Below are 57,671 nucleotides of genomic sequence, written 5' to 3' on the forward strand. Positions count from 1 at the left end.
CGAGGGCCAGCAGGAGTTCCCGGAGCCGGAAGGACGCCAGCCGCCGGAAGCCGGCCAGGTCGATCATCCGGATCGCGGCGTAGACGACCAGCGCGCCGAGGACGGCCTTGGGGGTGTCGGTGAGCAGGGGACTCAGGAACAGCAGGACGGCCAGCACGGACACCCCGGCCGTGAGCCCGTACGCCTGGGTGTGCGCGCCCCCGGACTGCGCGAGGGCCGTACGGCTGGCGCTGCTGCTCACCGGGAACCCCTGGAGGGCGCCCGCGCCGAGGTTCGCGGCGCCCAGGGCCAGCAGCTCCTGGTTCGCGTCCATCGCCGTACCGCCGTCCTCGGTCGTGAAGGCGCGCGCCGTGAGGATGAAGTCGGTGTAGCCGACGAGCAGGACGCCGACCGCGGGCAGCAGGAGCTGGGGCAGCGTGTCGAGAGGAGGGAAGGCCGGGTGGGGCAGCCCGGCGGGGATCTTCCCGATCACCGCGAGACCGTGGTCCTGGAGGTCGAAGGCCGCGGACACCGCGGTGCCCGCGACCAGGACCAGCAGCGGCCCGGGGACACGCCAGCGGAGACGCGTGGCCAGATACAGGACGACGAGCGTCGCGGCGCTGAAGACCACCGTGGCGGGATGGATCTCGTCGAGGTTGCCGAAGAAGGAGGCCAGTTTCGGGAAGAACCCCGAACCGTCCGTCGGCACACCGGTGAGCTTCGTGAGCTGATCCACCATCATGATCAGCGCCACGCCCGCCAGATACCCGATCAGTACGGGCCGGGAGAGCAGGTCGGCCACGAAGCCCAGCCGCGCCGCCCAGGCCACCACACACATCAGCCCCACGGCGACGGCGAGCGCCGAGGCCAGCACCGCGTAGCGCTCCGGATCGCCGCCGGCGAGCGGCCCCACGACCGTGGCGGTCATCAGCGCCGTCGTCGACTCGGGCCCCACCGACAGCAGCCGGGACGAACCCAGCAGCGCGTACATCACGATGGCGGGCAGGATCGCCCACAGACCCACGACGGGCGGCAGCCCCGCGACACTGGCGTACGCCATCACCTGCGGCACCAGATAGGCCGCCACCGTCACTCCGGCCAGCAGGTCTCCGCGCAGCCAGCTCCGCCGGTAGTGCCGGAGCACCGGGAGACCGGGCAGCACCGGAACAGGGGGGCGCCACCCTCCGCTCGGGGTGCCGTGGTGCTTCGACACGGGCCAGTCCTTCGGATCGCGCCGGCGGTTTCATGGACAAGGGCCCGCGTGGTTCAGTCGGCGCGCCGCGCCCTTCGGGCCAGGAGCTTACCCACCTCCCACACGACGAGGAGGGCCACGGCGGACAGCAGCGCCCAGCCGAACTGCCGCAGGTCGATCTCGGTGGTGCCCAGGATGCGGCGGAACCCGTCCATCTGTGTCACCGCGACCGCGAGGACGAACTGCGCGAGCGCCGTCCAGTTCATCTGCTTGCTGTCGAAGGTGCTCGGGGTCAGGATCGATTCCGTCTCGCTGCGGCATTCGAACGCGGCCACGATCAGACAGAGCGCGAACGCCGTGAACGCGATGGAACTGCCGATCTCGACACTGTCGTACCGGGATTCGCCCAGCTTGATCAGCCCGAGCAGGATCAGCGTGATCGCCAGACCGCTGAGACCGACGGTCACCATCACCGGCCGGGTCAGCACCGACTCGCCCCGAGGACGCGGTCTGCGCCGCATGAGCCCCGCGCTCTCCTTGTCGAAGCCGAGCGCGAAGCCGAACGAGGCGTTGACCACGAAGTGGATCCACAGCACCTGCGGCGGGGTGAAGGGCTCCCCGGCCGCGATGTTGAAGATGGTCGCCCCGAGGAAGGTCAGGACGAACGTGACGAGCAACAGGAGCACGAAACGGATGTACTTGGTGAGGTTGTCGTAGAGCTTGCGGCCCTGTTCCACCGCGTAGACGATCGTCGTGAAGTTGTCGTCGGACAGGATCATCCGCGCCGCGTTCTTCGCCACGTCCGTGCCGCTGCCCATGGCGATGCCGATGTCGGCGGCCTTGATGGCGGGGGCGTCGTTGACACCGTCGCCGGTCATCGCGACGACGGCACCCTTCTTCTTGAGCGTGTCCGCGAGCATCACCTTGTGCTCGGGCGCGACCCGTCCCACCACACCGATGCCGTCGATACGCGCCAGCCGCTCGCTCTCGGGCAGCGCGGCGAAGTCGGCGCCGAGGACGGCCTCGCCGGGAATGCCGAGCTGCCGGGCGATGGCGGCACCCGTGGTGACGTCGTCCCCGGTCACCATGCGGACCCGGATGTGAGCCGCCTGGGCGCTGGCCACGGCGGCCTTGGACTCCTCACGCGGCGGGTCGACCATCCCGACCAGACTCGTCATGCGCAGTCCGGTGACGTAACCCAGCAGGTCCCCGTCCGGATCGAAGTCGGCCGGGTCGAGATCCCGGGTGGCCGCCGCCATCACCCGGCGCCCCTCCCCGCCCATGCGCTCGCCCTGTTCGTCGGCGCGTCGGCTGAGCTCCGCGTCCCACGGGACGGTCGCCCCACCCGACAGCGCGCTCGTCGCGCGGGCCTGCACCGCCGGGGCCGCGCCCTTGACGAAGCAGCGCACCACCGGGCGCCCGGACGGGTCGACAGCGGAGTTGAAGGTGGCCATCAGCTTGTAGCCGGGGTCGAAGGGCAGGGTGGCGAGCCGGGGCAGCCGTTCCCGGGTGGCCTCGATGTCCAGCCCGGCCTTGTGGGCCAGCACCAGGAAGGCGCCCTCGGTGGGATCGCCCACGACCTCGCCGTCCACCAGCTTGCCGTCGTTCGCCACGAGGTACGGCAGGATCGCCTCCTCGATGCCGGCGGAGGTTCCCGCGGCGTGGTGGATCCGCCCTTCGAGTCCGTAGCCCGTGCCCGAGACGGTGTAGCGGTCGGTGGGTGTCACCACCTCCACCGCCGTCATCTGGTTCATGGTCAGGGTGCCGGTCTTGTCCGAGTTGATCGCCGACGTGAACGCCAGGGTCTCGACGGACGGCAGCTCCTTCACGATCGCGTTGCGCTTCGCCAGACTGAGGCTGCCGACGGACAGGATCGCCTGGGTCACCGTGGGCAGGGCCTCGGGGATGGCGGCGATGGCCAGCGAGACCGCGCTGACGAACAGGGCGTCCCACGCCTGGTCGCGGCGGTAACCGAGCGCGAACATCACGATCATGGTCAGGCCCGCGGCGGCCGTGATCCACAGCGTCAGCGTGTCCAGCTCCTTGGTGAGCGGCGCCTCCTCCCTCTCGGTCGCCGACAGCATCTCCGAGATCTTTCCGAGCTCGGTGCCCTCACCCGTGCCGGTCACGATCACGAGACCGCTGCCGTGGGTGACCGGAGTGTGCATGAAGGCCATGTTCGACTGATCGCCCGGCCCCAGCAGGACCTTCGGCAGGGTCGTGGCGTCCTTCGACGCGGGGACGCTCTCACCGGTGAGGGCCGACTCGTCGATCTGCAGCGCGTGGGCCTCGATGATCCGCCCGTCCGCCGGCACCTGGTCCCCGGCGGAGATGTGCAGGACATCGCCGACGACCACCTGCTCCGCCGGGATCTCCGACTCGCTCCCGTCACGCCTCACCCGGGCGGTCGCCGTGAGCATGGACTGGAGCGCGTTCATCGCACTCTCGGCCTTCCCCTCCTGCCGCAGGCCCACGACCGCGTTCAGCAGGGTCAGCAGCACGAGCAGGATCGCGGTGCTCCACTCGGCGATCGCCAGCGAGACGATCGCGGCCACCAGGAGGACGACCTGCATGTAGCTGCGGTACTGGTCGACGAACCGCCGCCACGCCGGCTTCTGCTTCTCCTCGGGCAGCGTGTTCGGCCCGTTCTCGGCCAGCAGTTCCGCGACCCGGGCCGCGGTGAGTCCGGAGGCGGGGTCGACGTCGAAGGCCGACGCGACGTCCTGTGGCTCACGCGCGTACCAGAGCTCCGGAGCAACACGCTCCGGAGCCTTCGGGCCGTTCGACTGCATCGCCATCTCAGCTCTCCGATCCGGATCCGGTCCGCCCTCGGCGCCGGGCCGCGTACGGATCGGCCGGCGCGCCCTTGGGAGCGTCGGCCTCCAGTTCCCGCCGGGCGGCCCGGAGCTCCTTGCGCGCCTTCTTGCCGACCACCGGGAAGGCGGGGTCGATGTCCATGAGCGTGTGCACCAGTACGGCCGCCGTGGCGATCCGCGCGAACCACTTGCGGTCCGCCGGGACGACGTACCAGGGCGCCCACGGCGTACTCGTGTGCGAGAGCATCTCGGAGAAGGCGTGCTGGTACGCGTCCCAGTACCGGCGCTCCCGGACGTCGGCCGCGGAGAACTTCCAGTTCCGCTCGGGCACGTCGAGCCGCTTCATGAACCGGGTGCGCTGCTCTTCCTTGGACAGGTTCAGGAAGATCTTCACGACCTTGAACCCGTTGTCGGTCAGATAGCGCTCCCAGTCGTTGACGGCACGGTAGCGGCGCTTCCAGATGTCCGGTCCGCGCACGTCCGCCGGCAGCCGCTGCCGGTCGAGGACCTCCGGATGGACCCGGACGACCAGCACCTCCTCGTAGTGCGAACGGTTGAAGATCGCGATGTCACCGCGGGCGGGCAGCCTCGCGGCGTACCGCCACAGATAGTCGTGGTCGAGCTCCTCCGTGGAGGGCTGCTTGAAGCTGCTGACCTTGACGCCCTGGGGGTTCACCCCGCTCATGACGTGCCGGATCGTGCCGTCCTTGCCTCCCGCGTCGAGCGCCTGGAGACACAGCAGGACGCCGTACGTGTCCTGGGCCGCCAGCCGTTCCTGGTACTCGGCGAGCAGCGACACGCCCGTGCGCAGCAACTCCACCCCCTGCTTCTTCTTCAGACCGCCCTTGTAACGGGGGTCGAAGTCCTCGGCCAGGTTCACCCGTGACCCCGGCTCGACCCGCAGCGGCTCGATGAGCCTCGCGACGCGCGCGGCCCTGGCATCCGTCATGACGACCCGCCCCTTCTTCTGTCACGGTGAACGCAGCCCGGTCACCGGCCCTCACCGACACCGCCCAGGTCGGACGCGGACGCGGGCGCGGGACGCAGCCTCGCGGGCAGCCACCGGCCGAGCAGGGGGGAGCGGCGCGGACTCCCGGCGGACCGCTCCACCGTTCCCGCCGCCCGCGGCTCGCCACCGCCCGGGTCGCCCACGGACGCGGGCGCCGAGGCGGTCCCTTCGCCTGCGGACTCGGCGAGCCGGGCGCGGACCCGGCGCTCGACCAGAATGGGGACGTACGTCCTGACCTTCGCCTGCTGGAAGGAACCCCGGGCCGCCGCGATCACCTGGTCCACCACGGACGGGGCGACGGAGGGGTAGGCGGCCTTCATGCGCGCGGTCAGGTGACGGAGGGCGGCCGCCTCGTCCTGGCGGACGTCCTCGGGAGCCGCGGGGTCCGCCGTCGCGAGGGGGTCCGCGGGCGGGTCGGGAGAGCGGCTCGCTCCCTCGGGTGCGCCGCTCCCGTCGGCCGTGGCTTCCGGCTCGTCCGTCTTCATAGTTCGACCACCCGCGCGCTCGCAAGTCCCGAGCCACAAGGGGCGGAGACCGCAAGGCCAACGGTCACGATCCGGCTGCCCCGAGACGGCTCGACGGCCGGGTTACGAGGCCGTCCCCCTCATTCTGGGTCCGCCCGCTCGAAACCGCCTCACGGACCGGGCCGACCGGTGCGACGAGCCGTGCCACCCGACCCGCGCCCACGGCCGTGCCGCCCCGAGTGTGTCCGGTGGACGGGACGGGGGAGGGCATGCCGGGGGACGGCGGGGCGGGTGGCGGGGTGTGCTCCGGCGACCGGGCGGGCGTCGATCACCCTGACGGACCGGGGGAACGGCGATCCGTCATCAACACTCGGGAGGCCGGGAGTCTGCTGTGCGCCACAGCGAGGTGCGGCGGACACATGTCATCAACCACGCGCACGTCGCGCGGTGTTGGTCACGCGAGGGGCGAGCCTCAGCCGAAGGCCTTGACCGCCTGGTAGTAGGTCCACGCGGTGCTGTCGCAGGAGACCTTCGTCGCGCCGCTGTAGTTGGCGCAGACTCGGCCCAGGTCCGCGTAGAGCATGCTGTCGAGCCGGGACTTGTTGGCATCGAAGGTGCCGGCGGCCTTGTAGTTGCGATAGCCGAAGTCGTGGCGGGCACATGAAGTGGCGAAGGGGAAGCCGAACGGGTTGTCCGGCGACGAGGAGCAGTAGTCGGTGGACCAGTCGAACGCGTACGACGACCAGGCGGACTGGTTGGCGCGTGCGGCGACCCACGAGTTGTAGCTCGACGCGCTGGTCTGGGTCCAGTTGGACAGGACTTGGGGCTTGTCGGCAGGGGCGGCGCTAGCGGCTGTAGCGGTCGCCGTGACGGCCACCAGGGCCATGGCCGAGGCGGCGAGGCCGGTGGCCAGTCTTCGGTGCATCCCAACACCTCCATGAGGCTGCGACCCGCCCATCGGGTTGCAGGTTCATGACAGGAATGATCGGCATCGCGACCTCCTTTGACTAGTGCTTGGACCCCAACAATCAATTAACTCAGTGGAGTTGGGAGGACATGTTTCATGCCTGCGACCATCATGGCCGCCTATGGCTGGATGTGTTCCTTGGGGTTGGGGGTGGCCCGGTCGGATCCCATTGGCGCCCGCGACGTGCAACCGCAGGGTTGCGATGAATGGAGTGATGTGCAACCCTGGAGTTGCATCATTGATGGCTTCGAAGGAGTACGTCATGACCGAGGACCGGATCGAACGCGAAACCCTGATCGAAGCGCCCCTGGAGCGGGTCTGGTCGCTGGTGGCCGTGCCCGGGTTCTGGGTCGCTGACGAGGAGAGCCTGCCCACCACCGAGGGCAGGGTGGGCGAGTCGACCGTGGTGAGGAACGCCCGGTACGGCGAGTTCCCGGTACGGGTGGAGAAGGTCGAGCCGCCCACCTATGTCGCCTACCGCTGGACCAGCGCGTTCCCCGGGGCCCCGCTGAGCGACGCCAACAGCACGCTGGTCGAGTTCACCCTCGTCCCGGAGGGCGCGAGCACGCGGCTGAGGGTCGTCGAGAGCGGATTCGCCGCGCTGTCCGGCTCTCCGGAACTGCGGCACAAGGCCCACGAGGACAACACCAACGGCTGGCCCCAGGTTCTGGAGGCGTTCAAGAAGCGCGCCGCCCAGCCGTCGGTGTGACCGAGGAACAGGGCGAGCACGAGGAGGTCGACGGCGTCCTCGCCGCGCTCGCCGACCCGACCAGGCGGCGCCTGCTCGATCTGCTGGCGGCCCGGGGCGAGGTCACGGCCACGAAGCTGGCCGAGGAACTGCCCGTCTCGCGGCAGGCGGTGGTCAAGCACCTCGCCGTGCTGGACGCGGCCGGGCTCGTCACCGGAAGCCGCGTGGGGCGCGAAGTGCGGTACGCGGTACGGCCGGCCGCGCTGAACGCCACCGCCCGATGGATGTCCGCGCTCGCCGCCGACTGGGACCGGCGCCTCGCGGACGTCAAGCGCGTGGCCGAGGCCGCGGAGCGGGCTTCGCGCGGGTGATCATTCCGAAGCGGTGACCGTTCCCCGCCGCCCGACTCCGGGCGGCGGGGAACGGCCGCATGTCCTCTGTCCATGGGCCGTGTTCTCGGGTGTTCATGGCCGCCCCACGTACATGGGTCAGGCGAGGTCCTGTTCATGTGCCGGGCGACATCAGGGTCATGTGCCGGGCGACGTCCCGTTCATGGGTCGGGCGACGCCCTGTTCATGTGTCGGGTCACATCAGGTTCATGTGTCGGGTGGCCTCATGTTCATGTGTCCGGTTCATCCGTCCGGTCATGCCTCCCTTCACCCGTCCCGCCACGTCTCCCTTCACCCGTCCCGCCATGTGTCCGGTCCCGCGTCCGCCCTCGCCCTCCGGCGGGCATGACCGGATCGGTCCGCACCCGGACCCGATGAGGTCTGTCCCCCGGACACACGCCCCGGTCAGAGTGGGGACATGACCCGAGCACTGATCGTCATCGACGTCCAGGAATCCTTCCGCGCACACCCCCTGTGGGAGACCATCTCCGACCCGAAGATCACCGAGCGGGTGGACCGGCTCGTCCGCCTCGCCCGCCGAGCCGGTGACACGGTGGTGTGGGTGCTGCACTCGGAACCCGGCAGCGGCGACGTCTTCGACCCCGCCCTCGGCCACGTCCGGCTGATGGACGAGCTGCGGCGCGAGGACGGCGAGCCACTGATCCACAAGACCTCGCACAACGCCTTCACCACCACCAACCTGCAGCAGCTCCTCACGGAACGCGGCGTCCGCGAGCTCACGGTCTGCGGTATCCGGACCGAGCAGTGCGTGGAGACCACCACCCGGCTCGCCAGTGACCTCGGCTACCAGGTCACCTTCGTCACCGACGCCACGGCCACCAACCCCGTCCCGCACCGGGACGCCCCCGCCGGGCGGAGTGTGGCGGAACTGCTCGCGGACCCCCGCACCCTCGGGGCCGAAGAGGTCATCCGGCGTACCGAGTACGCCCTCGCCGGGCGCTTCGCCACCATCGCCACCGTCGATGAACTGGAGACCGCCGCCGCGTCTCGGGCATGATGACCGGATCGTGAGCCACATCGTCTTCTTCCTGGTGCCCGGAGTGCATCTGCTGGACCTGGCCGGCCCCGCGCAGGTCTTCTCCACGGCCGCCGACTTCGGGCACCCCTACACCCTCGGCTACGTCGCCGAGCGGCCGCAGGTCGTCACCGCCCAGGGGCTGCCGCTGACGGCCGGCACCGAGTGGCCCGAGCTCGGCCCCGAGGACCTGATCGTCGTGCCCGGCTGGCGCGCGCTCACCCTCGCCGACGCCCCGTCCATCGGAGAGGCGGCGCTGCGGGCCCTCCGGGACCACCACGCCCGGGGCGGCACCGTCGCCAGTGTCTGCGCCGGAGCCGACGCGCTCGGCCGGGCCGGACTGCTCGACGGACGACGGTGCACCACCCACCACGACGTCCAGGACGAACTCGCCCGCCGCTACCCCCGGGCGGCCGTGGTCCGCGACGTCCTCTACACGCAGGACGACCGGGTCGTCACGTCGGCCGGCATCGCCAGCGGGATCGACCTCGCGCTGCACCTGATCGCCGGCCGGCACGGCCCGGCGGTGGGCGCCCAGGTCGCCCGGGACATGGTGGTCTACGCACGGCGCAACGGCCATGAACCCCAGGCCAGCGCGATGCTCCGGCACCGGTCCCACCTCGACGACACCGTGCACCGCGCCCAGGACCTGCTCGACGCCCGCTTCGACCGGCCGGTGCCCCTGCCGGAACTCGCCGCCGCCGTGGGCGTCAGCGAGCGCACCCTCACCCGGCTCTTCACCCGGGCCACCCAGGGCCTCACCCCGCTGCGCTATCAGCAGGCCCTGCGGCTGGAGCGCGCCGAGCACCTGATCAGCCACGGCGTCACCGTCGACGCCGCCGCCCGCGCCGTGGGCTTCGAGGACGCCCGGATGCTCCGCCGCCTGCGGGCCCGCGCCACCTGAGCCCGCGGCGAGCGGTCAGGGCTCCTGTCCCGCGCCCGTGAGCGTCGACCGCTGCCGCGCGGCACGGACGGCCGCCGTCAGGGAGGCGATGTCGTACGCGCCGTAGTGACGGCGGCCGTTGACGAAGAACGTCGGCGTGCCCGAGACACCGCTGAGGTCCGCCGACTCGACGTCCATGGCCACCCGGGCCGCGCTCGCGCCGCCCCGCAGGTCCTCGCGGAAGCGGCCGCTGTCGAGGCCGAGCCGGGCGGCGTACCGGAACAGGTCCTTCGGCCCCAGTTCGCCCTGGTGACCCATGAGCAGGTCGTGCATCTCCCAGTAGCGGTCCTGGCGTGCCGCGGCCTCCGCGGCCTGCGCGGCGAGCTGGGCGTTGGGGTGCACATCGGTGAGCGGCAGATGGCGCCACACGTAGCGGACGTCCCCGAAGTCGGCGAGCAGTTCACGCACCACCGATTCGGCCAGACCGCAGTACGGACACTCGAAATCGCCGTACTCGACGAGCGTCACCGGCGCGTCGAGCCGCCCGCGCACGTGGTCGCGCTCCACGTCGACGGGATCGCTCAGATCGACGATCGTCTGGCCGGTGCCGAGCAGGGCCCGCGCGCGGGAGCGCCCGTCGAGGGCACCGATCACCAGGGTGACGATCCAGGTGAGGAGGAAGGAGCAGGCAACCGCGGCCAGAATGCCGATCTTCGCCTGCTCCAGCCGGGCGCCGTCGAAGGCCAGCGACGCGATCAGCAGCGCCACGGTGAAGCCGACGCCCGCCAGCGTGCCGCCCGCCGTGATCGCGCCCCAGCCGACGGGCGGGTGCAGACGTCCCCGGCCCAGGCGCGTGGCCAGCCAGGTGCCGCCGATGACACCGACCGGCTTGCCGAGCAGATAGCCGAAGAGGATGCCGAGGGTGACCGGTGAGGTGAAGGCGTCGGCGAGCTGACCGCCGCTCAGGGTGATGCCGGCGTTGGCCAGGGCGAACAGCGGCACGATCACGTAACTGGTCCAGGGATGGAACATCTGCTGGAGCCGCTCGTTCGGCGAGAGCGTCGAGGCGAGGCCGCGGCGCACCGTGCGCTCCAGCTCCGGCGTCGGCTGTTCGCGAAAGCGCCGGAACAGCTTGCTCGCGTGCTCCAGATCGCTGCGTTCGGCCGTGTACGCGTAGGTCAGCATGCCCATCGCGAGCCCCGTCACCACGGGGTCGACGCCCGACTTCAGCAGCGCCACCCAGATCGCCACGCCGAGGAGGCCGTACAGCGAAGGGATCCGGGCGCCGATCGTGCGCCGCAGCAGCACGACGACCGCGAACAGGGCGAGCGCCGTGATCAGCGCGGGCGGCTCGATCGTGTCGCTGTAGGCGAAGACGACGACGGCAAGGGCCAGGAAGTCGTCCACCACGGCGATGGTGAGCATGAAGACACGGAGGCTGTTGGGTAGACGGTGGCCGAAGACGGCGAGCATGCCCAGGGCGAAGGCGGTGTCCGTCGACATGGCGGCACCCCAGCCGTGCGCCGCGGAGCCGTTGCCCGAGGTGATGACCAGATACACGACGACGGGGACGACCATGCCGCTGAGGCCCGCCAGCAGCGGCAGCGTGACCCGGCGCCGCTCGCGCAGTTCGCCCAGGTCGAACTCCCGCCGCGCCTCCAGGCCGACGACGAAGAAGAACAGCGTCATCAGCCCGCTGTTCACCCACTCGCGCAGGTCCAGCGACACCCCGGCCGACCCGACGCGGATCGACAGCTCGGTGCCCCACACCGTCTCGTACGAGCCGGGACCGATGTTGGCCCAGGCCAGTGCCAGCAGGGCGGCGGCGAGCAGGACGGCGGCGCTGCCGGTCTCCGTGCGCAGGAACGCGCGCAACGGGCTGCGGGCGCGCAGATCGCACTGGGTCTGGCCGGACAGGGGCGATGCGTCGGACGGCATGGTCATCCTCCGATTCTCGCTCCGGACCCGGTCAGGATTCGAGAAGCCCCGACGGCCGCGCCTCCCCTAGCGTGGCGCATGAACATTGTTCTCCCCCGCGAAGCTGGTTGGATCGAGTCAGGCGATGACGGCGGGGACCGCGAAGGCTGCCCCGCCCGACAGATGGAGACACGATGAGCAAGGCCACGAGGACGGACCCGGAGCCGTCCGCGCCGCATGGTGCCGACAGCCACGATCTGATCCGCGTGCTGGGCGCGCGCGAGAACAACCTCAAGGACGTCAGCATCGAGATCCCCAAGCGCCGGCTGACGGTGTTCACCGGCGTGTCCGGCTCGGGCAAGAGCTCGCTGGTGTTCAACACGATCGCCGCCGAGTCGCAGCGGCTGATCAACGAGACCTACAGCAGCTTCGTGCAGGGTTTCATGCCCACGCTCGCCCGGCCCGAGGTCGACGTCCTCGAAGGCCTGACCACCGCGATCATCGTCGACCAGCAGCGGATGGGCGCCGACCCCCGGTCCACGGTCGGTACCGCCACCGACGCCAACGCGATGCTGCGCATCCTCTTCAGCCGGCTCGGCAAGCCCCACATCGGCCCGCCCAGCGCGTACGCGTTCAACGTCCCCTCGGTCAGCGCGAGCGGTGCCATCACCGTGGAGCGCGGCGCCAAGAAGGCCGTGAAGGCGACCTTCAACCGCACCGGCGGCATGTGCGTGCGCTGCGAGGGCCGGGGCACCGTCTCCGACATCGACCTCACCCAGCTCTACGACGACTCCAAGTCGCTCAACGAGGGTGCGATCACGATCCCCGGCTACGGCTCGGACGGCTGGAACATGCGGCTCTACAAGGAGTCGGGCTTCGTCGACCCGGACAAGCCGATCCGCAAGTACACGAAGAGGGAACTGCACGACTTCCTCCACCACGAGCCCACCCGCATGAAGATCGCGGGCATCAACATGACGTACGAAGGGCTCGTCCCGCGGATCCAGAAGTCGATGCTCTCCAAGGACAAGGAGGCGATGCAGCCGCACATCCGGGCGTTCGTGGACCGGGCCGTCGCCTTCACGGTCTGCCCCGAGTGCGAGGGCACCCGGCTCAGCGAGGGCGCCCGTGCGTCGAAGATCAAGCGGATCAGCATCGCGGACGCCTGCGCGATGCAGATCAGCGACCTGGCCGAATGGGTCCGCGGCCTCGACGAGCCCTCGGTGGCGCCGCTGCTCGCCGCGCTCCGCCAGACCCTCGACTCGTTCGTCGAGATCGGCCTCGGCTACCTCGCCCTGAACCGCCCGGCGGGCACCCTGTCCGGAGGCGAGGCGCAGCGCGTGAAGATGATCCGCCACCTCGGCTCCTCGCTCACCGACGTCACCTACGTCTTCGACGAGCCCACCGCCGGTCTGCACCCCCATGACATCCAGCGGATGAACGACCTCCTGCTGCGCCTGCGGGACAAGGGCAACACCGTGCTCGTCGTGGAGCACAAGCCGGAGACCATCGTGATCGCCGACCACGTCGTCGACCTCGGCCCCGGCGCCGGTACGGGCGGCGGCTCCGTCTGCTTCGAGGGCACGGTCGAGGAACTGCGCAAGGGCGGCACCGTCACCGGCCGCCACTTCGACGACCGGGCCAAGGTCAAGGAGACACCGCGCGAGCCCACCGGGGCACTGGAGATCCGCGGCGCGTCGGCGAACAACCTGCGGGACGTGGACGTCGACATCCCGCTCGGGGTGCTCGTCGTCGTCACCGGGGTCGCCGGCTCCGGGAAGAGCTCGCTGGTGCACGGGTCCATCCCCGGCGACGAGGTCGTGGTGTCGGTCGACCAGGCTCCGATCCGCGGTTCGCGGCGCAGCAACCCGGCGACGTACACCGGTCTGCTCGACCCGATCCGCAAGGCCTTCGCGAAGGCCAACGACGTCAAGCCGGCGCTGTTCAGCGCCAACTCCGAGGGCGCCTGCCCCACCTGCAACGGCGCCGGCGTCATCTACACGGACCTCGCCATGATGGCCGGAGTCGCCACCACCTGCGAGGACTGCGAGGGCAAGCGGTTCGACGCCTCGGTCCTGGAGTACCACCTCGGCGGCCGTGACATCAGCGAGGTCCTGGCGATGTCGGTGGACGAGGCCGTGGAGTTCTTCGGCTCGGGCGAGGCGCAGACGCCGGCCGCGCAGCGCGTCCTCGCGCGGCTCGCCGACGTCGGACTGGGCTATCTCACCCTCGGCCAGCCGCTCACCACGCTCTCCGGCGGCGAGCGGCAGCGGCTCAAGCTCGCCACGCACATGGCCGACAAGGGCGGTGTGTACGTCCTCGACGAGCCGACCACCGGCCTGCACCTCGCCGACGTGGAGCAGTTGCTCGGGCTCCTCGACCGGCTCGTCGACTCGGGGAAGTCGGTCATCGTTGTCGAGCACCACCAGGCCGTCATGGCCCACGCCGACTGGATCATCGACCTCGGCCCCGGGGCCGGCCACGACGGCGGCCGGCTCGTCTTCGAGGGCACCCCGGCCGACCTCGTCGCCGCCCGTTCCACCCTCACCGGCGAACATCTGGCGGCGTACGTCGGCGCCTGAGCGAAGCCGAGGCCGAGGCATCGGGCTCCGATTCCGGGCCTCCTCGCGACGGATCACCCGTCGTACGGAGGCCCGGTGCCGCCCGCGCCCGGCTCCGGCGCGTTCTGCTGGAGTCTGCCCCGCTGCACCGCAGACACCAGGAGCCGGGCGGCCACACCGATGAGCAGGACGTTCACCGCCATCTGCCCCGTGACCAGCACGCGAGCCGCTTCGGTGTGCGGGGTGATGTCCCCGAAGCCGACCGTGCTGAAGACCGTCACGGTGAAGTACAGGGAGTCGGTCCGCGAGAGGGTCTCGCTGAAGGTGCCCGTCGAGCTGCGCCCCATCAGGTAGTACGTCGTCGCGAACAGGAGGATGTACAGCGGGGCGGTGGTCGCCAGCGCCTCCATGGCCCGCAGTTCGGGCCGCGGGGCCAGCGTGATCTCGCGGATCTGCCAGGCCAGGAGCAGTGCCACCGCCACGATGCCGCCGACGAGTACGAGGATCGTGGCCAGGTTGAAGACCCTGTCGAGCGGGAGCAGGTAGTAGGCGGCCACGAGAATGGCCGAAGTGAGAAGGGAGCGCAGCCCGGAGCGGATCGCGTCCCGATGCCGCCTCCACCCACCGCTGCCCACCGCTGTGCCCCGCCGCCTTCTGCCGTGACCGTGCGACCGCGCCGGCTCGTGGACCCACCCTTGCCCGTACGGGTGCCCCCACGCCGCAGACACACCACGCGGTCACCGGGATGGCGGTGCCCTCCTCGGGAACGCCGACCGCGCCGCGTCGCCCGAGGGGTACGGGCGCCGCGGCGCGACGTGAACGGCGCGCGATCCGCTAGATGTCCCTTGCCTCGACCTGCGGCAGCCCGTACCGCAGCGCGATGGGATTCCACAGGTCGACGAAGTCCCGCTTGGCCTCGGTCGCCTCGTCGTCGTGGGTCCTGGGCAAGTCGTCGGTGATGCGCGTCTCGCTGTGCCCGCACGCCGTGACGCCGAACTCGTCGAGCCAGTCGGCGGTTTGCGACACCCACGAGGCGTAGCCCCGGTCCGCCTTCGCCGATGCCGTCCAGGCCCGCGACAGGTCGCCCAGTGCCTCGGCGAGATCGCCGTCCGCCCGGGGCGTGAGCAGGTCGACCCGCCGGGCGAGGTCGTCGCGCTTCAGGGCCACGTCCAGCAGCTCGTCATGCGCGTCCTCGACGGGCTTCTTGCCGTGCGAGCAGCTACCGCCCGCGGTGAGGGCCTTGGCCACCCGTCCGCGCTGCGGCGCGTTCTCCTCCAGGAGGGACTGCACCTGCGTGGCGATGTCCGCCTCCGCCTGATCCGAGGCGGAGGGGGACCCACCGGCGTCGGACGGGCCGGTCGGCGCGACCGAGGCCGGTGCGGACGACGGAGACGGCGCGCCGGCCGCAGGCGGCGCGGCGTCGTCGGTGGCGCGAGCCGTGTGCGAGGAGGGTGCCGACCGGTCGGAGGTCAGCCAGATCGCCGCCGCCGAGGCGCCGCCGGCGAGCACCGCGCTCGCCACGAGGGTCGCCGTGATGACACCCCAGCCGATCCGCCGCCGTACCGGCCGGGGCTGCTCCTGGGTGTGGACGACCTGATGCGGGGATCCGGGGTACGCCATGCTGCCGGTCGGCAGTCCGGCGAAGACGGCCGCGCGCGGTCCCGCTCCGGCGGGCACGGCCTGGGGCCGCGCGCCGGGCGCCTTGGAGAGACTTGCGGGGGTGAGCGCCGGGGGCGCCGGGGGAGCAGCCGGAGGCGCGTCGACCGGGACACCGACCGCGGTGGGCGTCGGCACGGCCGCCTTGGCGGCGGGCTGGTCCTCGGGTTCACCTGCGGGCTCGGCCTCGGACTCGGCCGCGGAATCGACGGCGGGTTCGTCCGTCGGTTCCCCCGGTGTTGCGGCCGACTCGGTGGGCTCGACGGTGGGCACGGCCTCGGGTTCGATGGCGAGTTGGCCCTCGGCTTCGGCGGCGGGCTCGTCCGTCGGCTCCGCCGGTGTTTCGGCCGGCTCGGCACTGGGTTCCAGCGGCTCGACCGATTCCTGCTCAGTGCCCGCGGCCTTAGCGGCCGGCTCGGGAGCTTCGGCCTGGTCGGCCGTCGGCTCCGGTCGGCTGAGGGCGTCCGCGTCCGCGGTCGCCTCCGAACGCCGGTCGTCCGCGGCTTCAATGGGTTCGGACTCCGCGTCCGCGGGGATTCCGGCGACACCCCCGTCCGCTGCGGGAGTCGGCTCGTCGGCCGCCCGCGGTGCCACGCCGACGGGGGAGACGTCCGGGACCTGCGGCGACACCGGCGAGGCGACGGGCCCCGCCGGGGCGGCGGAGACAAAGACGGGGGACGAGACGGGAGAGGCAGGCACGGGGACGGTGTGCAGGGCGGCCGCCATGTGCCCGGACCGACCGGTGGGGCGCAGGCGCCCGACGAGGGCGGCGGCTCCAGGCAGGTCCTCGACACGAGTGACGCCGAGCCGACGGGCCACCGCCGGTACCGCGAACGCGCCGAGGGCGGCCCACACCGTCGCCGCGAACAGCACGCCGGGGACGGACGGCCCGACCGTGAGCGCGCTGCCGTCCGTCGGGGAGATGTCCAGCGACCTGCTGAGCATCATGGCCAGGTACGACGAATCGTCGATGTCCGAGGACAGTTCGAGCCCGACGCCCGCCATGACGGCCGTCAGCAGGAAGCCCGCGACGAAGCACACCACGGCGCGCACGGCGGCGGCCGGGCGGGCCGACTCGCGCAGGACGCCGGCGCCCAGCAGCACCGCGGCCACCACGCCCAGCAGCACGGACGCCCAGAGCCAGCCGCTGAGGTCGTGCAGCTCGAACAGGGAGACAGCCGTCGACGAGTCCGAGCCGTCGCCGCCTTCGCTCCAGGACGAGGAGTCGAACGTGAGCGTGTCGGTGAACTCGACCGACGCTCCGCAGGCCAGGCTCAGGACGGTCGCACCCAGGTTGGGAGCGAGCAACAGCGCCGGTATCAGCGCGGACATCCCCGCCTGGGACACGACGAAGACCACGGCGCCGAGGCCGGCCAGCGCGAGGGGCACGGCCAGCGCCACGCCCGCCCGGCGGGCCGCGCGGAGCCAGTCGCCCAGCGCGGGCCGGTGGGCGGCCCAGGCCGACATCGCTGTGCGGCCCAGCGTGGGGAAGAGCACCAGCGACGCCAGCAGCAAGGTCCACCAGGCCGCGCGCAACGGGGAGCAGGTCACGGACAGAGTGACGTCCGACAGGCCGAGGAGACGAGCCACGTAGGCGGCGGACGAGTCAGAGGCGTCCGACGACCCGAGCGCGACGGAGGTACCGGCCGTCCAGGCCAGCAGTACGGACCCGAGCACGGCCGACAGCACGCTGCGCACGCCCAGGAACACGGTCTCCGCGGTGTCGAGTCGGCGGCCGGCGGCGGCCGCGCCGCGGAGATGCAGGCGGGCACCGAACCACAGCGCGGCCGCCCACAGCAGCGTCAGTCCGAGGGGCATGAAGGAGAGGTCGAGGGACGCGAGCGAGGCCGAGTCCCGCTCCGTCAGCTCGAGTCCCGGGTGGGCGCCGAGGGCCGACAGGACGACGGCGAGCGCCGTCAGGAAGGCGCCGCCGAAGGGGGCGTCGTCCGCGGCGGCGGTCGCCGCCAGGGCCAGGGACACGAGCAGCAGGAGAGCCGTCGGCAGGGCGGCGATGCGGGCGGGAGCGATCCAGTCGCCGGTCACCAGGCGGGTCAGCGCCGTGGCGGCGGACGGTGTCTCAGCGGTGCCCGGAACAGCGGGCGGCGACGCGGGAGGCGGCGGCAGCGCGGGCGACGGAGCGGGCGCCGGAGCGGCCGTGGGCCGACCGCACGAAGCGCAGTAACGGGCCTCGTCGGTCACAGCACCGCCGCAGTGCGGGCAGAAGGCAGGCATGCGTTCCCTTGTTCAAAGCAGGTGAAGAGATGTGAAGGTGATGAAAAGCCGGACCCGGCCTCCCGGTGGGGAGGCGGAGGCGGACGGGAGCCCGTCGGTGATGGGGCGGGCCTTCCCCCGTCGTGTCCGGCAGGGGTCTTCCGGACGGGACCGGCAGGGGTTTCCCGCTACGCGGAGGGAGTGGAGCGACCTGGAGCGGCCGCGGCCGGTGCTAACCGGGTCGCGCGGGAAAGGCAGGTCGTCAAGGGCTCTCTCTAGTCGTCCGCATGTGAAGATCGCGTGAGGAAGATGTGATCATGAATATCAGGCCGCGACGTGGTGATCAAGGGATTGGGGGCGACTGGTTGTAGACCGCATGAGTCGCCTGAGGCACCTTCGGTCGGCCGCCCCGCTTCCCTGCTCCGGCCCTCACGGCCGGATGAGCGTCACCTCGCGGTGGTGGGCGGTCTGGATCTCGGGGGACCAGTCGCCGGTGCAGTAGACGGACACCTCGCTCAGTGAGCCGTCGCGCACCTCGGCGCGGACCAGTTCACGGCAGTACCAGACGCCGTCGGCGTCCTCCCAGCGCTCCTCGAACTCGATGACCATCCCGGTCCCGGTGACATCGACACGGTGGCGCGGGACGCTGCCGAGGGCGGGATGGCTGCGGCGCCGCAGGGCCACGACCGCGTCGCGGCCGACGGTCTGGAGCCGCCACTGGGGCAGACTGAGGTCCAGGAACACGTCGTCCGTGAACAGTCCCTCGGGGGCGCTGTTCGTCCGCAGGAACTCCACGAAGAGATCCGCGAGTTCCTCGGCCCGGCGGGCGTCGAGGGTGTTCCGGCCCTCGGTCACCGGCCCGACCGTGATCGGCTCCATCTCTGCTTCTGCCGTGCTCGACATGACGTCCTGCCCTTCGTTCCGCGGCCGTACCCGGTTCCGTACGGCGCCTTCACCCCTCAGGCGTGAGGTCGGACGGCACGATGTGACACGGCGCCTCACCGGAGTCCGACCGGGGCGCGGCCCGGGGTCACAGACGCCAGGCGGGCGGGGTCTCGGGCTCGTAGACGCACAGGGTGCCCGTGCGTACGGCGGTCTCCAGATGGCGTCCGAGCTCCGGGTGGACCGCCGCGACACGGCGAACGGCCGCGCGGACGCGAGCCGTGACCGCCGTGCGGGCGCGTTCCGCGGGGGAACCGGCGCGGCGGACCCGGCCGCCGATGCCGTACGCGGCGGACAACTGGCCCACGAGCGCGTCCTTCTCCGCCGCGATCCGGCCCGACCGCACCGCGTCCCCGGCCGCGTCGGCGTCCGCGGCCTCCTCCTCCAGCTCTCGCAGTCGTCGCCGGTACGCGGCGCGCGCGGTGGCGTCCACGACCTCGCCCAGATCGCCGGGAGCGTGCAGGTCCGCGGAGCTCGGATCGCCGGTGGCGGCGCTGCCGCCGGGTGCCGCCAGATCGACCGCCGGGACCGGGGTGCCCGGCCGGCCCAGGAGCACCGCGATGTCGTGCAGGCCCTTGCTGTCCGGGAGCCGGGCGTCCCGTCCGGCGTACACCAGACGCCACAACGGCCCCTCGCGGCGGAACAGCGCCGCGGGGAGGGCAGGCTCCCGGGGGCCGTAACCGGCGGGGAGCGAGGCCTCGCCGGGTCCGGAACCGGCAGGGAACGCGGCCTCCACCGGTTCGGAACCGGACGGGCGGGTCGTGTGCTCGGATCCGGAACCGGCGGGGTGAGCCGTGCGCCCGGGTCCAGAACCTGCGGCGTGGGAACCGGCGGTGCCGGTCGCGTGCTCGGGCCCCGGACCCGCGGTGCCGGTCTCCTCCGGGCGGGTCTCCGCCGCGATGCGTTCGGCGAGTGCGATCGCGCCGGCCTCCTCGGCGGCCCGTACGGCACGGTCGCGGTGCCGGCGGGCCGTCCCGTCGTCGCCGAGGGAGCGGGACAGGAGCGCCAGATGGCGGTCGACCGGGCCCCGGACCGCGGCGCCGATGCCCTCCACGGCGAACAGGCCCGCGTACGGTGCCAGCGCGCCGTAGAGCGGGGACGCGGCGGGATGGGCGCCCACCATCCCGACGGTCTCCGCGGCCTGCGCCATCATCGGCAGCCACTCGCTGTCCCGGGGCGCCCGCAGGAGCGAGGGCATCACCCCGGCCAGACGCCGCGAGGCCTCCTCACGGTGGCCGAGCTGCGCGGCGATCAGGGCCAGGGTGACGCGCGGCCACACGCCCGGCATCCGATCCAACGGCGCCCGGTCGCGCAGCCGCCGCAGACCGTCCAGGTCGCCGGTGTCCGCGTACAGGCACCAGCGCTGCGTCTGTGCGAGGAGCACCGCGTTGGGGCTGCCCGCCGCCCCGCCCAGCGCCTCGGCCTCGTCGAGCGCGGCGGAGCAGTCGTCGTAACGCCCCTCCAACAGCGCCCGGGTGCCGCGCCACAGGGGCACGTACCACGCGTACAGCGGCTGTCGCAGCGGCCGGGCCGCGGCCTCGTACGCCGCCGCCTCGGAGTCCGCCCCGGCGAACGAGCCGGTCTCCATCAGCGCGACCAACCGCAGCCGCCGGCCGAGGAGTTCGAGCGGGAGGTCGTGCCGGGCCCGGGCCACGGCGACGATCTCCCGGGAACGGCCGAGGCGTTCGCGGCAGTGGTCGGGGCCGGAGCGGGCGTCGCACAATGCCGCGAGCGCCGGTCCGAGGGTCGCCGGGTCGTCGGCCGCACGGGCCGTGGCCACCGCCTCCTCCGCGAGAGCGACCCGGTGTTCCTCGGGTTCGAGGAAGGCCGCCGCGAGGGACAGCCGCGCGGTGACGGCGGCGCGCAGCGCGGTGTGCGCCGGATCGCCCGCGAGAGCGGTGCGCGCCTCGCCGAGCAGCTCGGCCTGTTCACGATCGGCCACGTCGACCTCGAAGCCGACGGGACCCGCGCCGAGGCCGAGCGCGGCGCGCGCCAGCAGATCGGGCCGGTCCGCCCGGCGGGCGCAAGAGGCGGCGTCCAGCAGCGTGGACCGGGCCGCCGTCCGGTCCCCGGACCCGAGCCGCGCCGCCCCGAGTCCGAGCAGCGCCTCGACGCGTTCCCCGGCGTCGTCGGGCTCAGGGGCGACCGGCCCGCCGTCCTCGGCGGTTCCGCGGCCGGTCGCGTGGGCCCGTACGGCCTTCTCGTACCAGCGGGCCGCCTCCTCGAAGGCGAGGAGCGCGGCGGCGCGTTCGCCGGCCCGACGGCAGTACGCGGCGGCCTCGTGCGCGTGTTCCGGGCCGGCGAGCAGGAGATGGTGGGCGACCTCGGCGGGACCGGTGCCGAGGCCGCGCCGGGCGCGGTCGGCCAGGACGGTCGCGAGCTCCCGGTGCAGCCGGGCCCGCTCGGCGGGCGCCGGTCTCCCGGACAGGGCCTCGCGCAGAAGGTCGTGCCGGAACCGGCCTTCGCCGGGGCCCGACTCAGCGAGCAGTCCGGCCCCCGCCGCCTCCCCGAGCAGCGCGCGGACCTCGTCGAGGGGGAGTGCGGCGGCCTCGGCGAGCACGTCGAGCCGGAACCGTGTTCCCAGCAGGGCGGCGAGATCCAGCAACCGCGCCGCCCCGGGCGGCAGTTCGGCCGTACGGGCCCGGACGGCGTCCCTGATCCGCACGGAGACGGCGGTCTCCTGGGCCTCGGAACCGGGCGCTTCGAGCCGGCCGCCGCCCGACCGGAGGAGCTCGGTCACGAAGAAGGCGTCGCCGCCCGTGTACCGGGCCAGAGCGCGTACGGCCGACCCTCCGGGGGTGCTGCCGGTCGCGGCGTCGAGCAGGGCGGCCACGTCCTCCTCCCGGAGCGGGCCCACCGGCAAGGCCTCTCCCCGGCGCAGCAGTTGGGCGCGCGCCCAGGTGCGGTCCCGCCAGGCGGTGTCGTCGTCGCGGGCGGTGGCCAGCAGCAGGACCCGGGCACCGCGCACGGCGTCCGCGGTCTCCAGGAGGAGCCGCAGCGAGGAGGCGTCGGCCGCGTGGACGTCGTCGAGGACCAGCAGCAGGGGCCGCCGCCGTGCCGCAGCCGTCAGGACCTCGGCGACGTCCCCGGCCAGTCGCAGCCGCGCGGCCTTCGGGTCCGCCTCCGCCCGCCCGCCCGGCGCGGACCCCGCGAGCACCGCCCGCAGCGAGGGCGACACGGTGACCGGCCGGCCGCGGCGCACGTCGTCGGCGACGAGTTCGCGCAGCAACCGCGACCAGGGCCTGAGCGCGTGCTCCACGGCGTCCGGCGGGCACCACGTCCACACCGTGCGAAAGCCCTCCGCGCGTGCGGCGGCCTCCTCCGCGACGCGGGTCTTGCCCGCTCCCGCAGCCCCCGTCAGGGTGACGAGGCCCCCGCGGCCGGCGGCGGCACGCTCCCGCGCCTCCCTCAGCTCACCGAGCACGTCCTCGCGTCCCACGAACGGGAAACCCGTCACCATCGCGTCCTCGTCGGTCGTTCCGCGCCGCGCCCTTGCGTAGAGCGTAGGCAGGGCGCGGGGAGGTCGCGAGGCACCGACACCCCCGGGTGTCCGGTCGTGGGGACCGGCAAGGCGAAGGCCCCGCCGCCGGTCGTCGCACCGGTGGCGGGGCCCTCGTCCCGCGCGGGGCGGGGTGTCCGATCGGGTCAGGCCGTCTTGATCGTGACCTCGATGTCGCCCCGGGTCACCTTGGAGTAGGGGCAGATCTCGTGCGCCTTCTCCACGAGGGTCTTGGCGGTGGCCTCGTCGACCGAGGGGATGCTGGCGGTGAGTTCGGCGACGATGCCGAACCCGGCGTCGTTGCGGCCGATGCCGACGCGGGCCGTCACGCTGGAACCGGTGATGTCGATCTTCTGCATCTGGGCGATGATCCCGATGGAGGCGTGGAAACACGCGCTGTAACAGGCCGCGAAGAGCTGCTCGGGGTTGGTGCCGGCGCCCGTGCCGCCCAGTTCCTTGGGCTGGCTGACGACCACGTCGAGCTTGCCGTCCTCAGTGGAGACACGGCCCTCTCGGCCGCCCTCGGCGGTCGCGACTGCGGTGTAGAGAGCTTCACTGGTCTTGATGGGCATGTCTTGCGTACCTTCCGTCGGTTTTATAAGTGCCTGGATCGGATGGACGGCGACCCGAACGGGCGGCGGCGGGTGCCCGCCGCCCCTCGGGGGTCAGTGGGAGCTCGGCTTCGCCTCGGCCGTCCGGGCGGCCTCGGCCGCGGCGCCCTGGGCGGCCTGCGCCTGGGCCGCGGCGGGCGGGGCCTTGATGACGAGCCCGAGGCCCGCCAGACCCGAGATGGCCGTGACGATGGAGCAGAAGAGCAGGACGTGTCCGTAGTCGGCCGCGTCGGTGCTCGCCTTGCTGAGGAGCGTGGCCAGCGTCGCGATACCGAAGGCGCCGCCGACCTGACGCGCCGTCTGGTTGAGCCCGGTCGCCGCCGCGAAGCGCAGCGGGGAGACCGAGAGCGCGGCGGCGGTCGACGTGCCCGTGGTGATCGCGCCCATGCCCGCGCCCGCCAGGATGCCGGTGGGCAGCCAGTAGCCCAGGAAGTTGGGCTCGTCGGGCAGGGTGAAGGCGAGGAAGAAGCCGGTGCCCGCGAGGATGACCGCGCCGGCCACGACCACGGCCCGCGGGCCGTACTTCGTCTGGATCTTGCCCGAGTACAGGGCCACCAGGGTCGCCGCGAAGGCGCCCGGAGTCACCGCGAGGCCCGCCTTCAGCTCCGACCAGTGCCAGACCGAGGTGACGTACAGGACGCCGACCAGGAGCCAGGCGAACAGGCAGGCACCGTAGAAGAACACGGACAGGTTCGCCAGGGCGAAGGTCCGGCTGCGCCAGAGGCTGGTCTCCACGGCGGGGGCCTCGTGGGTCCGCGAGCGCAGCAGGGTGACCGTCATGGCGATCACGCCGCCGGCCAGGCAGCCCACCGTGGCGGGGTCGCCCCAGCCCCAGTCCTCGCCCTTGGAGATGCCGAGGCTGAGGAGGCCGATGCCGAGCCCGAGCAGGGCGGTCCCGATCAGGTCGGGCACCTTGCTGCCCTCGGGGCGCGTGGTCCGGGGAATGATGTGCGCGCGCAGCAGGAGCAGCAGGCCGAACGGCACGTTGATCAGGAACAGGGACCGCCAGCCCAGAGTGTCGACCAGGACCCCGCCGATCGAGGGGCCGACCGCGGCGGCGAACGCGGAGGCGGCGCTCCACTTGCCGATCGCCGCCCGGCGCTCCTCGGGTGGCGTGTCCATCAGGACGATGGCGAGTGACGCCGGGATCATCGCCGCCGCTCCGGCGCCCTGGAAGGCCCGGGCGGTCAGCAGGACGGGCAGATTCGGGGCCAGCGCGCACATGAGGGACATCGCGGTGAAGACGGCGATCCCCGCGGTGAACAGGGAACGCCGGCCGATCACGTCCGCGAGCCGGCCCGCGGGCGCCAGCAGGGCGGCGAACACCGTGGCGTAGACGGTGATCACCCAGGACAGGTCCGCGAGGGCGGAACCCTCGAAGTCCTTGTGCAGATCCGGGATGGCCAGATTGACGATCGTCACGTCGAGGACGGCCAGGAAGGTCGCACTCGACGCGAGGAGCAGCAGGGGCATGTACCCCCGCTTGGCCGCCGCTTCAGCGGGCCCAGCGCTCATCGCTTAACACCTCCAACATACCGATGGTTGGAATGTATCCATGTGAGTGCGCAGCCGTCAATCGGGTTGTCACCGAGCGCAGCCGTCCCGTCGCGCGGACTCGCCGTGCGGCGCGCCGCCGAAAGGGCAAGTGCCCTGGTCGGAGGGGTGGTTGGGCGATGTGCGCGGCCCGGGGGCACGAGGAGGATCCCGGCCCCTCGGACGCGCGCGCCGCCTCAGGCCGCCCCGCCGACCCCCGGCCTGCCGTCGGTCAGTGGCGTACTCCCGGTATCCGAAGAGTCGTCGGCTCCCGCCGCGACGGCCGCGTCCACCTCGGCGACACGGTCCGCCAGCTCGCGGTCCTCGCGCTCGCGCTCCTCGCGGCGCTCCCGGTCCAGCAGCTCGGCCTGCGCCTCGTCCGAGGCCATCAGGGCGAGCAGGTCGCTCTTGGCCATGTCCAGGACACCCATGTCGGCGTAGGCCTTCTTGACCGCCGGCCCCCACAGCCCGATGTCCTTCACGCACGGGACGATCCGGGTGAACAGCCGCGAACGGAACGCCTGCATGCGGGGGCCCTTGTCCATGTACTCCATGCACTCGGCCATGTCGAAGCCCAGGTTCTCCCAGACCTCCTGCATCCGGAACCGGTCCCGCATGAGGTGGCAGCCTTCGACGACGAACTCCTCGCGTTCCGCCCGCTCCTTGGAGGTCAGCTCCGCGTAGTAGTCCCGCAGGGCGAGCCGCCCGAAGGCGACATGGCGGGCCTCGTCCTGCATGACGTACGCGAGGATCTGTTTCGGCAGCGGCTTGTTCGTCTTGTCCCGGAGAATTCCGAAGGCGGCGAGCGCCAGGCCCTCGATCAGCACCTGCATTCCGAGATACGGCATGTCCCAGCGTGAATCCGAGAGCGCGTCGCCGAGCAGGCTCTTCAAATGCGAGTTGATCGGATATTCCATGCCGATCTTCTCCTTGAGGAAACGGGAGAAGATCTCGGCGTGCCGCGCCTCGTCCATCACCTGGGTCGAGGCGTAGAACTTCGAATCGAGATCGGGGACCGATTCGACGATCCGCGCCGAGCAGATCATCGCCCCCTGTTCACCGTGCAGGAACTGGCTGAATTCCCAGGACGCCATGTGCCGGCGCATTTCGCGCCGCTCGCGTTCGTCGAGTTTCGCGTACTGCCTCGAGCCGTACAGGGCGAGCGTGTTCTCCGGAGTGCCCAGCGCGTCGTACGGGTCGACCTCGGTCTCCCACGCGATGCGCGCCGTGCTGTCCCACTGCTTGTCCTTGCCCTTCTGGTACAGGCTCAGCAGCCGGTCGCGGCCCTCGTCGTACTTCCAGGTGAAGTGGGTGTCGCCTGCCGTGGGCAGCACCCACCGGTCGTCGGCGGTCTGCTCGGCGCCGTGCATGGGGGTCTCCTCCGTATCCGGGGACCGCCGCGCCTTCCGGGCTCACGCCTGGTGCGGCGGTGCGAGAAACGGCAGGACGCCGGCCAGGAGGCCCACTGTGCAGCGGGACCGCCCCCCGGTGGCCATCTCGCCGTCGTACTCCAGGGACAGGGGCGCGCCGTCGGTGCGCTCCACGACGAAGTGCCGGCCCCGGGTGTAGATCACCCCGGGGCGTTCCACGTGCCGTCCCTCGCGGGTCAGGTTCAGCAGTTCGACCAGGTCGCAGGTGCCGTCGAAGACGCACAGGTCGAGCAGTCCGTCGTCGAGGACGGAACGCGGCATCAGCCGGAACTGCCCGGCGCGGTACCGGCCGCCGCCGATGTTGGTGAGCTGGACCGTGCCGTCGTGCACCACCTCGCCGTCCACCGTGATCCGCGTGGGGTACGGCCGGTGGGCCGCCACGACGTCGGCCACGGCCTGCCGGTAGCGGTCGCGGCCGGCCAGGCCGGTCAGGCGGTTCGCCGTCGCGAGCACCTCCGCGACGACTCCGGTGCCCGTGCCGAGCAGGGCGTACGTGTCGCTCTCCCGTATGTGCGCGACGTCGACGTGGCGCACTCGGCGGGCCGGCCCGGACAGCGCCTCGGTCAGCGTGAGCTGCCAGGGCCGGTCGGACCAGAGCTCGCGGTAGAAGGAGTTGGCGGTGCCGACCGGCACGCAGAACAGCGCGGGCAGGGCCGCCCGGGGCCGTTCCAGGGAGGCCCGGACGAGCGCCGAGGCCACCTCGCGGGTGGTGCCGTCGCCGCCGGCCACGATCACCAGGTCGGCGCCGTCGGCGACGGCCTTCGCCGCGATCTCCTCGGCGTGACCGCGGTGTCGGGTCCCGATCGCCGTGAGGCTCCCGACCAGGTCCGCGCACCGCCGGGTCAGGGTGTCGGCGTCGACGAGGTCGGCGCGTCCCGCCCCGGCGACCGGGTTGGTGATCAGTACACCGGAGTCCGCCCACCGGCCTGGCTGCATTGCTGCTCTCCTCGGATCTCGACGGGCAGACGACCGACCTGACAAGGAGTGGCGGAGAGAGCAGGATTCGAACCTGCGCGGGCGGTGAAGCCCGGATCCGGGATGCTTCCCGGATCCCCGTTGGGCCGCTACGGGAATCTCTCCTCGTGCACCGAAGCGCTTGCCTCGAAGGCTTGCGGTTCGGTGCACATCTCCAAGGTGACAGGGCGTTCTGAGATCTCTCTGACACGGCCCTCTCAGTGGCCGCGCCGCGCCGCCAGACGCGCGCCGAGCTGCTCGAACACCGCCGACGCCAGGACCGCGTGACCGCGCATCGAGGCGTGGAGCATGTCCGCGCTGAAGACGCTGCGGGAACCGCTGGTGGGGTGCGCCCACATGTCGATGACCAGGGCATCGTGCCGGTCGGCCACCCTGCGCACCTGGTCGTTGAAGATCTCGATCCGCCCGCTCAGCCCTCCGCCGCCGAGCTGTTCGGGGAAGACCTTGGTGATGTCCTGGATGGTGAAGACGAAGACGTCGGCACCGCCCTCGCGCAACGGCCGCACCATCGCGTCGAGTTCGGCCTCCACCGCCTCCGCCGAGAAGTCACGGGCGAGCATGTCGTTGCCGCCGCACACCACCGAGACGAGGTCGGGACGGAAGTCCAGCGCCTCCTTGAGCTGCCCCGTGCGGACCTCCGCCGCCTTGAGATGGCGTACCCCCAGGTTCAGGTACTCGATGCCGGGATCGACCCGCCGCAGCGCCTCCAGGACCCGCTCCGCCCAGGGCAGGTCCGCGTAGCCGGGCGAGGACTCCCCGAGCCCTTCGGCGAGGCTGTCCCCGATGACCGCGAAACGGGTCCAGGGGGCGTCCTTCAGCAGCCGGTCGGCGTCCTCGGGGGACAGGACGTGCGGGTCGGTCGCCTCCGCGGTGGGTCCTTCGGTCGTGGTCATGCTGCATCTCCGTTCTCCTGCGCGGCGCGCTCGGCCGCGATCAGGCCCATGAAGTCGTCGTCCTTGCAGTAGGGATCGGCGCCGCCGTAGCGCCGTACGAGTTCGGGGACCCGTACCTCCTCGGTGGGCCAGAAGCCCGCCTCGCGCACGGCCTCGGACGCCGTCTCCGGGGTCAGGCCGGTGACGTACGGCTCGCCCTGGGCGCCCACCTTGCGGGCCATCGACAGGGCGCCCTCGTAGCGGGTCGTACCGTCGACGACGCTCTCGTCCATGTAGTCGAAGACGAGGGCGCTGCCCGGCGCGCACAGGCCGGTGAGCTGGTGCAGGGTGCGCTCGAAGGCGTCGCGGCGCAGGAAGAACGTGACGCCCAGCCAGCCCACGACGCAGGGGCTGCCCGGCTGGAACCCGGCGCCGGCGAGGGCATCGGCGAGCGAGTCGCCCGCCTCGAAGTCGACGGGTACGTACGTGACCGACGGGGCGTCGACCGCCGCGTCGACCAGCGTCTCCAGCTTGGCGCGCTGCGTGGCCGGGTGGTCCACCTCGAAGTAGCGCAGCCCGTCGTAGCCGGGCATCCGCAGCGCGGTGGTGTCGTAGCCCGCGCCGAGGAGCACCACCTGGCGGATGCCGGTCGCGACCGCGCGTATGAGCTGGTCCTCGAAGAACCGCTGGCGCAGCAGGATCTCGGCGATGAAACCGCCGTGCGCGGCGTCCAGCGCGGTCAGCCGGGCGAGCGCCTCCTCGGACGTCCGGGGGAGCGGGGGCTCGGTGACGAACAGCGAGGCGAAACGGTCGTCGAGCAGCCGGCGCGCGGGTTCCACGACCGCGTCGGCGGCGCGGGCGCGCGCCGTGAGATAGGCGGTGTCGCTGGGCAGACCCGATTGCATTCGGGTGGGCTGGTGCGGTGTCAGCATGGTGATTCCTCTCCGGGAATTCGGCTCGCGGCCGGCTCGGCAAGAGACCGGCGAGCACGGACGGTTCGCGTGCCGACTGTCTTACGCGCCCACTCCGGCGCTCCCCTGAGTAAGAGCGCATTCCGTTTTCCCGGCCCGGGAATTCCCGTCGTTTGCGAGGGTTCCCGGCCCTCGCGGCGTAACCAGAAAGAAGCCGGGCGGCGCATGAGGACCGCCCTGGGTGCCGAATCGTGAAACGGCCGCCGTGAAGGAGACCGATGACCCTCACCGAAGAACTCGCGGAATGGGCCCACGCACTGCGGTTCGAGGACATACCGCCGGACGTCGTGGAGATCGCGAAGCTGCAGATACTGTCCCAGTGCGCCGCCATGCGCATCGGTGCGACGCATCCGCTGGGCCGGAAACTGACCGCGGCGTTCGGCCCGCCCCTCCAGCCCGATCCCCGGCGGGCGGCCTTCGTGCTCGCCGGACTCGGATCGTGGCTGCACTTCGACGACACCGCGTTCGCCGGGCATCTGTCCAACTCGACCGTGGCCGTGCCCATGGCGTACGCCCAGAGCCAGGAACTGGACGGGCGCGCGCTGCTGACCTCCGTCATCGTGGCCAACGAGTGCGCCGCGCGCGTCACCGCCTCGGCCACCCTGGGTCCCTTCCGCGGCCAGAGCGCCACCTTCACCCACGTCGTCGGCGCCGTCGCGGGCCGGCTGCGCGGTGAGAACGCGTCCGCCCGGCGCTGGGCCGACGCACTCGGTCTCGGCCTCGGGCTGCCACCGCGCACCGTGCCGATCGGGTTCCTCGGCGGCGACGCCAAGGTCTTCAGCGCCTCGACGCCCGTCTCCGTCGGACTCGACGCGTGCGACGCCGCGGCGGCGGGATTCGAGGGCAGCCGGGAGATCCTGGAGCACCCGGAGGGATTCCTGTCCCGCTTCGCGTCCGTACCGCTGCCCGGGGCGGTGACCGCCGGACTCGGACGCCGCTGGCACACCCACACGACGTCGTTCAAGGTGCACCCCGGCGGTCCCGGTATGGACGCGGCGGTCGACTGCGGCCTCGGACTTCACCGGGAGCTGGGGCCCGTACGGGCGCGGGAGGTCACCGGGATCACCGTGGACACCTCGCTCTACACGGTGCTGGTGGACGCCCAGGCCGGGGTGCATCTGCGGGGCGCCGACTCGCCGGTGAGCGCGCTCGTGTTCGCCCTGCCCTACCTGCTGGCGACCGTCCTGCTCACCGGTGACCTGACGACGGAGGACTTCGCCGCGCCCGGGGTCGCGGACGAGGAGCGGTGGCGCCTGGCCGAGCTGGTGAGTACGCGCCTCGACGACGCGATGACCTACGACCTGTTCCACAGCGAGGTTCCCTTCGGGGAGGCGCTACGCCAGGCCGGTCCCCGGGCGGCCGAGTGGCTGCGGCCCTTCGGCGCACGGCTGAAGGGCGACGGGCAGTGGCTCGTGGACCTGGTCGGCGAACTGGAGCCGCCCAGCGAGGACTTCCGGACCGCGCGGAAGGTGACGGGCGCCAGGGTGACCGTCCACTTCCGCGACGGCCGCTCCGTGAGCCGGCAGGTGGACATCCCCGTGGGAGCGGTGGGCGGACCGCCGGCCGCCGCCCTGGTGCGCGAGAAGTTCCTCGGCACCGGAGGGAGCCGGGACACGGCGGACGCGCTGGCCGCCCTGGAGTCGGCCTCCGCCCCGGAGGTCACGAAGCTGCTGAACGCCGCGCTGGAGCGGGCGGCCGCATGAGCCGCCCGCCGACCGGGGCACCCCGTGCCCCGGTCCCGCGTGCGCTGACCGGGGGTGCCCCGGTGCCGCGCGTCCTGGCCGGGGGTGCCCCGGTGCCGCGCGTCCTGGCCGGGGGTGCCCCGGTGCCGCGCGTCCTGGCCGGGGGTGCCCCGGTGCGGCAGGCCTCTACCCGGGCCGCCCCGGTCCCGCGTGCCTCGCGGCCGCCGGAGGCCGGATGCGGGGGAGGGCCGCCCGCCGGCGCCCGTCTGTCGGTTCGTGGCCATCGTTCCGCCGCCCCGCCTGTCGTGGTCGAGTCCGCCCCGGCCGGGCACACCGTGTGCCGGCGAGGTACCGGCGTGCCCGGCACCGCCGGGCGGGGCCCGAGTCCGGTCCGGTCGTCCCCTCAGCCCGCCAGCGCCTCCTCGTACCAGCGGCGCAGTCGGGCCCGGGCCTTGGTGAAGGCGCTCTCGGCCGCCTTGAGCGAGATGCCGCGCCGGCTCGCGAACTCGCGGGTGCTGATCCCGTTGAGGCGGGCCACGATCACCTGGTGCTCCCGCCCGGCGAGCCGGCCGACCTGCTCCAGTGCCCAGGCCTCCTCCTGCGCGGCGCAGATCAGCTCCTCCGGGCTCGCCATGACCTCGGTCCCGGGGCCGCGCAGCAGCCGCCGGGCGCGTTCGTCGCGTCGGTGGATGTCGGTGCAGAGCCGCAGGGTGACCGTGGTGAGGAAGGGGCCGACCCGGCTCTCGTCCAGGTCGCGGAAGGTCGCCGCGCGGATCAGGGCCTCCTGCGCGCAGTCCTCGGCTTCCTGGTCCCCGGACAGCCGGGACCTCGCGAGCCGGTGGATGCGCTCCCGGTGCGGGAGCAGCAGTTCCCACCGGTCCGCGGGGACCTGTACGCCGGGAAGTGCGGGGCTGTGCATGACTGATGACCTCCTTGCCGGATACGGCCAGAGGGGCGGGGACGTGCCGCGGGCCCGTACTCGGGGTTGGCGCCCTGCGGCCGTGATGTTACATTCCAACCGATGGTATGTCTATGAGATCCAGGTTCGGTGAACTCTCGGTACGAGGGGGAGACGCTAAGATCGAACGGTGGACGTTTTCGGGGGGTCAGGAGGGCGGGTCGGATCCATGGGCAGTCAGCAGCGCGTGCGCCGATCGCAGGAGGAGCGTTCGCGGACGACGACGAACGAACTCCTCGCGGCCGCTCGTAAGCTCTTCGCCAGAGACGGGTACACCGCTACCTCGCTCGACGCGATCTGCGAGGAGATCGGGGCGAGCAAGGGCGCGCTCTACCACCACTTCAAGAACAAGCGCGACCTGTTCCGTGCCGTCTACGAGGCGGAGGAGAACCGGCTGTCGAGCGCCATCGCGCAGACGTTCACCCTCCACGAGGATCCCTGGGACGGTCTGTACGAGGGCATGCGGGAATTCCTGGTCATGTCGATGGAGCCGAGCACGCAGCGCATCACCCTCGTCGACGCGCCGGGCGCGCTGGGCTGGGCGGAGATGCGGGCGATCCGCTCGGACTGCCGGCGCATGATCGCCTACGGTCTCGGCCAGCTCCTCGGCAGGGAGCGTTCGCGCGCCGAGGTCACCGCCGTCGCCTCGATGGTGCACGGCGCCGCCTGCGAGAGCGCGATCGCGCTGGCTCACGCCGACGGCGACGCCGACGAACTCCTCGAAGCCACGCTGAGCCAGTTCCGCCGCCTCTTCTCCTCCTTCGCCAAGCCCTAGAGGTATCCCGTCCCACCGGGCCACCCGAGGAGACCTCCCGGTCCGTCGGCCCGGAGGGGACCACGGCCCGGTCCGTCGGCCCGGTTGGGGCCACCGCCCTGTCCGGCGGCCCGGAGGGAAACCCCGCCCTGTCCATCGAGCCGGGCGGGAGCCTCGGCCCGTTCGCGGGACCGGACGGGAGGGTCCGTCAGCTCGTGGGCCCGGGTGTGAAAGTCCGCCCGCCCGTCCGATCAGGGCGGCAGAACCTGCCGCCCGTCGGGCCGGGCGGGAACCGCGAGCCGCTCGGCGGTCTGGGGCGAACGACCCGTGGGCCGCCCGGCATCGGTGCCGGGTGCCTGTCTCCCGGGGAATCAGCCGAACGCTCACCGGCCCTCGTCCGCGCTGCCCGTGAGGTGGGCGCCGAGGCCCCGGATCACCGAGGCGGCGGCGATGGCGTGGCCGCGCATGGTGGGGGCGCTGCCGTCGGCGCCGTACACGTCCCGGTCCCCGGCCGCCGGGTGGCCGGCGAGGTTCACGTAGATCGCGCCGTGCCGGAGGGCCACCGCCTGCTTGCGCTCGGCCAGTTCACGCAGCCGCAGGCGCAGCCGCTCGGTCTCCTCGGCCGGCCGGGGGCCGAAACGGGTGATGTCGAACCAGTTCACCAGCAGCACATCACCCCCGCTGTCGCGCAGCGGCGCGACCACCCGGTCGAACTCCGCCTCCACGCTGTCGGCGTCGAACGGATCACGCACCAACTCGCCGCCGCAGCATGTCAGCGCCGTCAGGTCCGGCTTGAACTCCAGGACACGGCCGAGCTGCCGCGACCGTATCTCGGCCGCGAGCCGGCCCTTCCTGCCGAGGTTGAGGTACGCGAGACCGGGCTGGACCCGGCGCAGCGACGCCGCCACCCGGTCCGCCCAGCCGTGGCTGCCGTACCCCTCCGCGGGTTCACCCCGTCCGTCGGCCACCTCGTCGCCGATCACCAGGAAGCGCCGCCAGGGCGCCCCCGTCAGCAGCGCGTCCGCCTGCGTGGTGCTCAGACAGTACCGATCGCTTTCCTCGCGCCGCAGCGCCGTCTCCGTGCACATGTTTCCCCCGTGTGTCGCACTCTGTGGCTCGGCGAGTGCACACCGTACGCCCGGAATTCGAGCATCCGTCCGACACTTTCGCGTCGTACGGCCCGTCGTACGGCTGTCGTGATGCCGTTCCGCCTCACACCGACTTGGTGACCCGCAGGACCTGCCAGATGGCCCCGAAACTGGCGCCGCGCTCGAACGCCAGATATTCGGGAAGCACCACCTGCGGGCCCCACTTCTCCTTGTACGCGAGCTGGGTCGAGGCCGGGTAGACCGCGTGGCCGTGCTCGGCGAGCAGCCGCATGAAACGGCCCGTCAGCCTGCTCGCCCCGGCCGGCTCGTGCCGCGGGTCGAGGCCGGTGAACGGGGTGAAGCCGAAGTGCAGCCAGCCCGCGCCTTCCTTGATGAACGTCTCCGTCGCGTGGAGGTTGACGGCTTCCATCACCCCCGGCGGGGCGTCCGGCAGCCGCCTGCTGAGATCGTGCAGCCAGCCGGGCCTGCCGCCGTGCGCGGGACTGTACGAGATGTACGAGACCGGCCCGGAGTCCAGCCTGCCGACGAAGAGCCGGCGGTGCTTCTGCGCGGGACCGCCGAGCTGGCCCACCAGGAACTCGATCTCCTTGACGTGCCGCCCCTTGGAGCGCAGCCACGCCTTGTCGATGCGCTCGATGTCGCCCGCGCACGTCTCCCAGTCCGTCTCGGCGACCGTGAGGCCGCTGCGCCGCGCGCGCGAGATCTTGTTGCGCAGCTTCACGAACTTCGACCCGCGCAGACTGAACGCGGAGAGGTCGAGTGAGTACGACGAGCCGACCTGATTGATGGTGAAACCCTCCTCCTGGAACAGGTCGATGTCGTCCTGCTGCAGTTGGATCCCGACGATCGTGCGGCGCTGCTCACGCGCGAAGGAACGGAAGGCGCGCAGGAGGGAAGCCCGTTCCCCGGGAGCGGCGAACACCCCGCCGAACTGGACGAGATAGCGGCCGGAACGCCGGTAGACGACGAAACCGTCGCCGCCGTCCGCACGGAAGTACTGATTTCCCTCGTTGAGCGCCAGGAACGCGCTCGGATTGTCGGCGTGCTTCTCCACGGCCGACAGCACCTGAGGGAGCTCCTCACCGCTCGCGTCCGCCGTGGGCGTCGCCGTCCGCCGTGTCCGTGATCGATTCACCGCACCGCCCTCCAGAGATCTACAGGAACGCCCGGAACTCTTCCAGCGGGGTCGTGAAGCCGGCTGACACCACCGTCTCAGAACCGTCTCAGCGCTTTCTCAGAGGTCTTGGCGAAGGTTGCCGACGAATCGAAGTTGGTCTACAGAAGGCGGGGGACCTGGGGTGACCAGCGTTCAGTTGTCCGCTCCGGCCGGCCGGCGGCGCGGCGGGAGTTCCGCGCACCGGTTGCGTACGTACCGGTCCTATGTGAACGGAGAATGCCTGGACGGCGGCGAGTGGGTCTACGTCGTCGGCGCCGACGCGCTGCTCGACGACGCGTTCGCGAGCCTGAGCCTCAAACGGAAGCTGGAACGCGGACTGACGGAGCCCGCGGAACTGCCCGGCAGCATCGTGGCCAAGGTGGCCAAGGCCGACCGCGACACGGTGGAGATGGCCGTGGAGGCCGCCGCCGTGGCCGCGCCGCGCTGGGCGGCGTTCCCGCTCGACGTCCGGCTCACCCGGCTCGGCCGTCAGATCCACCGGCGCATCGTGGAGCACGCCCAGGAGATCGTCGACGTGCTGGTGCAGGAGGGGCATCCGCTCCCGCTGGCCCGCTGGCAGGTGTCGGGCATGCTCGACTGCTTCGGACCGCAGTCCCTGAGCTTCTACCGGTCGCAGATGCTCCAGGAGTTCCGGCAGGGCGACCGGCAACTGGCCGTGCGCAGGCTCCCGGACGGCGTGGTGTGTCTCAACCCGCCGCAGAACGCGCCGCTGTCCAGCGTGCTGCTGGGCGCCACCGCGATCATGGCGGGCAACGCCCTGGTCGTCCGCGCGCCGCGCAGCGCCCCGCTCGGCGCGATGTACGTCCTGCACGAGATCGTGGTCCCGGCACTGGAGGAGGTCGGCGCCCCGCCCGGCACGCTGAACGTGGTGTGCGGCGACCCGGCGCCCATGCTCGCCTCCTGGCTGCGGAGCCCGAAGGTCGACGACATCATGTACTTCGGGAGCAGCGAGAACGGCATCACCTTCGAGGAGAAGTGCGTCACCGCCGGCAAGAAGCCCATCCTCGAACTGGCCGGGAACGACGCCGTGGTGGTGTGGAAGGACGCCGATCTCGAACTGGCGGCCGAGGCCATCACGGAGAGCTTCTTCGGCTCGGGACAGCTCTGCATGATTCCGAACCAGGTGCTCGTCCACCCCGATGTCGCCGACCGGCTCATCGCGGAGATCGTCCGCCTGGCCGGCCACATCCGCCCCGGATACGCCTGGGAGGAGGACGTCCTCCTCACCCCGGTCCTGCGGAACGAGAAGTTCTTCTCCTGTCTGCGGGACGCCGTCGAGAACGGCGCGGAGATCGCCTGCGGCGGGCACGCCATGCAGATCGACGAGACCCGCGACGCGGCGGGCATCTTCCTGGAGCCGACGGTGGTGGTGGTCCGCGGCCTGAAGGACGCCCGGGAGATCGACGCCGTACGCGACGAGACGTTCTTCCCGCTGATCCCGGTCGTGGTCGCCGACCCCGCCCCGGACGCCGAACTCATGGACAGCTTCGTCGAGTTCGTCAACACGAACGCCTACGGCCTGAGGAATTCCGTGTGGGCGGGCGACAAGGCCGTCGTCGAGGAATTCGTCACCCGCATCACCGTCGGCGGAATCCTGAAGGTCAACGACTCGCACGTCGGATTCCTGCCCTATCTGCCGACGCACGGCGGTACGGGCCTGACCGGAGGCGTGTTCGGCGAGGCCAACTACCCGATCCTGCGCACCTCGCACGTCCAGGGGCTCAGCGTCAGCGGCGGATCGCGTCCCCGCGACGCGGTCTTCGGCGCCTGGCGCGCCATGGACCGGCGAGAGTCCTGAACACCCCGTCCGCGCACTACGAGAGAGCTGCCATGCGCCCATTGGATGCCGCGCGCGAGACGTGCGAGAAATTCATGCCCGGACTGCTCGCCGAACTGGGCGAGTTCAAGCTCACCGAACTGGAGTCCCCGGACTCTCCCTCCATCGCCCTGTTCCGCGGCCACGGAGGACCCCAACTGGTCATCCCCAAGACCTACGCCGGCTCCGGCGCGGGTCCCCGGGAGGCACTCCAGGTCACCCGCGCCCTGGGCGCGGCCGCGCCCTCGCTCGCCGTCGCCACGACCATGCACCACTTCTCCGTGGCCACCCTGTTCACCCTGGCCGAGAGCCTCCAGGCCAGCGGCGCCGAGTGGGCCCTGCTGGAGGGCATCGCGGAACAGAACCTGCTGGTCGCCTCCGGCTTCGCGGAGGGCCGCACCGGACAGGGCATCCTCACCCCCTCGATGCGCGCCACCGTCGTCGAGGGCGGCTACCGGATCAGCGGCGCGAAGAAGCCGTGCAGTCTCTCGCACTCCATGGACCTGCTCACCGCGAGCGTGGCCGTACCCGGTGACGCCAACTCGGCCGTCCTGCTGGTGCCCAAGGGCGTCGAGGGACTGAGCGTGCACCCCTTCTGGGGGAACCCGGTCCTCGCCGGAGCGGAGAGCGACGAACTCCGCCTGGAGGACGTGTTCATCAGCGAACAGCAGCTCATGCGGACCGAGGACGCCGAGCCCGGCGCCATGGACAGCCTCCAGACGGTCGGGTTCATCTGGTTCGAACTGCTCATCTCCGGGTCGTACCTCGGCATGGCGAGCGCGCTCGCCGAACGCGTCGTGGAGCGCGGCCGGGGCACCGAATCCGAGCGGGCGCGGCTGCTGTGCCGGCTGGAGGGCGCCGCCCTGCTGCTGGAAGGCATGGCCCGGATGATCGAGCAGGAGGAGACCGGCGACGAGGCCCTCGCGAAGTCCCTCATCGCGCGGTACGCGGCACAGGACGCGCTGGCGGAAGCGGTGCACCAGGCCGTCGAACTGCTCGGCGGGATGGCGTTCATCGGCTCGCCGGACGTCGCCTATCTCGCGGCGGCCTCGCACGGTCTGTCCTTCCACCCGCCGTCCAGGTCGAGCATCTCCGGGCCGCTCCTGGAGCACCTGGCCGGCAAGCCGCTGCGGATCGCGTGAGGCCCGCGATGACCTTCACCCCGGCCTCCGCCACCGCGAGCTCGCCGCTCACCCGCGAGGAGCTCGGCCGGCTCTACCGGCGCCGTCTCAACAAGGGCCGGGCCGTCCTGGGAGAGATGTTCGGCGGCCACGTCGAGACCGAGTCGCTCGGCCCCTGGGTGTTCACGGCCGAGGGCCGCAGGTTCCTCAACTGCGGTGGCTACGGCGTGCTGCTCATGGGCGCCCGGCACCCCACGGTGGTCCGGTACGTCACCGAGCAACTGAACCGGCACCCCGTCGCGACCCGGGTGTTCCTCGAACCTCAGGCCGCGCTGGCCGCCGAGGCACTCGTCGCGATCGCCCCGCCCGGACTGGAACGGGTGCACTTCGCGGGCTCGGGCGCCGAGGCCGTCGAGTGCGCGATCAAGATGGCCCGCACCCACGGCAAACGGCACCTCGTCGCCACCGTGAACGGCTACCACGGCAAGACCATGGGCGCCCTCAGCCTGACCGGCCGCGACGTCTTCCGCGACCCCTTCCGCCCGCTGCTGCCGGACGTCGAGCACGTCCCGTACGGCGACACCACCGCCCTGGAGCAGGCACTGCTCCGCCACCCGGGCGAGTGCTGTGTCGTGCTCGAACCCGTCCAGGGCGAGGCCGGCGTGATCCTCCCGCCGGACGGCTACCTCACCCGGGTCCAGGAACTGTGCCGCCGCCACGAGGCGTTCTTCGTGCTCGACGAGGTGCAGACCGGACTCGGCAGGCTCGGCTCCTGGTGGGGCGCCGACCGGGAGGGGATCACCCCGGACGCGCTGCTCGTGGGCAAGGGACTCAGCGGCGGGATCGTCCCGGTCTCGGCGGTGGTCGCCACCCCGGCGGCCTTCGCGGTCTTCGACCGGGACCCCTATCTGCACACGTCCACCTTCTCGGGGGCACCGCTGGCCATGGCGGCGGCCCAGGGCGCGCTCGCCGTGCTCCACGAGGACGGCCTCGTCGAACGGGCCCGCGTCCTCGGCGACGAACTGCTCCACAGGCTCGGGAAGATCGCCCGCGGCCACTACGGCGACGGACTGCGCGAGGTGCGCGGCCAGGGCCTGCTGATCGGCTTCGAGTTCGTCCGGCCCGGCGCGGCCGGAGACCTCCTGATCGAGCTCGCCGAACAGGGCGTCGTCGCCAACCACTCGCTCAACTCGGACCACGTCCTGCGGCTCACCCCGCCGGCCGTGCTGTCCCGCTCCGACACGGACTTCCTGTACGAGGCCTTCGACCGCGCGTGCGGCAGGCAGGCCTCCGCGTACGCACTCTCATCGGAAGGTGGCATCGGCCATGCGTAGTGCTCATGTGACGCTCGGCGTGGCGGGGGTGACCCCTCAGGCCGCCTTCGCCCGGGTCAGGGACTTCGCCGCCTACCCGGATCTCGTCGACGTCGTACGGTCGGTGACGGTCCGTCAGGTCGACGCGACGCACGAGTCCAGCGACTGGGAGGTGTACTTCCGCAACGGCATCCTGCGCTGGACGGAGACCGACCGGTTCGACACCGCGGACCTGACCATCGCATTCGCCCAGACCGACGGCGACTTCGAGGAGTTCTCCGGGACCTGGGCGATCACCGCCGACGGCGACGGCTGCCGGATCGCCTTCGACACCGCCTTCGACTTCGGCATCCCCTCGCTCGCCGGGATCCTCGACCCCGTGGCGGAACGGGTGTTCAAGGAGACCATCGCCCGCGTGGTCCGGGGACTGTTCCCGAACGCCGAGGTGATCGGCGACGAAGCCGTCGCCAAGGCGCTCGCCGCGGTCCTGGAAGCGGCCGCACCCGCGGGAGGAGCGCGCTGATGGACGCCAAGAACCTCTTCGAGACACCCGCCACCTCGAAGCTGCACCGCGCCGAGTACGCCCTGGGCCTCGTCGTCAGCAGCGTGCTGTTCTTCACGCACCTCGGGGACGTGTCCTGGCCGGCCTTCATCGGCCTGTTCCTCTACATCGACCTGATCGGCTACATCCCCGGCGCGATCGCCTACCACCGCAGTACGACCAAGGACATCTCCAAGGTCTACTACGTGCTCTACAACGTGATGCACAGCCTCGTCACCGAAGGCCTCGTGGCCCTGGCGTGGATATGGGCCTTCGGAGCCGAGTGGGCGCTGCTCGCCCTGCCCATCCACCTCTTCGGCGACCGGGCGCTGTTCGGGAACTTCCTGAAAACGTTCCGGCTGCCCTTCGAACCGGTCGAGGACCCCGCCTACCTCCGCTTCCGCGCCGAGTTCGAGGGCCGGGGCCCGCGGCCGGCCCCGGTGGCCGCACACCTGGATGCGAGGACCTCATGAGGGAGGCCCTCGCCACCGAGCGCCCCGGCGGCGGCCCGGCCGGCACGCAGCAGACCCGGTCCACCGTCCGCCGGCTGGCCACCGGCGTCGCGGTCCTCACCTGCGGCGCCCCCGAGACCGTCGAAGGCGTCACCGTGAGCACGGTCGCGCTCGCCTCGATGGAACCGCCGATCATCTCGGTGGCCCTGCGCGAGGACAGCCGGGGCCTGCGCACGCTCCTGGCCCACGACCGCTTCGTCGTCAACGGCCTCGCCGCCGGACAGGCCTTCCTCGCCGACCACTTCGCCTCCAGGAAGCGTGAGCGCGGCCTGGACCAGCTCCCCGCCGAGACCTGGGCGGACCCCAGCTCGCACGGGGTGCCCCGGCTCAAGGACGCCGTCGCCTGGCTGGAGTGCCACATCGTGCGCAGCACCGCCGTCGGCGACCACCGCGTCGTCTTCGCCGCCGTGTCGCACGGCTCCCAGGGCACCGGGACCCCCCTGGTCAACTTCGCCGACGAACTGCGCCCCGGCCGCGCCGCCATCCGACCGCAGCCCGTGGAAAGGGATCGATGACCGTGTCCACCACACCCTCCGAAGCCGACTGGGAACACGCCCCCTCGCTCGTCGACGGCGCCATGAACCTGGAACTGACCGCCGACGCCTGCGACCTGCGCTACTGGCTGCGCTCCGTCCCCCAGGGCACCCTGCGCGGTCACACCCTCGGCCACGCCGACGACGTACGCCCGCTGCCGGTGATGGCCGAGCCCGGCCCGCTCAACAGCGCGCTCAGCCAGGAACTGGCCTTCCGTTCCATCGCGGAGGAGAAGGCCACCCGCGCCATCGCCTACATGGTGGCGGTCGCCCCCGACAACGCCTCGCTGGAGTTCTACTCCACGCAACTCCTCGACGAGGCACGCCATGCCATGGTCTTCCGCCGCCACCTGCTGTCGCTCGGCATCGCCGAGGCCGACCTGTGGACGTCGATCGACCGGCTGGCCGCCGCCGACAGCGAGCGCATCCTCGTACCCCTGGAGGAGTTCGGCCTGCGCGCCCTGCGCGACCGGCGGGACTTCATCGGCGGCGTCGTGATCCTCACCGTCCTCGTCGAGGGCGTCCTCGCGCCCTCCGCGGAACTCAGCGAGCGCAAGTGGCGGATGTTCGACCCGGCCGCCGCCGACATCGAGCGCGGCGCGGGCATCGACGAGATCCGCCATCTCACCGTCGGCAGCTCCATCGCCCGCGAACACCTGCTGCGCCACCCCGAGGACAAGCCGCGGATCCTGGAACTGATCCAGGAGGGCTACGGCCTGTGGGAGAAGCTGCCCTCGCAGGATCTCGTGATGCGCCGCGAGGAACTGTTCCAGCAGGGTCTGGAGCGGCACGGCGACCTCGTCGGCGACTACGAGGTCTGGCCCGGACGCCGGCTGATCGACACCACGGCCGAGGAGCGGGCCGGCACGGCCCACGAGTGGGCCGACAAGATGCAGCGCGCCCGACTGGCGTACATGGGCCTCGAGGAAGCCCTGTGACCGCACGGGCCGCGGTCGTGTGCGGGCTCGGATCCTGGCTGCCGCCCAGGGCGGTCACCAACGACGAACTCGCCCTGGAACTCGACACCTCGGACGACTGGATCCGCAGCCGCACCGGCATCGGCGCCCGGCACATCCTCGACGACGGCCTCGCCACCTCGGACCTCGCCGTCGAGGCGGGGGCACGCGCCCTGAAGTCCGCCTCGGACCTCGCGGTCGACGCGGTCGTGCTGGCCACGGCGACCCCCGACCATCCCCTGCCGGCGACCGCGCCACGCGTCGCGGCCCGGCTCGGCCTCGGCCCGGTCCCCGCGTTCGACGTCGCCGCCGTGTGCACCGGCTTCCTCTACGGGCTCGCCACCGCGGCCGGGTTCATCGCCACCGGGTCGGCGGACTCCGTCCTCGTCATCGGGGCCGACGCGTTCTCCCGCATCCTCGACCCGGCGGACCGCTCCACCCGGTCCATCTTCGGCGACGGCGCCGGAGCGGTCGTGCTGCGGGCCGGCCGGCCGGACGAACCCGGCGCGCTCGGCCCGATCCGGCTGGGCTCCGACGGATCGGCGGACGACCTCATCCAGGTGCCCTCCGGAGGCTCCCGCGACCCACTGCGACCGGAGTCGGCCGGACCGGGCGACCCCTACTTCCGGATGGCCGGACAGGCTGTGTTCCGGCACGCCGTGGAATCCATGGCCGAGTCCTCCGAGCAGGCCCTGCGGGGCGCGGGCTGGTCGGTGGCCGACGTCGACCTGCTCGTCGCCCACCAGGCCAACGTACGGATCCTGCACGCCCTGGCCGACTGGATGGGCCTGGACCGGGAGCGCTGCGCGATCCATCTCGACCGGGTCGGCAACACCTCCGCCGCCTCCGTGCCGCTGGCCCTGGCCGACGCCGTCGCGAGCGGCACCCTGCGCCCCGGCCACCGGGTGCTCATGACCGCGTTCGGCGGCGGGCTGACCTGGGGCGCCTGCACGCTCCGCTGGCCGGCCGTCGAGGCCTGCTGACCCGCACCACCCGTACACCACCGACCATCTCGCACACCACGACGCGCACACCACGACGAACGACGAGGAGAGACATCCCATGAGTGACACCAGCGATCGACTGGTCGCCCTGCTGGTACGGGTCTGCGGCCTGGAGGCCGACGAGATCTCGCCCGACGTGAGCTTCCGCAAGCTCGAGGTGGACTCGCTCGCCCTGGTCGAACTCGGCCTGGCCGCCCAGCAGGAGTTCGGCGTCCCGGTCAAGGACGACGACCTGGAACTGGACGCCACCGTGGCCGACGCGACCCAGATGCTGGAGCGGAAGCTGGCCGAGGCGTCGGGAGTGGCGGGCCGATGAGGGAGCCCAGGCCCCCGTTCGCCGCCGCGGTCACCGGGATCGGCATGGTGACCGCGGCGGGCATCGGCACCGACGCCTCCTGGACCCGCATCCTGCGGGGCGAGACGACGGAAGCGAGCGAGGTGCCCGCGCTCGCGGGCACCCGTGCCTGCTTCGGCTGCCATGTGCCCGCCTTCGATCCCGCGAAAGCCATCGGCCGGCGCAAGGCGTTGCGCCTCGACCGCAGCAGCCAGCTCGCGCTGGCCGCCGCGGCCGAGGCACTGGCCGACTCGGGCCTGGACACCGCCACATGGGACGGCGCCCGGGTCGGTGTGGTCATCGGCAGCGGCATCGGGGGAGCGGCCACCTGGGAGAAGCAGCACCACGTGCTGCTCGACCAGGGCTTCGACCAGGTCTCCCCGATGCTGATCCCCATGCTGGCGGTCAACATGACGGCCGGCTACATCGCCATGGAGTGCGGGGCCAGGGGCCCCAACCTCGTGACCGCGACGGCCTGCGCCTCGGGCACCACCGCCATCGGCACGGCACGCGAACTGCTGCGTGCGGGAACCTGCGACGTCGTCATCACCGGAGGCACCGAAGCCTGTCTGATCCCCTCGATCGTCTCCGGGTTCAGCCAGATGGGCGCCCTCTCCGCCCGCCGCGACGCGCCGGCGAACGCCTCACGCCCCTTCGACGTGGACCGGGACGGATTCGTCCCCGCCGAGGGAGCGACCGTACTCGTGCTGGAGCGCCCCGAGCACGCCCGGGCGCGCGGCGGCTCGGTGCACGCGGTGATCAGCGGATACGGCGCCAGCGCCGACGCCCACCACGCCACGGCTCCCGACCCGGAGGGCCGCGGTGCCGAACTGGCGCTCCGCACGGCCCTGACGGACGCGGGAGTGGGCGCCGACGAGATCGACCACGTCAACGCCCACGGCACGTCCACGCCCCTCAACGACGTCACCGAGGCCCGGATGCTGCGCCGGGTGCTCGGCGACCGTCCCGCGGTCACGTCCGTGAAGGGCGTGGTGGGCCACTCCCTGGGGGCGGCCGGTGCCATCGAGGCCGCCGTCACCGCGCTCACCCTCGAACACCGGCTCGTGCCGCCCACCGCGAACCTGCAGAGCCTGGACCCCGAGGTCGAGATCGACGTCGTCTCCAAGGCTCCCCGCGACCTGACGGGCGAGCTGGCGGTGAGCACCTCGTTCGGGTTCGGCGGCCAGAACGCGGTGCTCGTCCTCGGGCGGGCCTGAGAGCGGGGCGCCCGCCCCGCCCGGCGGTCCGGTGGTCCGGCAGTCCGTCGGTCCATGGTCCACGGAATCGGAGGTCACGTCTGGGAGAGGATCTCGCGGAAGACCCTCCTGAGCTGGGGCGAGGGCTCGATGCCCAGTTCCCGCACCAGGCGTTGACGGGTACGGCTGTACACGTTGATCGCCTCGCCCTGACGGCCCGAGCGGCACAGCGCGGCCATGAGCTGACGGCAGAAGTGCTCGCGCAGCGGGTAGCGCATGTGAAGACGCTCGGCCTCGGGGATGACCGCCTGGTGCAGACCGAGGTCGAGCTGCGCGTCGATCTTGCGCTCGTGCGCGATCAGCCGGCTCTCCTCCAGGTGGGTGTAGGCCATGCGGCAGATCATCCCCTGACCCGTGTCGAACAGCGCGGGTCCCCGCCACAGGGCGAGCGCGCTGTTCAGGGTTCGGATGACCGCCCCGGGGTCCTCCTCGAGCAGCGGCGCCGCGGATTCCACGAGCGCGGTGAAGCGCAGGGCGTCGATGTGGTCGGCGGGAAGCTGGAGCCGGTATCCGGCGGGCGTGGTCTGCACGACCCCGCGCAGGTGTTCCCTGCCGATCCGGGTCACCAGAATGCGCCGCAGCCGCGCTATGTGCCCCTGCAGCGAGTTCACCGCGTCCCTGGGCGGCCTCTCCGCCCAGAGTTCGTCGATCAGTTCGTCCCGGGAGACGACTTTCCCGCCGGCCAGGGCGAGCGCCGCGACGATCGTGCGCAGTTTCTCGCCCGGAATACGAAAGCGGATCTCGTCCTCGTCGATGATTTCCAGCGGTCCCAGCAGTTCGATCCGCACGGCTCGTCCTTTCTCTGTGCAAGAGTTGGGATGGTTCAGGTGCGGTCCATCGCTTTGTTCGGAGTTCACCTCGGCCGGCCGCCGAGGTGAACACCCGGCTATTGCAGTTCGTCCTCCGTGGCGCGCACCGTCCATTCGGCGAACGTCTCGTCCGCGTCCTTCCGGCCCGCCAGGTAGGCGCGGGTCACGCGCTCGACGTAGTCGGGCAGTTCGGCCGCCGTGGTCTTCAGACCGCGCAGCTTCCTGCCGAAGCGGCCGTCCGCGCCCTCGCGCAGCGCGAGACCCCCGCCGAGGTGCACCTGGAATCCCTCGGTCTGGGTGCCGTCCGGCCCGGTGACGAGCTGCCCCTTGAGCCCGATGTCGGCGACCTGGGTCCGCGCGCACGCGTTGGGGCAGCCGTTGACGTTGACCTTGATGTCCAGCGCCTCACCGGCGAGCCGCCGTTCGAGCTCGCCGATCAGCGTGGCGGCGCGCTCCTTGGTCTCGACGATCGCCAGCTTGCAGTACTCGATACCGGTGCAGGCCATGGTGTCGCGCCGCCAGGAGGACGGCTCGGCCTCCAGACCGACGGCGCGCAGCGCCCCGACGAGCGAGGCGGGTTCGGCCACGTCGAGCACCACGATCTTCTGGTACGGGGTGAGCCGGACCCGCGCCGAGCCGTGGCCCTCGGCGAGGTCCGCGAGACGGGCCAGCGCTTCGCCGGAGAGCCGTCCGGCCACCGGGGCGGCACCCACGAAGTACCGTCCGTCGCGCTGCCGGTGGACCCCGATGTGGTCGAGCGGCGCGGCCGGCAGCACCGGGGGAGGGCCGTCGGGGAGCCGACGCTTCAGGTACTCGCCCTCCAGCACCTCGCGGAACCGCTCCACACCCCAGTCGGCCACCAGGTACTTCAGCCGGGCGCGGCCGCGCAGCCGCCGATAGCCGTAGTCCCGGAAGAGCCGGGTCACGGCCACCCAGACCTCGGGCACGTCGTCGAGCGCGACCCAGGCGCCCAGCCGCTCGGCGAGCCGCGGGGAGGTGGACAGGCCGCCGCCCACCCACGGGTCGAACCCCGGCCCGTGATCGGGGTGGACGCTGCCGAGGAACGCCAGATCGTTGATCTCGTACGGAATGTCGGGCAGCCAGCTCACCGCCGTCTTGTACTTGCGCGGCAGGTTGGACAGCGTGGGGTCGCCGATCCAGCGGGCGGTGATCTCCTCGATCGCCGGGGTGGCGTCCAGGAGTTCGTCCGCCGAGACCCCCGCGACCGGGCTGCCGACGACGACGCGCGGGCAGTCGCCGCACGCCTCCGTGGTCGACAGCCCCACCTCTTCGAGACGGCGCCAGATCTCGGGGACGTCCTCGATCCGCACCCAGTGGAACTGGATGTTCTGCCGGTCGGTGATGTCCGCGGTGCCCCGGGCCCAGCGGACCGAGATGTCCGCGACCGTACGGAGCTGACGCAGGTCCAGGCGCCCGCCGTCGATGCGGACGCGGAGCATGAAGTACTCGTCCTCCAGCTCCTCCGGCGCGAGAACGGCCGTGCGCCCCCCGTCGATGCCGGGGCGGCGCTGGGTGTACAGCCCCCACCAGCGCAGCCGGGAGCGCAGATCGTCCGGGTCGATGGAGGCGAAGCCGTGATGCGCGTAGACCTGCTCGACGCGTTCCCGCACCCGCAGCGGGTCCTCGTCCTTCTTGATCTCCTCGTTCGTGTTGAGGGGTTCGCGCCGCCCGAGGGCCCACTGGCCCTCGTCGCGCGGGCCCTCGCGCCTGGCCCGCGGTGCGGGCGACGCCGGCGCCGTGTCCGTCATGGTGTGCTGCCCTTCTCCGGCCTCGTGCCGGCCGCGGAGCGCGGGCCGGTCTCGGATCGTCATGGCTTGGGCTGTTGCAGCGGCCCCGATACGGCGGTGATCATTCCGCTGGTGAGCCAGTCCGCGCCCTCGTGCTCGTGGGCCGGCATGCCCGGGATGTACACCTCGGCCGCCGCGTACATCACGGCCGGGGCGAAGTCGCCGCCCAGCCGTTCCTGCCAGGCCTCGTATCCGGCGGCGCTCGGCACCTCGCCGGGGAAGCGTCTCGACAGCGCCGACAGATAGCGCTCGGCGGCGGGGCCCCGCGGGTCGTAGCGCAGTGGGATGATCTGGCCCGCGCTGGGACGGAGCACCGGTGGTGAGAGCAGCCAGGGCGCCAGGTAGGTGCCTTCCGCCTTGACGCGGCCCTTCTCGACCTCCTCGACCTGGGCCTGCGCGGCCGCCCAGCCGGTGACCACGATCAGCGGGGGCGCGCCCTCGCCGGGTGCCACCACGGTGACCTTCTCGCGGGCCGCGGCCGCGCGGACCACGGCCGCGGCGGCCCGGTCACGGGGCGAGCCGTCCGCGCGCAGGGCGACGGTCCGCGCCCCGCGCTTTGCCAGGAAGCGCACGGTGGACCGCAGCATGCCGGCGTCGGCGGCACGGAGCCGGTCGGCGGGGCAGGAGGACAAGGGCCGCTCGCCGCCCGCGAGCAGGGCGCCCAGAGCGGCGGACGCGCACTCGGGGCCGTCCGCGCCGCGCAGCGTGGCGGACACGGCGGACGCCTTGTCGCCGGTGTCGACGTCCAGCGAGGCCGGGGCGCCGTTGACCGAGAGGAACAGACGCTGGCCACCGGACTTGAGGGTGACGCCCACCCAGGTCCGCTCGGAACCGCCGTACCGCCGCCCGGCGGCGAGGCGAGCGGGGTCGGTGCCGGCGGACGCGGTGTCCGCGGCGATCCCGACGAGGTTGAACCCGGGCCGGTTCGGGACGACGAGGACCGGTACCCGCTGTGCCCCCGCCTCGGCGGTGCGCAGCAGGGGCGCACCGGGTGTGCCGACGGCCTCGGAACGGTCCGCGTCGTGCGACACCGTCATGCCCACCAGTACCGAGGTGATCACGATGACGGCGAAGGAGGCGAGCACGGTGCGCCTGCGGCGCAGCCGCCCGTACCGCAGTTGCAGCATGATCAGGCCGATCCCGCCCGCCAGGACGAGGGCGCCCAGCAGGACGCCGTACAACGGCCGGAAGTCCTGGGCGGCTTGGGCCAGGTGCCCGCGGCGGCCGGCGGCCGCCGCGGACAACTGGATCGAGAAGGTGTTGCTCACCGCAGCACGCCGTCGCTCACGACGAACAGCACACCGTGGGGCCGGGCGTCACCGGTGTCGCCGTGCGGCCACGACGTCCGGTTGAAGTTGACGCAGGGATCACCGGTGACCTCGTCACGGAACCGCTTGTCGAGGGAGATGCCCGCCGTCCCGCCCAGGTCGAACATGCACACCCGGTGGTCGCCGTCGCCGCCGAAGGCGCCGGCCAGGAAGTAGTTGGCGGTCGCGACCCGCTTGACCCGGGTGGCCTCGCGGTAGGTGCCGTCCTTCCCCTTGGTGAAGTTGTCCATCGCGCCCCAGTGCGGACCGCCGTCGGTCGTGTCCCGGATCGGGACGGTGCCGACCAGGCCGGGGCAGTCGCTCTCGGTGCCGCCCTTGTAGGCCTCGTCGAGGGTGTCGATGGAGCACCGCGGGTCGTCGCCCGACGCGAGCAGCTTCCGGATGTCCAGCACGTAGACCATGCCGGTCGTCCGGTCCAGCGGCTTCCCGTAGGGCTTCGACGCGCCCATCACCGTGTGGAACAGGTAGCGGTCGTCCGGACTGACCGCCAGCCAGCTCGAGTTGTCCCCGCCACCGGTCACCGAGCCGTCGGGGGCGAAGGTCTGGTACGGCGTCGTGTCGTCCAGCACCTCCTTCCACTTGGGCTTGGAGGAGGTGATGTCCGGCGTGTAGTAGACCGCGCCGCCGGTCATCGAGGAGACGAACGCGCCCTTGTGACCACGCCTGTTGGGCAGCGCCGTCTCCATGAGCACCCGGGACTCGCCGAAGATCGGATCCGACTCCTGGGCGGCCCTGGGGCCGTCCGCCATCCTGGACACGGACTTCATCTTCGGGTTGGCCCGGTCGGTGATGTCCCAGACGCGGACCGTCTGCCGGGCGAGGTCCTCGCGCAGTTCGACCTCGGGAGTCACGAAGTTGCGTGCCTCGACGAAGTCACTGGCGACCATGATGTTCATGTCCTCGCGGACCGCTATGCCGTGCGGGTTGGCGCAGCTCGCCTCCGTCAGCACCGGTACGTTGCCGCACTGGACCGGATCCTCGCCGCCCTTGACGGCCGCGGGGATCTCGGAGACGGTCTGCCCGTCCTTGCCGAAGTAGACGATCTCGCCGGGCGAGCCGGCCGCGCCGTTGCCCTCACGCACCTCACCGTTGGTGTACGTGCACGGCCCCGTGACGTTGGGACCGCCCATGTACGTGCCGTACGCGGTGCCGTCGCGCAGCACCTGGTAGGCGTCCGGCAGCGTGCCGCACGGGGTGTCCGTGGGGACGTTCACGCCGACGAGCTTGACGGCCGGCAGGGCCTTCGTGTCGAACACGAACGTCGTGTCGGTGAGGATGCCGCCCGCGAACAGCCGGGCGCCCTTGTGCCACAGATACTGCATGTGGTGCGGCTCGTTGCCCTTGCCCGGCCCCATCGTCACCGTGTTGACGACATCCCCGTAGTGCGGGGAGTCGGGCGTCGCGTCGATGACGGTGAGGAAGTCGGGCGTCGTGTGGTCCGCCGGCCCCGCCCAGGCGAGCAGCCACTCACGCCCGTGACCGCCCGCCTGGGGGAGCAGGTGGTTGGTGGCGGTGTAGGTGGTTCCGTTGGACGCCTTGAACTCGGAGGTCCACGCCTTGGCGGACTCCGGCGATGCCTGACCGGCTCCGCTGAGCAGGGCGGTGGTCAGTCCCAAGGTCAGGAGCACCACGGACGAACGCCGTGGGAACCCTGTTCTTCGGAGCCTGGATAGTCTCATCGTGCAAATGCCCCTCTTCTGGAACTTGCGGTTCGGGTCCCCCGGTCGCAGGCATGCGCAATGGCCCCGGACCGAGGGGCTCTGGGCAAGAGATTTCTCCGGATCGTCAAGGTCGCTGCCCGTGGTCCCGCAGCGGACCGCGAAATCCATTCGCGACTATCTCAAACACCGCTGACCGGGCGCTGACACGGCGCTTGCGAGACCGGATTCCGGAACGTATCAGCGCCGTGTCAGTGGACTGTACGCGGCCGTTGCTAGGGTGACCGCCACTGCCGAACTCCGGAAAAGGAAATTGCTCTCCGGGCCTTTTCACCGTCACCCGAAGAACCTTTTGCCAAAGTCTCCTTTTGCCACAGCACTTCCGGACAGGAGAAACAGATGAGTGAACGCGAGGTGCTCCACCCCTGCCCGTACTGCGAGTACAAAGGGCTCTTCCGGGCCGGTGAGGGGCCCGACACCTGGAAGTGCGGCGCCTGCGAGCGCGCTTTCAGTTTCTCGTTCCTCCGGCTGCTCGGTCTCGTGGCGCTGGGCGTCGGCGGCGTCGGCCGGGGAGCCGCACATGAAGGGCTCTGACACGGGCCGGTCCACCGGGCTCCGGCTGCTCGCCACGAAGGCGGAGCGCGAGCTGGAGGACGCCTCGGCCCTCGAGATCCTGCGCTGGGCCGCGGACACCTTCGGCGCGAGGTTCTGCGTGACCTCGTCCATGGAGGACGCGGTGGTCGCTCATCTCGCCTCGCGTGCCCGGCCGGGTGTGGACGTGGTGTTCCTCGACACCGGCTACCACTTCCCGGAGACGATCGGCACGCGGGACGCGGTCGAGGCCGTGATGGACGTCAACGTCATCACCCTGACCCCGCGTCAGAGCGTCGCGGAGCAGGACGCCGAGTACGGGCCGCGCCTGCACGACCGCGACCCGGACCTGTGCTGCAAGCTCCGCAAGGTCCAGCCGCTGGAGGAGGGCCTGACCGGGTACGACGCCTGGGCGACCGGGCTGCGCCGTGACGACTCCCCGTCCCGGGCGAACACCCCGGTCGTGGGATGGGACGAGAAGCGCCGCAAGGTGAAGGTGTCACCGATCGCCCGCTGGACGCGGGCGGATGTCGACGCCTATGTCACCGAACACGGGGTTCTCACCAACCCGTTGCTCATGGACGGGTACGCCTCCGTCGGCTGCGCCCCGTGCACCCGCCGGGTGCTGGAGGGCGAGGACGCCCGCGCCGGCCGCTGGGCGGGCCGCGCGAAGACCGAGTGCGGACTGCACGAATGACGGCCACGATTCCTCGGGAGCAGCCGGTGACGAGTGAAACCACGGTCAGGCTCACGGAACGGGGGCCGGTGTGAGCGCGCCCGTCACGGAAGTGACCCTGTTCCTCTCCCACTTGGACGCGCTGGAGTCGGAGGCCGTGCACATCTTTCGTGAGGTGGCGGGTGAGTTCGAGCGGCCGGTGATCCTGTTCTCCGGTGGCAAGGACTCCATCGTCATGCTGCATCTGGCGCTGAAGGCGTTCGCGCCGGCGGCGGTGCCCTTCACGCTGCTGCACGTGGACACCGGGCACAACTTCCCCGAGGTCCTGGACTACCGGGACCGGACGGTGGCCCGGCACGGGCTGCGGCTGCACGTGGCCTCGGTGCAGGACTACATCGACCGCGGTGTGCTGCGCGAGCGCCCGGACGGCACCCGCAACCCGCTCCAGACGCTGCCGCTGACGGAGAAGATCCAGGCGGAGCGCTTCGACGCGGTGTTCGGCGGCGGACGCCGTGACGAGGAGAAGGCCCGGGCCAAGGAGCGGGTGTTCTCGCTGCGCGACGAGTTCTCGCAGTGGGACCCGCGCCGTCAGCGCCCGGAGCTGTGGAACCTGTACAACGGCCGGCACGCTCCCGGTGAGCACGTGCGGGTGTTCCCGCTGTCCAACTGGACCGAGCTGGACGTGTGGCAGTACATCGCCCGCGAGGGCATCGAGCTGCCCGAGATCTACTTCGCCCACGAACGCGAGGTCTTCCAGCGGTCGAACATGTGGCTGACCGCCGGCGACTGGGGCGGGCCCAGAGGCGGCGAGCGGGTGGAGAAGCGGCGGATCCGGTACCGGACCGTCGGAGACATGTCCTGCACAGGCGCCGTCGACTCGGACGCGGTGACCCTGGAGCAGGTGATCTCCGAGATCGCCGCGTCCCGGCTCACCGAGCGCGGCGCGACCCGCGCCGACGACAAGATGTCCGAGGCCGCGATGGAAGACCGCAAGCGCGAGGGGTACTTCTAGACATGACCGGTACCACCGAAGCCGTGGCCGCGGTCGGCACCCTGCGTCTGGCGACAGCCGGTTCGGTCGACGACGGCAAGTCCACCCTGGTCGGACGGCTGCTGCACGACTCGAAGTCGATCCTGACCGACCAGTTGGAGGCCGTCGAGCACGCCTCCCGCAACCGCGGCCAGGACACCCCCGACCTCGCGCTGCTCACCGACGGCCTGAGGGCCGAGCGCGAGCAGGGCATCACCATCGACGTCGCCTACCGCTACTTCGCCACCGCCCGGCGCCGCTTCATCCTCGCCGACACCCCCGGCCATGTGCAGTACACCCGCAACATGGTCACCGGCGCCTCCACCGCCGACCTCGCCGTCGTCCTCGTCGACGCCCGCAACGGCGTCATCGAGCAGACCCGCCGGCACGCCGCCGTCGCCGCCCTGCTGCGCGTCCCGCACGTGGTCCTCGCCGTCAACAAGATGGACCTCGTCGGCTACCAGGAGTCCGTGTTCGCCGCGATCGCCGAGGAGTTCACCGCGTACCTCTCGGAACTCGGCGTCCCCGGCCGGGGGTCCGGGGGCCACCCCCGGGAGAACGGGTGCACCGCGATCCCGATCTCGGCGCTCGCCGGTGACAACGTGGTGGAACCCTCCGCGAACATGGACTGGTACGGCGGCCCCACCGTCCTGGAACACCTGGAGACCGTGCCGGTCACCCACGACCTGGCGCACTGCCACGCCCGGCTGCCCGTCCAGTACGTGATCCGCCCCCAGACCGCCGAACACCCCGACTACCGCGGCTACGCCGGCCAGATCGCCGCAGGCACCTTCCGCGTCGGCGAACAGGTGACCGTCCTGCCCTCCGGCCGCACCACCACGATCTCCGGCATCGACCTGCTCGGCAAACCCGTCGACGCCGCCTGGACCACCCAGTCCGTGACCGTCCTGCTCACCGACGACATCGACGTCTCCCGCGGCGACCTGCTCGTGCCGAGCAAGGACGCCCCCGCCACCACCCAGGACGTCGAGGCCACCGTCTGCCACGTCGCCGACGCACCCCTCACCGTCGGCCACCGCGTGCTCCTCAAGCACGGCACCCGCACGGTCAAGGCCATCGTCAAGGACATCCCCTCCCGCCTCACCCTCGACGACCTCTCGCTGCACCCGCACCCGGGCCGGCTGGTCGCCAACGACATCGGCCGCGTCAAGATCCGCACCGCCGAACCCCTCCCCGTCGACTCCTACGCCGACTCCCGCCGCACCGGCGCCTTCATCCTCATCGACCCCGCCGACGGCACCACCCTCACCGCGGGCATGGCGGGACCCGACCCCACCACCCGTCCGCACCGACCTCCGACGCGCCCCACCGGCCCGTGAGGAAAGGGAGTCGCCGTGCCAGCCCCTCTCACCATCCGCTCCGGCCGACGACGCGCCGTCGTCGTGCTGTCGGCCCTCTGCGTACTCGCCGCCGCGGGCTGCGGCTACGGATCCCAGGCCGAGGACACGGGCCGGCCGGCCGTCCTCGCGACCGGCGCGAAGACCGGCGGAGTGGACCGGATACGGATCGGATACTTCCCCAACGTCACCCATGCCACCGCCCTGGTCGGCCTGCAGGAAGGCTTCTTCCAGGAGGAGTTGGGCGGGACGAGGATCCGCACCCAGGCGTTCAACGCCGGACCGGCCGAGATCGAGGCGCTGAACGGCGGCGCGATCGACGTCGGCTGGATCGGGCCCTCGCCCGCCGTCAACGGCTACACGAAGTCCGACGGGACCAACCTGCGCATCATCTCGGGCTCCGCCTCGGGCGGTGTCTCCCTGGTGGTGAACCCCAAGAAGGTCGGCTCTCCGGCCGCGCTCAAGGGCAGGACGATCGCCTCGCCCCAGCTCGGCAACACCCAGGACGTCGCCCTTCTCCACTACCTGGCACGACAGGGCTACCAGGTCGACGCCAGGAGCGGCCGGGGCGACGTGAAGGTCCAGCGCGTCGACAACAAGGAGATCCCCACCCTCTTCGAACGCGGCGACCTCGACGGGGCATGGGTGCCCGAGCCCGTCGCCGCCCGGCTCGTCGCGGCCGGCGGCAAGGTCCTCGTGGACGAGAAGTCGCTCTGGAAAGACGGGCAGTTCGTCATCACGAACATGATCGTGTCCCAGCGGTTCCTCAAGGAGCACCCCGACGTCGTCGAGGCACTGCTGCGCGGCTCGGTGCGCACCAACGCCTGGATCAACGCCCATCCCCGGCAGGCGAAGGCCGCCGTCGACCGGAAACTGAAGGCCGACTCCGGCACACGACTGCCGCCGAAGGTGCTGGACATGGCCTTCGACCACGTCCGGATCCTCGACGATCCGCTCGCCGCGACCCTGCGCGACGAAGCGGCCCACGCGGTCGCGGCGGGGCTGCTCCAGGACCCGCTGCTCGACCGCATCTACGACCTCCGGCCTCTCAACAAGGTCCTCCAGGCCGCGGGACGGCCCGCGGTCGACGACGCCGGCCTCGGCGCCGGCTGACCGGAAGGCGACGCAATGGCCACCCACCTCGACCGACGGGCCCCCGAGTCCGCCCGTGACACGCCGCCGCCCGCCGCGCGCATCGACCATGTGTCGAAGACGTTCGGGCGGCCCGCGGGCCAGTCCGTGCTGGACGACATCACCCTGGACGTGGGGACCGGCGAGTTCGTCACCCTGCTGGGCGCCTCCGGGTGCGGCAAGTCGACGCTGCTCAACCTCGTCGCGGGGCTCGACGAGCCGACCCTCGGGACGATCGACGTGCCCGGGGGCCGCCCGGCCCTGATGTTCCAGGAACACGCCCTCTTCCCCTGGCTGACCGCGGGAAGGAACATCGAACTCGCCCTGCGCATGCGGGGGATGACCAGGGCGGAGCGGCGCCCCGAGGCGGAGCGGCTGCTCGAACTCGTCCGGCTCAAGGGCGCGTACGGCAAGCGGGTGCACGAGCTGTCCGGCGGTATGCGCCAGCGCGTGGCGCTCGCCCGCGCGCTCGCCCAGGACAGCAGGCTGCTCCTCATGGACGAGCCGTTCGCGGCACTCGACGCGATCACCCGGGACGTGCTCCACGACGAACTGACGCGCATCTGGGCGGAGACGGGGCTGTCGGTCCTGTTCGTCACCCACAACGTCCGCGAGGCCGTACGGCTCGCCCAGCGCGTGGTCCTGCTCACCTCCCGCCCCGGGCGCATCGCCCGCGAGTGGACGGTGGACATCCCGCAGCCACGGCGCATCGAGGACGCCGCGGTCGCCGAACTCTCCGTGGAGATCACCGAGGAACTGCGAGGGGAGATCCGCCGCCATGGCAGACAGTGACACCGAGGACGGGAGCGACCTGGCAGGACTCGAAGCGGGACTCGACGCGCTGGAGAGACCGGCCGCCGCCTCCCGTACGCCCGTCGCGGGCCGGATCCTGGCGATCGTGCTGCCTCCGCTGTGCACCGTCGTCCTGGTCGTCGGCGCGTGGCAGCTCGCCGCGGCCATGGACCTGAAGCCCGATCACGTCCTGCCCGGACCGCTCGACGTGGCCCGGTCCATCCGGCGGATGTGGCTGGAGGGCACGCTTTTCGGCTATGTGTGGACCAGCGTCTCCCGTGGCGCGTTCGGCTTCTGCCTGTCGATCGTCATCGGGACACCGCTGGGCCTCGCCGTCGCGCGGATCCGACTGGTCCGGGCGGCGATCGGGCCGATCCTGTCCGGGCTCCAGTCGCTGCCGTCGGTGGCCTGGGTGCCCGCGGCGATGATCTGGTTCGGGCTCACCGACGCGACCGTGTACGCGGTCGTCCTGCTCGGCGCGGTGCCCTCCATCGCCAACGGCCTGGTCGCGGGCGTCGACCAGACCCCGCCGCTGTACCTGCGCGCGGGCCGGGTCGTCGGTGCCACCGGGGCGGCCTCGGTCCGGCATGTGCTGCTGCCCGCCGCGCTCCCCGGCTTCCTCGCCGGGCTCAAGCAGGGCTGGGCGTTCGCCTGGCGCTCCTTGATGGCCGCGGAACTCATCGCCAGCTCACCCGATCTCGGGACCGGGCTCGGCCAGTTGCTGGAGAACTACCGCACCTACAGCGACATGTCGGGAGTCCTCGCCACGATCATCCTGATCCTGCTCGTCGGGATCGGCATCGACGTGCTGGTCTTCTCGCCCCTGGAACGGCGCGTCCTGCGCAGCCGCGGCCTGGTCGAGCGGGCGGGGTGATCCGGGTGCCGCCCGTGCTGCTCGCCGTCGCGCACGGCAGTCGCGATCCCCGGCACGCCGGGACACTGCGCGCGCTGGTACGACGCGTGCGGGCCCGGCGGCCGGAACTGCGGGTGGAGATCGGGTTCCTGGACTTCACCGGCCCCTCGGTGCCCGAGGTGCTGGCGGAGCTCGCGGCGGACGTACGGCGTGCGGGGCGGCCACGGCACGGGGAGACGGTCGCCGAGGTCGTCGCCGTACCGCTGCTGCTGAGCCGTGCCGTGCACGCCAGGACGGACGTCCCGGCGCTGCTGCGTCTCGCGCCGCCGGAACTGCGGATCGAGCCGGCCGCCGTCCTCGGACCCGCGCCACCGCTGGCGCGGGCCCTCGAACGACGGCTGTACGAGGCCGGGCTGACGCCCGGCGACAAGTCCTCGACCGGGGTCGTGCTGGCCTCGGCGGGAACCTCCGATCCGGAGGCGAACGCGGTGATCGCAGCCATCGCGCGGGAGTGGCGGCACACCGGTTGGTGCGCCGTGCGGCCCGCGTTCGCCTCCTTGCCCGCCGATGCGGCGCCCTCCGACGGCGTCCCCGGTCCGGCCGCTGCCGGTACGGCGTGGGCCGTTCGCCGGCTGCGTGCCTCGGGCTGTGCCCGCGTGGCCGTGGCCCCGTACGTCCTCGCGCCCGGATTCCTGGCCGACCGCATCGCGCGGGGCGCCGCACGGGCCGACGTCGTCGCGCCCGTGCTCGGCGACGCCCCCGAGGTGGTGGACGTCGTGCTCCACCGTTTCGATCAGGCCCGCACACGCCTGCGCGCCACGGCGACAGTGCCGTGACGCGGTGTGGCTCACATCCCCATCCGGCCGCCCTGTCCCACGGGCTCGCGCAGCAGCTCGGGGTCGTGGGTGAGGATGGCCTTCTCGTACCGGCGCAGCGCCGGCGTGGGCTCGACGCCCAGGTCGTCGACCAGGGTGCGCCGGCACTTGCGGTAGACGTCGAGCGCGTCGCGCTGGCGCCCGCAGCGGTAGAGCGCGCCCATGAGGAGCATGCAGAGCTTCTCGTTGGTGAGGTTCTGCTCGTACGCCTCGGCGAGTTCCGGAAGGATCCGGTCGGGCGGGCCGGTCCTCAGCTCCAGCTCGAAGAGCAGGGTGAGCGCCGCGTTCCTGGCCTCCACGTACCGGGCCGCGACGGCCTGGCACAGCGGTCCGACGCGAAGGCCCCCGAACACCGGGCCGCTCCAGAAGGAGAGCGCCCGGCGCAGTTCACGGATGTCCTGGGCCGGGTCTGCCGACGTCCCGTCCGCGACGCCGCGCCGGACACGGTCGACGGTGTCCATGAACACATGGGCGTCGAGTTCGTGCCTGCCCACCGAGAACAGATAGCCCGAGGGCGTCGTGATCACCCGTGATCCTGGCCGTTCGGGTTCGAGGAGCGCCAGGCTCCTGCGGATCCGGCTCACTTGTGCCTGGAGCGCGTTCTGCACCTTGGACGGCGGTTCGCCGCCCCACAGTTCGAGAATGAGCGAGTCGACGGTGACGAGTTCTCCCCTGGAGACGAGAAGCGCCGCGAGCAGGAGTTGCTGCATGGCGCCGGCGAGCTGGAACACCCGGTCACGGGCCCGTACTTCGACATGGCCTAGCACGGAGAAAAACAACACGGAATGCCCCTCGCCACGAAAAAACCGTTGTCTGCGACCTGCCCGCAGATCAAAGGACGGACATACCTGTGTCGGGCGTCCGGGAATTCTCCCGAAATGGAACGGGCCGGAAAAGGTCCGGCAGCCTCGATCACTGTTACCACGAATCCCCCGTTTGAGCAGTGACGTTCGATTGCCACGGCAAGGGGCCGGATCGACCCGGATTGCGAGACGTGCAGATCAACCGACCTCAAACCGAACTTCAGAACGATGATATTTAGCCACTGTTTGGCACGTCAACGGAGTAGGGGAACTTGGCGAGTTATGGCACCCC

Annotated in this window: 49 protein-coding genes and 1 tRNA gene (1 of these 50 cut by a window edge); 25 read left to right on the forward strand and 25 right to left on the reverse strand. The window is 71.8% G+C overall.

Annotated elements, in window-relative coordinates; translation table 11 throughout:
* The 5 genes from ACFRIC_RS06470 to ACFRIC_RS06490 all read right to left on the reverse strand — a co-directional run.
* Positions 1-1,192, reverse strand: the 5' portion of a protein-coding gene (locus ACFRIC_RS06470) for a SulP family inorganic anion transporter (RefSeq protein WP_382780279.1). Its footprint begins 527 nt before the window's first position; only the first 1,192 of its 1,719 coding nucleotides appear in the window; it begins with the start codon at positions 1,190-1,192; its stop codon lies off the left edge, out of view.
* Between the two features lie 53 nt (positions 1,193-1,245).
* Entirely contained in the window at positions 1,246-3,969 is a 2,724-nt protein-coding gene (locus ACFRIC_RS06475) for a cation-translocating P-type ATPase (protein WP_382780281.1), read from the reverse strand.
* Position 3,970: 1 nt separating this feature from the next.
* Positions 3,971-4,936: a polyphosphate kinase 2 family protein gene (locus tag ACFRIC_RS06480; protein WP_382780284.1), complete on the reverse strand. Its 966-nt coding sequence runs from the start codon at positions 4,934-4,936 to the stop codon at positions 3,971-3,973.
* A 41-nt stretch (positions 4,937-4,977) separates the two neighbouring features.
* Entirely contained in the window at positions 4,978-5,481 is a 504-nt protein-coding gene (locus ACFRIC_RS06485) for a three-helix bundle dimerization domain-containing protein (protein WP_382780286.1), read from the reverse strand.
* A gap of 451 nt (positions 5,482-5,932) precedes the next feature.
* A complete protein-coding gene (locus ACFRIC_RS06490) occupies positions 5,933-6,385 on the reverse strand; it encodes a phospholipase (RefSeq protein WP_382780289.1) in 453 nt (150 codons plus the stop codon).
* A gap of 304 nt (positions 6,386-6,689) precedes the next feature.
* Between ACFRIC_RS06490 and ACFRIC_RS06495 the strand changes: the two genes are divergently transcribed.
* From ACFRIC_RS06495 to ACFRIC_RS06510, 4 genes are all read left to right on the forward strand, one after another.
* Positions 6,690-7,136, forward strand: a complete 447-nt coding sequence (locus ACFRIC_RS06495) for an SRPBCC domain-containing protein (protein WP_382780292.1) — start codon at positions 6,690-6,692, stop codon at positions 7,134-7,136.
* Entirely contained in the window at positions 7,133-7,486 is a 354-nt protein-coding gene (locus tag ACFRIC_RS06500) for an ArsR/SmtB family transcription factor (RefSeq protein ID WP_382780295.1), read from the forward strand. Before ACFRIC_RS06495 ends, ACFRIC_RS06500 begins: the two co-directional genes overlap by 4 nt.
* A 436-nt stretch (positions 7,487-7,922) precedes the next feature.
* Positions 7,923-8,522, forward strand: a complete 600-nt coding sequence (locus ACFRIC_RS06505; RefSeq protein ID WP_382780298.1) for a cysteine hydrolase family protein — start codon at positions 7,923-7,925, stop codon at positions 8,520-8,522.
* Between the two features lie 10 nt (positions 8,523-8,532).
* A complete protein-coding gene (locus ACFRIC_RS06510) occupies positions 8,533-9,444 on the forward strand; it encodes a GlxA family transcriptional regulator (RefSeq protein ID WP_382780301.1) in 912 nt (303 codons plus the stop codon).
* Positions 9,445-9,459: 15 nt separating this feature from the next.
* Here the strand turns inward: ACFRIC_RS06510 and nhaA are convergent, their stop codons facing one another.
* Positions 9,460-11,361, reverse strand: a complete 1,902-nt coding sequence (gene nhaA, locus ACFRIC_RS06515; RefSeq protein ID WP_382780842.1) for a Na+/H+ antiporter NhaA — start codon at positions 11,359-11,361, stop codon at positions 9,460-9,462.
* 173 nt (positions 11,362-11,534) lie between these two features.
* Here nhaA and ACFRIC_RS06520 point away from each other — a divergent pair, with 173 nt between their 5' ends.
* Positions 11,535-13,922 carry an ATP-binding cassette domain-containing protein gene (locus ACFRIC_RS06520; protein WP_382780305.1) on the forward strand — a complete coding sequence of 796 codons (2,388 nt, stop codon included), beginning with the start codon at positions 11,535-11,537 and terminating at the stop codon, positions 13,920-13,922.
* 53 nt (positions 13,923-13,975) lie between these two features.
* On the opposite strand, the gene ACFRIC_RS06525 is transcribed toward ACFRIC_RS06520, so the two are convergent.
* The 11 genes from ACFRIC_RS06525 to ACFRIC_RS06575 form a co-directional block, all read right to left on the reverse strand.
* Positions 13,976-14,458 (reverse strand): potassium channel family protein, encoded by a 483-nt coding sequence (locus tag ACFRIC_RS06525; protein ID WP_382780308.1) that lies wholly within the window; start codon positions 14,456-14,458, stop codon positions 13,976-13,978.
* Between the two features lie 277 nt (positions 14,459-14,735).
* A complete protein-coding gene (locus ACFRIC_RS06530; RefSeq protein ID WP_382780311.1) occupies positions 14,736-17,789 on the reverse strand; it encodes a hypothetical protein in 3,054 nt (1,017 codons plus the stop codon).
* 408 nt (positions 17,790-18,197) lie between these two features.
* On the reverse strand, positions 18,198-18,671 hold the full coding sequence (locus tag ACFRIC_RS06535; RefSeq protein ID WP_382780314.1) for a hypothetical protein: 474 nt from the start codon (positions 18,669-18,671) through the stop codon (positions 18,198-18,200).
* Between the two features lie 127 nt (positions 18,672-18,798).
* Positions 18,799-22,170 carry an ATP-binding protein gene (locus ACFRIC_RS06540; protein WP_382780317.1) on the reverse strand — a complete coding sequence of 1,124 codons (3,372 nt, stop codon included), beginning with the start codon at positions 22,168-22,170 and terminating at the stop codon, positions 18,799-18,801.
* Positions 22,171-22,355: 185 nt separating this feature from the next.
* Positions 22,356-22,781, reverse strand: coding sequence for an organic hydroperoxide resistance protein (locus ACFRIC_RS06545; RefSeq protein WP_382780320.1), 426 nt, complete (start codon positions 22,779-22,781; stop codon positions 22,356-22,358).
* A 93-nt stretch (positions 22,782-22,874) separates the two neighbouring features.
* Positions 22,875-24,335, reverse strand: a complete 1,461-nt coding sequence (locus ACFRIC_RS06550; protein ID WP_382780323.1) for a DHA2 family efflux MFS transporter permease subunit — start codon at positions 24,333-24,335, stop codon at positions 22,875-22,877.
* 215 nt (positions 24,336-24,550) lie between these two features.
* Positions 24,551-25,723 (reverse strand): ferritin-like domain-containing protein, encoded by a 1,173-nt coding sequence (locus ACFRIC_RS06555; protein ID WP_382780326.1) that lies wholly within the window; start codon positions 25,721-25,723, stop codon positions 24,551-24,553.
* Between the two features lie 42 nt (positions 25,724-25,765).
* Positions 25,766-26,719: a diacylglycerol/lipid kinase family protein gene (locus tag ACFRIC_RS06560; RefSeq protein ID WP_382780329.1), complete on the reverse strand. Its 954-nt coding sequence runs from the start codon at positions 26,717-26,719 to the stop codon at positions 25,766-25,768.
* Positions 26,720-26,768: 49 nt separating this feature from the next.
* Positions 26,769-26,863, reverse strand: a tRNA-Ser gene (locus ACFRIC_RS06565).
* 92 nt (positions 26,864-26,955) lie between these two features.
* Positions 26,956-27,651, reverse strand: coding sequence for an SGNH/GDSL hydrolase family protein (locus ACFRIC_RS06570; protein ID WP_382780331.1), 696 nt, complete (start codon positions 27,649-27,651; stop codon positions 26,956-26,958).
* Positions 27,648-28,562, reverse strand: a complete 915-nt coding sequence (locus ACFRIC_RS06575) for a class I SAM-dependent methyltransferase (RefSeq protein WP_382780333.1) — start codon at positions 28,560-28,562, stop codon at positions 27,648-27,650. The genes ACFRIC_RS06570 and ACFRIC_RS06575 overlap by 4 nt, the downstream gene beginning before the upstream one ends.
* 257 nt (positions 28,563-28,819) lie before the next feature.
* Between ACFRIC_RS06575 and ACFRIC_RS06580 the strand changes: the two genes are divergently transcribed.
* A complete protein-coding gene (locus ACFRIC_RS06580) occupies positions 28,820-30,304 on the forward strand; it encodes an MmgE/PrpD family protein (protein WP_382780335.1) in 1,485 nt (494 codons plus the stop codon).
* A 382-nt stretch (positions 30,305-30,686) separates the two neighbouring features.
* Here the strand turns inward: ACFRIC_RS06580 and ACFRIC_RS06585 are convergent, their stop codons facing one another.
* Positions 30,687-31,202: an RNA polymerase sigma factor gene (locus ACFRIC_RS06585; RefSeq protein ID WP_382780338.1), complete on the reverse strand. Its 516-nt coding sequence runs from the start codon at positions 31,200-31,202 to the stop codon at positions 30,687-30,689.
* Between the two features lie 208 nt (positions 31,203-31,410).
* Between ACFRIC_RS06585 and ACFRIC_RS06590 the strand changes: the two genes are divergently transcribed.
* The gene (locus tag ACFRIC_RS06590) at positions 31,411-32,016 is read left to right on the forward strand and encodes a TetR/AcrR family transcriptional regulator (protein WP_382780341.1); all 606 of its coding nucleotides are present in this window, start codon (positions 31,411-31,413) and stop codon (positions 32,014-32,016) included.
* 362 nt (positions 32,017-32,378) lie between these two features.
* Here ACFRIC_RS06590 and ACFRIC_RS06595 read toward each other — a convergent pair whose 3' ends face one another.
* Positions 32,379-33,083: an SGNH/GDSL hydrolase family protein gene (locus ACFRIC_RS06595; RefSeq protein ID WP_382780344.1), complete on the reverse strand. Its 705-nt coding sequence runs from the start codon at positions 33,081-33,083 to the stop codon at positions 32,379-32,381.
* Positions 33,084-33,207: 124 nt separating this feature from the next.
* Positions 33,208-34,170: a bifunctional lysylphosphatidylglycerol flippase/synthetase MprF gene (locus tag ACFRIC_RS06600; protein ID WP_382780346.1), complete on the reverse strand. Its 963-nt coding sequence runs from the start codon at positions 34,168-34,170 to the stop codon at positions 33,208-33,210.
* 316 nt (positions 34,171-34,486) lie between these two features.
* Here ACFRIC_RS06600 and ACFRIC_RS06605 point away from each other — a divergent pair, with 316 nt between their 5' ends.
* The 10 genes from ACFRIC_RS06605 (at position 34,487) to ACFRIC_RS06650 (ending at position 43,628) form a co-directional block, all read left to right on the forward strand.
* Positions 34,487-36,079, forward strand: a complete 1,593-nt coding sequence (locus ACFRIC_RS06605; protein ID WP_382780350.1) for an aldehyde dehydrogenase family protein — start codon at positions 34,487-34,489, stop codon at positions 36,077-36,079.
* A 32-nt stretch (positions 36,080-36,111) separates the two neighbouring features.
* Positions 36,112-37,239, forward strand: a complete 1,128-nt coding sequence (locus ACFRIC_RS06610; protein ID WP_382780352.1) for an acyl-CoA dehydrogenase — start codon at positions 36,112-36,114, stop codon at positions 37,237-37,239.
* Between the two features lie 8 nt (positions 37,240-37,247).
* Positions 37,248-38,552 (forward strand): aspartate aminotransferase family protein, encoded by a 1,305-nt coding sequence (locus ACFRIC_RS06615; RefSeq protein WP_382780355.1) that lies wholly within the window; start codon positions 37,248-37,250, stop codon positions 38,550-38,552.
* Positions 38,545-39,054, forward strand: coding sequence for a type II toxin-antitoxin system RatA family toxin (locus ACFRIC_RS06620; protein ID WP_382780358.1), 510 nt, complete (start codon positions 38,545-38,547; stop codon positions 39,052-39,054). The genes ACFRIC_RS06615 and ACFRIC_RS06620 overlap by 8 nt, the downstream gene beginning before the upstream one ends.
* A complete protein-coding gene (locus ACFRIC_RS06625; protein WP_382780361.1) occupies positions 39,054-39,545 on the forward strand; it encodes a hypothetical protein in 492 nt (163 codons plus the stop codon). Before ACFRIC_RS06620 ends, ACFRIC_RS06625 begins: the two co-directional genes overlap by 1 nt.
* The gene (locus tag ACFRIC_RS06630; protein ID WP_382780364.1) at positions 39,542-40,099 is read left to right on the forward strand and encodes a flavin reductase family protein; all 558 of its coding nucleotides are present in this window, start codon (positions 39,542-39,544) and stop codon (positions 40,097-40,099) included. Before ACFRIC_RS06625 ends, ACFRIC_RS06630 begins: the two co-directional genes overlap by 4 nt.
* A complete protein-coding gene (locus ACFRIC_RS06635; protein WP_382780367.1) occupies positions 40,096-41,055 on the forward strand; it encodes a VlmB-like protein in 960 nt (319 codons plus the stop codon). Before ACFRIC_RS06630 ends, ACFRIC_RS06635 begins: the two co-directional genes overlap by 4 nt.
* Positions 41,052-42,056, forward strand: a complete 1,005-nt coding sequence (locus ACFRIC_RS06640; protein ID WP_382780373.1) for a beta-ketoacyl-ACP synthase III — start codon at positions 41,052-41,054, stop codon at positions 42,054-42,056. The genes ACFRIC_RS06635 and ACFRIC_RS06640 overlap by 4 nt, the downstream gene beginning before the upstream one ends.
* 79 nt (positions 42,057-42,135) lie before the next feature.
* Positions 42,136-42,393, forward strand: coding sequence for an acyl carrier protein (locus ACFRIC_RS06645; RefSeq protein ID WP_382780377.1), 258 nt, complete (start codon positions 42,136-42,138; stop codon positions 42,391-42,393).
* Positions 42,390-43,628 (forward strand): beta-ketoacyl-[acyl-carrier-protein] synthase family protein, encoded by a 1,239-nt coding sequence (locus ACFRIC_RS06650; RefSeq protein WP_382780381.1) that lies wholly within the window; start codon positions 42,390-42,392, stop codon positions 43,626-43,628. Before ACFRIC_RS06645 ends, ACFRIC_RS06650 begins: the two co-directional genes overlap by 4 nt.
* Before the next feature lie 74 nt (positions 43,629-43,702).
* On the opposite strand, the gene ACFRIC_RS06655 is transcribed toward ACFRIC_RS06650, so the two are convergent.
* The 4 genes from ACFRIC_RS06655 to ACFRIC_RS06670 all read right to left on the reverse strand — a co-directional run bounded on the left by ACFRIC_RS06655 (position 43,703) and on the right by ACFRIC_RS06670 (position 49,228).
* Entirely contained in the window at positions 43,703-44,455 is a 753-nt protein-coding gene (locus tag ACFRIC_RS06655; protein ID WP_382780383.1) for a BTAD domain-containing putative transcriptional regulator, read from the reverse strand.
* A 98-nt stretch (positions 44,456-44,553) separates the two neighbouring features.
* Complete coding sequence (locus ACFRIC_RS06660) at positions 44,554-46,245, reverse strand: nitrite/sulfite reductase (protein ID WP_382780845.1); 1,692 nt, start codon at positions 46,243-46,245, stop codon at positions 44,554-44,556.
* A 59-nt stretch (positions 46,246-46,304) separates the two neighbouring features.
* A complete protein-coding gene (locus ACFRIC_RS06665) occupies positions 46,305-47,552 on the reverse strand; it encodes a hypothetical protein (RefSeq protein WP_382780387.1) in 1,248 nt (415 codons plus the stop codon).
* The gene (locus ACFRIC_RS06670; RefSeq protein WP_382780390.1) at positions 47,549-49,228 is read right to left on the reverse strand and encodes a hypothetical protein; all 1,680 of its coding nucleotides are present in this window, start codon (positions 49,226-49,228) and stop codon (positions 47,549-47,551) included. The genes ACFRIC_RS06665 and ACFRIC_RS06670 overlap by 4 nt, the downstream gene beginning before the upstream one ends.
* Before the next feature lie 441 nt (positions 49,229-49,669).
* Here ACFRIC_RS06670 and ACFRIC_RS06675 point away from each other — a divergent pair, with 441 nt between their 5' ends.
* From ACFRIC_RS06675 to ACFRIC_RS06710, 8 genes are all read left to right on the forward strand, one after another.
* Positions 49,670-49,864, forward strand: a complete 195-nt coding sequence (locus ACFRIC_RS06675) for a hypothetical protein (RefSeq protein WP_382780392.1) — start codon at positions 49,670-49,672, stop codon at positions 49,862-49,864.
* Positions 49,851-50,558 (forward strand): phosphoadenylyl-sulfate reductase, encoded by a 708-nt coding sequence (locus ACFRIC_RS06680; RefSeq protein ID WP_382780395.1) that lies wholly within the window; start codon positions 49,851-49,853, stop codon positions 50,556-50,558. Before ACFRIC_RS06675 ends, ACFRIC_RS06680 begins: the two co-directional genes overlap by 14 nt.
* A 70-nt stretch (positions 50,559-50,628) precedes the next feature.
* On the forward strand, positions 50,629-51,549 hold the full coding sequence (gene cysD, locus ACFRIC_RS06685; protein WP_382780399.1) for a sulfate adenylyltransferase subunit CysD: 921 nt from the start codon (positions 50,629-50,631) through the stop codon (positions 51,547-51,549).
* 2 nt (positions 51,550-51,551) lie between these two features.
* Positions 51,552-52,907 (forward strand): sulfate adenylyltransferase subunit 1, encoded by a 1,356-nt coding sequence (locus ACFRIC_RS06690; RefSeq protein WP_382780402.1) that lies wholly within the window; start codon positions 51,552-51,554, stop codon positions 52,905-52,907.
* A 15-nt stretch (positions 52,908-52,922) separates the two neighbouring features.
* Positions 52,923-54,038, forward strand: coding sequence for an aliphatic sulfonate ABC transporter substrate-binding protein (locus ACFRIC_RS06695; RefSeq protein ID WP_382780405.1), 1,116 nt, complete (start codon positions 52,923-52,925; stop codon positions 54,036-54,038).
* 15 nt (positions 54,039-54,053) lie between these two features.
* Complete coding sequence (locus tag ACFRIC_RS06700; protein ID WP_382780408.1) at positions 54,054-54,848, forward strand: ABC transporter ATP-binding protein; 795 nt, start codon at positions 54,054-54,056, stop codon at positions 54,846-54,848.
* Positions 54,835-55,722 (forward strand): ABC transporter permease, encoded by an 888-nt coding sequence (locus ACFRIC_RS06705; protein WP_382780411.1) that lies wholly within the window; start codon positions 54,835-54,837, stop codon positions 55,720-55,722. Before ACFRIC_RS06700 ends, ACFRIC_RS06705 begins: the two co-directional genes overlap by 14 nt.
* 5 nt (positions 55,723-55,727) lie before the next feature.
* Positions 55,728-56,537, forward strand: coding sequence for a sirohydrochlorin chelatase (locus ACFRIC_RS06710; protein WP_382780414.1), 810 nt, complete (start codon positions 55,728-55,730; stop codon positions 56,535-56,537).
* An 11-nt stretch (positions 56,538-56,548) separates the two neighbouring features.
* Here the strand turns inward: ACFRIC_RS06710 and ACFRIC_RS06715 are convergent, their stop codons facing one another.
* The gene (locus ACFRIC_RS06715; protein ID WP_382780418.1) at positions 56,549-57,343 is read right to left on the reverse strand and encodes a BTAD domain-containing putative transcriptional regulator; all 795 of its coding nucleotides are present in this window, start codon (positions 57,341-57,343) and stop codon (positions 56,549-56,551) included.
* Between the last annotated feature and the right edge of the window lie 328 nt (positions 57,344-57,671).

Source organism: Streptomyces sp. NPDC056738 (assembly GCF_042790435.1).
In the GTDB taxonomy this organism is placed as follows: domain Bacteria; phylum Actinomycetota; class Actinomycetes; order Streptomycetales; family Streptomycetaceae; genus Streptomyces.

Bases quoted from the DNA above. Each gene is read 5' to 3' on its own strand.
- ACFRIC_RS06475 (WP_382780281.1), bottom strand. From the start codon at position 3,969: ATGGCGATGCAGTCGAACGGCCCGAAGGCTCCGGAGCGTGTTGCTCCG.
- ACFRIC_RS06480 (WP_382780284.1), bottom strand. From the start codon at position 4,936: ATGACGGATGCCAGGGCCGCGCGCGTCGCGAGGCTCATCGAGCCGCTG.
- ACFRIC_RS06485 (WP_382780286.1), bottom strand. From the start codon at position 5,481: ATGAAGACGGACGAGCCGGAAGCCACGGCCGACGGGAGCGGCGCACCC.
- ACFRIC_RS06490 (WP_382780289.1), bottom strand. From the start codon at position 6,385: ATGCACCGAAGACTGGCCACCGGCCTCGCCGCCTCGGCCATGGCCCTG.
- ACFRIC_RS06495 (WP_382780292.1), top strand. From the start codon at position 6,690: ATGACCGAGGACCGGATCGAACGCGAAACCCTGATCGAAGCGCCCCTG.
- ACFRIC_RS06505 (WP_382780298.1), top strand. From the start codon at position 7,923: ATGACCCGAGCACTGATCGTCATCGACGTCCAGGAATCCTTCCGCGCA.
- nhaA (WP_382780842.1), bottom strand. From the start codon at position 11,361: ATGCCGTCCGACGCATCGCCCCTGTCCGGCCAGACCCAGTGCGATCTG.
- ACFRIC_RS06520 (WP_382780305.1), top strand. From the start codon at position 11,535: ATGAGCAAGGCCACGAGGACGGACCCGGAGCCGTCCGCGCCGCATGGT.
- ACFRIC_RS06530 (WP_382780311.1), bottom strand. From the start codon at position 17,789: ATGCCTGCCTTCTGCCCGCACTGCGGCGGTGCTGTGACCGACGAGGCC.
- ACFRIC_RS06535 (WP_382780314.1), bottom strand. From the start codon at position 18,671: ATGTCGAGCACGGCAGAAGCAGAGATGGAGCCGATCACGGTCGGGCCG.
- ACFRIC_RS06540 (WP_382780317.1), bottom strand. From the start codon at position 22,170: ATGGTGACGGGTTTCCCGTTCGTGGGACGCGAGGACGTGCTCGGTGAG.
- ACFRIC_RS06545 (WP_382780320.1), bottom strand. From the start codon at position 22,781: ATGCCCATCAAGACCAGTGAAGCTCTCTACACCGCAGTCGCGACCGCC.
- ACFRIC_RS06550 (WP_382780323.1), bottom strand. From the start codon at position 24,335: ATGAGCGCTGGGCCCGCTGAAGCGGCGGCCAAGCGGGGGTACATGCCC.
- ACFRIC_RS06555 (WP_382780326.1), bottom strand. From the start codon at position 25,723: ATGCACGGCGCCGAGCAGACCGCCGACGACCGGTGGGTGCTGCCCACG.
- ACFRIC_RS06560 (WP_382780329.1), bottom strand. From the start codon at position 26,719: ATGCAGCCAGGCCGGTGGGCGGACTCCGGTGTACTGATCACCAACCCG.
- ACFRIC_RS06570 (WP_382780331.1), bottom strand. From the start codon at position 27,651: ATGACCACGACCGAAGGACCCACCGCGGAGGCGACCGACCCGCACGTC.
- ACFRIC_RS06575 (WP_382780333.1), bottom strand. From the start codon at position 28,562: ATGCTGACACCGCACCAGCCCACCCGAATGCAATCGGGTCTGCCCAGC.
- ACFRIC_RS06580 (WP_382780335.1), top strand. From the start codon at position 28,820: ATGACCCTCACCGAAGAACTCGCGGAATGGGCCCACGCACTGCGGTTC.
- ACFRIC_RS06585 (WP_382780338.1), bottom strand. From the start codon at position 31,202: ATGCACAGCCCCGCACTTCCCGGCGTACAGGTCCCCGCGGACCGGTGG.
- ACFRIC_RS06590 (WP_382780341.1), top strand. From the start codon at position 31,411: ATGGGCAGTCAGCAGCGCGTGCGCCGATCGCAGGAGGAGCGTTCGCGG.
- ACFRIC_RS06595 (WP_382780344.1), bottom strand. From the start codon at position 33,083: ATGTGCACGGAGACGGCGCTGCGGCGCGAGGAAAGCGATCGGTACTGT.
- ACFRIC_RS06610 (WP_382780352.1), top strand. From the start codon at position 36,112: ATGCGCCCATTGGATGCCGCGCGCGAGACGTGCGAGAAATTCATGCCC.
- ACFRIC_RS06615 (WP_382780355.1), top strand. From the start codon at position 37,248: ATGACCTTCACCCCGGCCTCCGCCACCGCGAGCTCGCCGCTCACCCGC.
- ACFRIC_RS06620 (WP_382780358.1), top strand. From the start codon at position 38,545: ATGCGTAGTGCTCATGTGACGCTCGGCGTGGCGGGGGTGACCCCTCAG.
- ACFRIC_RS06625 (WP_382780361.1), top strand. From the start codon at position 39,054: ATGGACGCCAAGAACCTCTTCGAGACACCCGCCACCTCGAAGCTGCAC.
- ACFRIC_RS06630 (WP_382780364.1), top strand. From the start codon at position 39,542: ATGAGGGAGGCCCTCGCCACCGAGCGCCCCGGCGGCGGCCCGGCCGGC.
- ACFRIC_RS06635 (WP_382780367.1), top strand. From the start codon at position 40,096: ATGACCGTGTCCACCACACCCTCCGAAGCCGACTGGGAACACGCCCCC.
- ACFRIC_RS06645 (WP_382780377.1), top strand. From the start codon at position 42,136: ATGAGTGACACCAGCGATCGACTGGTCGCCCTGCTGGTACGGGTCTGC.
- ACFRIC_RS06650 (WP_382780381.1), top strand. From the start codon at position 42,390: ATGAGGGAGCCCAGGCCCCCGTTCGCCGCCGCGGTCACCGGGATCGGC.
- ACFRIC_RS06660 (WP_382780845.1), bottom strand. From the start codon at position 46,245: ATGACGGACACGGCGCCGGCGTCGCCCGCACCGCGGGCCAGGCGCGAG.
- ACFRIC_RS06675 (WP_382780392.1), top strand. From the start codon at position 49,670: ATGAGTGAACGCGAGGTGCTCCACCCCTGCCCGTACTGCGAGTACAAA.
- ACFRIC_RS06680 (WP_382780395.1), top strand. From the start codon at position 49,851: ATGAAGGGCTCTGACACGGGCCGGTCCACCGGGCTCCGGCTGCTCGCC.
- ACFRIC_RS06690 (WP_382780402.1), top strand. From the start codon at position 51,552: ATGACCGGTACCACCGAAGCCGTGGCCGCGGTCGGCACCCTGCGTCTG.
- ACFRIC_RS06700 (WP_382780408.1), top strand. From the start codon at position 54,054: ATGGCCACCCACCTCGACCGACGGGCCCCCGAGTCCGCCCGTGACACG.
- ACFRIC_RS06705 (WP_382780411.1), top strand. From the start codon at position 54,835: ATGGCAGACAGTGACACCGAGGACGGGAGCGACCTGGCAGGACTCGAA.